Here is a 52,469-nt window from a genome sequence, read left to right on the forward strand (position 1 = left end):
TTGGATTCACCGGGGCCGAGCGTGGCGCGGTGATCCTGTGCTGCCTGATGCCGTCTTCAGTGGCGACATACCTGTTCATTGATCAGCATATGCCGGAATACGGGCCCGATGTTGCTGGGTTCATCCTGGTTTCGACGCTGACCACAATAGCCGTGTTGCCCGTGACCTTGTCCTACTGGATTTGATCCGCGCCCTATGCGGTGCGCTAAAAATCGTTAGACTGCTGATAAATTGCATTAAAGAACAACGATTTCAGGACACGTTCATGAGCGATAAGACCTCATCGGAACCCACCCCCGAGGCGCGGGCCCGCGTTGTTCTGACGATGACCGCGATTTGCATGATGGTCGTCGGCTTTAACACCACCGCTGTCGCTACCATCCTGCCTAATCTGAAAGCTGACTTCGATCTGACCCCTTCGGGCCTGCAATGGGTGATGGCGATCTATACAGTGGCCAGCGCCACCCTTGTCACAATTGTCAGCCGTCTGGGCGATATCACCGGCAAGATGGGCGTGTTTTTCTTTGGCATGATCGTGTTTGCCATCGGGTCGGCCTCGGTCCTGTTTGCGCAGGATTCTACGATGCTGCTGATCGGACGTGGTGCGCAGGGTGCGGGGGCGGCGGCACTATTTGGCACCTCCTTATCCTTGCTGACCGCCGCCACGCCCGAGGATCAACGCGCCAGCGTTACCGGCGCATGGGGTGCAATTGTTGGCCTTGCTATCGGTGTCGGGCCGATTCTGGGCGGTGCTTTCGCCCATTACCTGAGCTGGCGCGGCGTCTTTGCGACTGACCTTGCGCTGCTGGCAATCGCGTTTGCAATCGGCCTGCATGTCAACAAGAAGAAGTACATCCCCGATACCCGCCTTGCCGATGCGCGGTTCGATTATCCGGGCGCGATTGCCATCCTGCTGTTTTTGGGGCCGCTGTCCTTTGCGCTCAGCAATGGCGAAAGCAATGGATGGGTCACGCTGCTGACGCTGATGCCGCTCGGGCTGGCGGCGGTTGCAACCGTTGCTTTGGTGATTGTCTCGCGCCGCAGCGATGACCCGCTGATTGAACTTCGTTACTTTCGCCATCCGCGCTACCTCATGGCAGCTACGGGGATGTTCGTCACGGGCTTTACACTGTTCTGCTTTTTTGTGTACTTCAACACCTTCGTCCAATCGCCTGATGCCTTCGGATACAGCTCGGTCGGGGCCGGGCTGGCGATCATGCCCCTTAGCCTCAGTATGTTTGTGATTTCGGTCACCGCCCCCCGGTTTCTTGCCCCCTTCAGCTTTCAGTGGCCGATTGCATTGGGGCTGGGTGCGATGGCCGTTGGGTTTCTATTGCTGACGACGACCACTAACACCACGCAATATGCCGAGATTTGGTGGAAGCTGATGATCGTTGGGATCGGGCTGGGTATCTGTTTCTCGTTGCTGCCCCGTCTGGGCCTACGCCTGCTACCGGAAGAGCACGTGGGACAGGGGTCTGGGGTCATCAACGCGTGCCTTTACTTCGGTGCAACCCTTGGAGCCGTGGTTGGTGGTTTGGCCGAGGCCATCACAACCCGCCGGGGCCTGTCTAAGGTGATCGACGCACTGCCCACCGATTCAACCCAGGGCGCGGACCTGGCCCATGCGCTGGCCCATGGAACGCCCGGCCAGATCCAGCAATTGCTGTCCGGCTTGGACCCTGACACCAGTACAGCGCTGGCCAAGGCGCTGCGGGATGTGCAGGACAACGCTTTTGACAGTGCCATGGTGATCGCTGCAATCGCTGCGCTGACCGGAATGGCCCTGGCGCTGTTGCTGCTGCGCGGACCGGTGCCTGCAGTACACAGCGCAGCGGAATTGACGCGCGTACCCCGTTAAATGTGCAAGCCAAATGGCGACGCCTGCTGCAGTTCAAGCGAACTTACCCTCCAAGGTACACGCCATCTTTGGGGCGAAAAAAAACTTTCTGATCGTGCAGTTTGCCGAGAAGATCTTGGACGCTGCGAAGGGTGCTTTCGCGAAACACTTTGCTGGCAGCGGTTTCCTCTGGTCTTTCCTGCGACTGAGAGGCAGCCAAGCCGCGCAACGCCGTTTCGATCAGATCCATATCCTCTACCGAAAGCTCGAACATATCATTGTACTTGGGCATCTTCGGGGTCTCCGTCGTGTTTGGGCGGTTTTGATACCAAGTGTAACACCTTTTCGGCACAACTCGGCTATCGCTCGATGTGGTGATCAGGGCTTGTGCCAAGAGAGTTCGGTGACGGTGTTATCAAACGCTTTGCTGACAGCCATGTTTCGTTCGTACTTTCAAACCGATGTGCTGAAAAGCAAAAGGCCGCCCCAAGGGGCGGCCTTTCGCATTCGAAAAGGGGAGGGTTTAGAAGCCCAGACCTTCGTATTTCTTTTTGAACTTCGACACACGGCCGCCGGCGTCCATCAGGCGCGACGAGCCACCGGTCCATGCAGGGTGCACGGAGGGGTCGATTTCCAGAGCCAGCTGGTCGCCCTCGGCGCCCCAGGTGGATTTCATCTGAACAACGGTGCCATCGGTCATTTTGACGTCGATGACGTGATAATCGGGATGGATGTCTTTTTTCATCTTTCCGTTCCTTACGCTTCGGCGCCAGCTTTTGGCTTGTAGTTGGTGACCTCTGCGATACGTGCGGATTTACCACGACGGGTGCGCAGATAGTACAGTTTGGCGCGACGAACGCGGCCACGGCGGACAACGGTGATGCTGTCGATGTTTGTCGAAAACAGCGGGAACACACGCTCCACGCCTTCGCCAAACGAAATCTTGCGAACGGTGAACGAACCGGCAATGCCATTGCCGTTGTTGCGCGCGATGCAGACGCCTTCGTAGTTCTGCACACGGGTGCGCGACCCTTCGGTCACCTTATAGCCGACACGGATGGTGTCTCCGGCTTTGAAATCGGGGATGTCTTTCCCCAGGGCGGCAATCTGTTCCGCCTCAAGCTGTGCGATCAGGTCCATCGCAGGTACTCCTATATGCTCGCGGTTGGTCCACGAAGTTTGGGCACGGCCTGAGAGCTCTTGGTCTTCACCGGGTCCTGCGTACAGCCCGCCAGAGGTCAGATCGAATGTTCCTTATGCCTAGTCCGCCCTGACACGCCGCAGCCGAAGAAAGCCGGGTGTTGCGCCATGAGGCAAACCAAAACACCGGAGTCGCGACAGGCGCGGCACCGGATTGCGCTGCTTTACGGGCATTGCGGGCAGGGATCAAGTCTAAATCGCTTTGATTGGCAGGCCGGATGGTAGGTTTTCGCCGCCCTAAAAATCCATCGTTGCCTTGTGGCGTCGATCAGGCATTCTGGGTGGCATAACACGAGCAGAAATTTGAAACAGGAATAGATCATGCGCGCAGCATTGATGTTGGCCGTTCTGGCCTTTGCAACCCTGTCCTGCGGGCGCAGCACCCCGCCGCCCCAAAAGCTGGAGGCGAACGCGTTTCTGGATACCACTGCGCCTTCAGTGATTTTTCCAGCCTTCGGCGACGCCGACCCACATGACTGGGAGGAACGGCATCCCGGTCACTATCCGGTTCATGGCCTGGACGTGTCGCGATGGCAGGGGCCGATTGATTGGCGCACCGCCAAGGCATCCGGTGTCAGCTTCGTGTTCATCAAGGCGACCGAGGGAGGCGATGTGGCCGATCCGATGTTTGACGACCACCGGCGCGGAGCTCAGGCTGCAGGGGTGCCGTGGGGGGCGTATCACTATTACTATTTCTGCCGTCCTGCCCGGGAGCAGGCGCAGTGGTTCATCGAGAATGTCCCAAAAGGTGCAGACTTGCCGCATGTGCTGGATATGGAATGGACGCCGCATTCCAGGACCTGCACCTTACGCCCCGATGGCCGCACGGTTCGTGCCGAGGCGCAGCGGTTCCTTGATATTCTTGAACGCCATTACGGTCGCAGACCCATCGTCTACACCACGGTGGACTTCTACGCCGATACCGATATCGCACGCCTACCCAAGACCGAGTTTTGGCTGCGGTCTGTGGCCGGTCATCCCCGGCAGGTCTATCCCGGGTCTATATGGCGGTTCTGGCAATATACCGGGACCGGGCTGGTGCCGGGTGTTCAGGGACGCGTGGATATCAACACGTTCAACGGTCAGCCCGATATCTGGGCGCGCTGGAAGGCAAACGCCTACTGAACTGCGGCCAGACCGTAGGTTTCGATAACGCCACCGCCGATAAGATGGTCCAGCCTGCGGACCCGCTCTTGTTCTGTCGCGCCCCGCAACCAACTGGTTTCATTGGTAGTTAGATCTCGGCGCTCGAACCCGCGTTCTGTCAGGCAACGGTCGACCTGATCAATTTCACCTTGGGTGCGGGATGCGCCCTGAGTGTTATAACCAATAATGGTACCGATTAATGGAGACGTCAGAAGAATGGCTGTTGCGTAGCCGCCAATCACGGCACTGTTGCCGCCAATATCCGCTTCGGCGGAGCAGGCATTCACAGCGATCCGGGCAGAATGCAGATTGTGACCCGCCTGAGTTGGCACTGACATTTCAAGAGGTTTGGTTGTGCAAGCGGACACAGCCACCAGCACGAATGCTAATTTCTTAATCATTATTGTTGCCTGTATTGGTGCAATTTACATTGCAAGGTAGAGGTTTATTTAGATTGAATATTGATCTGAAAAATCCACCACAAGTAGATCACGGTTAAGTTTAAAAACCGTGCCAAGTAAGCCACAGCCCTTGGATCACCCTTTTTGGTTCTCATTCGATTTCAGGAAGCTATCCCACAGATCGGGCCGTCGTTTGCGTGTGATCTGCTCAGACATTTCGTGACGCCATTCTGCGATTTTCCCGTGATGGCCTGACATCAGTACATCGGGAATCGGGCGGCCGTTCCATTCCGCCGGGCGGGTGTATTGTGGATGCTCCAACAGGCCCGAGGAAAAGCTCTCTTCCTCGGCCGAAGCCTGATTGCCCAGCACGCCGGGGATCAACCGCACCGTTGCATCGATCAAAGCCTGAGCGGCTATCTCGCCACCAGTCATGACGAAATCCCCCAAGGAGACTTCCTGAATTCCGTAATGTTCCAACACCCGTTCATCGACGCCTTCGAACCGGCCACACAGCAGAGTCATGCCGTCACAGCGCGCAAGGTTCTGCATCATCTGCTGGTCCATCCGGCGACCGCGCGGGCTGAGGTAGATCAGTGGCCAGTTGCCCTGAATGCCTGCCATCGTGTGTTCAATCGCGTCGCCCAACACATCTGCGCGCAGCACCATGCCGGCGCCACCACCGGCGGGCGTGTCATCCACATTGCGATGCTTGCCGACACCGAATTGGCGCAGATCGACGGTTTCCATCTGCCACAGCCCCTCTTGCAGGGCCTTGCCGGTCAGGCTTTCGCCCAGAACGCCGGGGAAGGCGGACGGAAACAAGGTGATGATCTTTGCTTTCCATACCCCGTGCAGATCGGGCGTGGGCGACATCAATTCGCGCGGTTTGAGCGTCGGGCGGATCGCCTTGCGACCATGGGATTTACCAGGTGTGTCAGTCATGTCGTGCCGATCAGTACGTCTTTGGCGCGGTCAATAACCGCGGCTTTTTGTTCCACCAGAGCGGCCTCATCCAAGCGCGAGCGGTTGAGGTCCAGCAACAGGGTCAGAACATCTTCGGGCAGTCTGTTATTGACCTTGGTCGGCGGCACCAGACCTTTGGCTTTGTCCCGGGGCAGGTCGAGAAACTCGGCAAACGGAGTGCCGGGCCCATAGCGGCGCAGCTGTAACTCTTCCAGCCATTCCGAGGTCACGGTGACCGAGGGCAGCCTGTCCCTGATCTGGTTCAGCGTGTCTTCCAGCGCGGGCAGGTGATCCATGTTTGACCGGAACGTCTCAAAGTCCTGAACCTGACGTATGCGTTCCAAATCGTGGGCCCACAGGCTGCGCAACCAGCCGCCGCGCTGGCGCAGAGAGAGATAGATGGTGATCTCGACGTCCTGCCCGGTAAACCGATGGCGGATTGCGTCGACCATACAGGCCGCAAGCTCTGGTGCGGCCGCATAACCCTGTTCGATGTTGCGGCTGGGGCGCAGGCCCGCAAAGTTCTCTTCGCTAATGATCAGCCCACGTTTGTCGCCAAAATCGAGCGTGTCCAGAAAAGCGTGCATCTGGGTGCCGAATTCGGACAGTGTCCCTACTGTGCCATAGACGGAATGGCTGGTGGCGGCCCGTGACAGGCCGGAATTGCGGGTGCGATAGGGCAGCACCAATGCAAAATGTGGCCAGATTAGCTCGCGGTTTTCGTACAGAAAAGACTGCGCCGCAGTGGTGCCTGTTTTGTGCAGGCCCAGATGCAGCAGGACGCGGCGCATCAGATCAGCCCTTCGGGTGGATCGGCGATGACGCGGCCCTTGTCCAGATCGACGGTTGGCACGGCCTCTTGCGTGAAAGGCAGCAAAACCGTTGCTTTCAGGCCCGGACCATGAAGTTCCAGCAAATCTGCTGCGCCGTGATTTTGCACCGATTTGACCCGGCCCAGCAGCGTACCGCCGGTGTCATAAACCTCAAGCCCGATCAGGTCAGTGTGATAAAACTCGTCATCAGGCAGCGACGGCAACTGGTCGCGCCGCGCAAACAGGCGCAACCCGTTGATGGCGTCGGCCTGCTCTTTGGTTTCAACCCCACCCAGACGCGCGGCAAAGCCATTTTTGATCGGACGGGTCAGAACCAACGGATAACGTTCTTTGCCGGCCTCGTCTGTCAGGGGCGAGTAGGTCTCGATATCCTCTGGGATCGCGCAAAAGCTTTTGAGCCGCACTTCACCACGCACTCCGTAAGAGCCCGCAATGCTGCCTACGCAAATCAGATCAGTCATTTGGCCCTTCCGTCGTTACACATAGCCCGTCCTGCCAGTCGCCACGCGTGGCGCAGGCCTCGCGCTGGTTGCTGCGTTCAAAGAACACGCCCACAATAAAGGCGATCAGCAGCAGGATGGGAAGTCGTATCAATCCAAACACGGGTTATCGCACCTCAATGGGCAAAGCTGTGTCGCGGTTTTCCCAGCCGACACGCTCCAATTCGGGCGTGTCTGACAGCTCTTCTGGCCAGCCGACGCAGAAATAGCCAATCAGGCGCCAATCGTCCGGAACATCCAGGTCGCGTGCCATCTGGTCGGGGTCCAGAATGGACACCCAGCCCATCCCCAGCCCTTCGGTCCGCAAGGCCAGCCAAAAAAGGGTAATGGCCGAAACCACCGAATAGCGTCGCATCTCGGGCATTGTGCCGGCACCCAGACCTTGCCCCTTTTCGGTGGCATCGTCGCAGAACACCGCCAGTTGCACTGGGGCTTCCTGCATGCCTGTCAGCTTGAGATTGCTATACAGCGCGGCTTTCTCACCGGAATAGCCGGTCAGTGCTTCTGAATTGGCAATCTGAAAATTCTCGAGTGCGGCAGCACGGGCCGCCTCACTTTCGACGCGGATCACGCGCCAGGGTTCGCTCAGCCCCACGGAAGGGGCCAGTCGAAACGCGTCGAGGCAGCGCGTCAGCACTGCCTCGTCCACAGGATCGGTGCGAAACCGGCGCACATCGCGCCGGAGCCGCATCAACAGATCGAACTGCGTGCGAAAATCGTCGGAGAAAGCCTGATCTCGCACGCGCCCGCCTGCTTACTCTTCTGCGGCCGCTTCTTCAGCTGGAGCAGCAGCCGCTTCGGCCGCAGCAGCAGCTTTGGCCGCTTTCTCTTCCACGCGCTCTTGGGCTTTCTTGCCCGGCGCACCCTTGTTGGGGTTGTTGCGCTCGGCTTTGTCACGGGTGCCTGCAGCCTCGAGCATGCGTGCGATCCGGTCGGTGGGCTGTGCGCCCTGATCCAGCCAGTACTGAACGCGCTCAACATTCATTTTCACGCGCTCTTCGCTGTCTTTCGGCAGCAGAGGGTTATAGGTACCCAGCTTTTCGATGAAACGGCCGTCGCGCGGCATACGGCTGTCAGCCGCAACAATGCGATAGAAGGGACGTTTTTTCGAGCCGCCGCGGGCGAGACGAATTTTCATAGCCATGGTGGTATCTCCTTTGAATGGCATCACGCCAGAGGCGTGTCTTTTGGTTGAGCCGGCATGCGCCCGGCTATTTCTGGTGTTTCTTGTGGTGTCGGATGACTTCCTGAATGATGAAATTCAGAAAAGCCTTGGCAAAGTCGGGGTCCAAATCGGCCTCTTTCGCCAGGTCTTCAAGCCGTTCAATCTGTGCGGCTTCGCGCGACGGATCGGACGGGGGAAGGTCGTGTGTGGCCTTAAGCTTGCCAACGGCCTGCGTATGCTTGAACCGCTCACCCAGCGTATAGACAAGGATCGCGTCCAGCCGGTCGATGCTTTCGCGATGGTTTTTCAACAACGTCGCAGCCTGCGTCACGGGGTTGGTCATTGGCCAGTCCTTTCGGTGGTCAAAGCAGGGGTCTTTACGTCGATCCGCGGGTGCCGCCAGATCTGGCAGGGCGTGCCCATCACCTCACCGTCACGCTCGTATGTGGCGCCCAGACGTTCGGCCAACGCGCGCGAGCGGGTGTTGTTGTGCGCGACATAAGATATCGGGCTATTCACGCCCAGTTTCCGGGCCGAATAGGCGCGCGCAGCATCCGCCGCCTCAAAAGCGATGCCTTTGCCCTCAAACGCGTCCAGAATGGTCCAACCCAACTCGGGCTCGTCCCATCCGGGTGCGTTGATGATGCCGGTCCAGCCAGCGAATGCACCGCTGGCCTTCTCGACTATATGCCAGCCGCCATAGCCCAGGGTGGCCCAGTGACCGAACCGTCCCATCAGGGACCGCCAGCATTCCATCGCCGTTTTGGGGCCGCCGACCAAATGGCTGCGCTCGGTTTCGAAAAACGCAGTCATCGCGGGCAGATCGTCCAGGTGCGGAGCTCGCAGGATCAGGCGTTCGGTTTCAACTGTGGGGATGGTGTAAGAGGTCATGCCGCACCCGCCCGTGGCAGCTCGAACACATCGCGCGCAACCCCATCAGGGAAAGTCTCGCGGTCGATCTTGCGCCCGCCCAACCGTTCCGCAAGGCGGCGCGCCGGCAGATTTTCGTCCCGCATGTGGGTTTCGACCGATGACCAGCCAAGCGTGTCATAAGCCCATTCAATAATCGCCCGGCTTGCCTCGGTCGCAAGTCCTTGGCCGCGCGCGTCAGGCATCAGCCACCAGGTCAGCTCATGACGGGGCCAATGATCAGGATGGGCCAATCCGCATCCGCCGATCACCTCGGTCTCACCGGTCCGGCGCAGCAACCGCATTCCGAACGCCTTGGTTTGCCAGTGCTCGATATTGGCTTGCAGGATCGCCCTGACCTCATCGTCGCTGCGCCCGCCACGATACCCGCCAACGGCGACATCTGACACGGCATAAAACGCCTGATACGCGCCGAAATCATCGGGCGTCGGCGCAGTCAGCGTCAGCCGAGCTGTGGTTATGATGGGGGCGCTGGTCACGTTACTTCTTCTTGCCAAATCCGCTGAGCCCCGGGGGCAGGGCCATGCCGCCGCCCATGCCGGGCATGCCACCGCGACCACCCATTGCCTTGGCCGCAGCCTCCAGCGCCTTGGGGTCCATACCGCCGGCCATATCCTCGGGCGAGGGACCGCCCTTGCCGAGCATGCCCTTCATGGCCTGTTTCAGCATCTTGCCTTTGCCCATCTTGCCCATCTTCTTCATCATGTCCGACATCTGCCGGTGCATTTTCAGCAGCTTGTTGAGGTCGCTGACCTCCATCCCGGACCCCGCGGCAATCCTTTTCTTGCGGCTGGCCTGCAGCAGTTGCGGGTTGGCGCGTTCGCGTTTGGTCATCGACTGGATCAATGCGATCTGGCGCTTGAGCACCTTGTCGTCCATGCCGGCCTCTTCGACCTGCTTGGCCATCTTGCCCATGCCCGGCATCATGCCCATCATGCCCTGCATGCCGCCCATCTGGATCATCTGTTCCAGCTGCATCTTCAGGTCATTCATGTTGAACTGACCTTTGACCATGCGCTTCATCATGCGCTCGGTCTGTTCCATCTCCATCGTTTCCTGGGCCTTTTCGACCAGGGCCACGATGTCGCCCATGCCCAGAATACGACCGGCGATCCGGTCCGGCTCAAAGGTCTCAAGCGCGTCCATTTTTTCGCCCAAGCCCACAAAGCGGATGGGCTTGCCGGTAACTGCGCGCATCGATAGCGCCGCACCGCCGCGCCCGTCCCCGTCCATCCGGGTCAGGACCACGCCTGAGATACCGACCTTGGCCTCGAATTCCTCGGCCACTTCAACAGCGACCTGGCCGGTCAGGCCATCGACCACCAGCAGGGTTTCACGCGGGTCAACCGCGTTGCGGACCTGCTCGACTTCACCCATCAGCACTTCGTCGATGTGCAAACGGCCTGCGGTATCCAGCATGTAGACGTCATAGCCGCCCAATGTGGCCTGCTGTTTGGCACGTTTGGCGATATCGACGGGTTTCTGGCCCGGTACGATCGGCAGAGTGTCGACACCAACCTGCGTACCCAGAACCGCCAGCTGGTCCATCGCCGCCGGGCGATAGACGTCCAGCGAGGCCATCAGGACCTTTTTGCCTTCTTTTTCTTTCAGACGTTTGGCCAGTTTCCCGGTTGTGGTCGTCTTACCTGACCCCTGCAGGCCGACCATCAGGATCGGAGCAGGCGGGTTGTCGATCTTCAGAACGCCGGGGTCTTCCTCGCCGCGCAGCACCTCGACCAGCGTGTCATGCACGATCTTGACGACCTGCTGGCCGGGTGTGATCGACTTGGTGACAGCCTGACCGGTGGCCTGATCCTGAACCTTTTTGACGAATTCACGGGCAACCGGCAGCGAGACGTCAGCCTCAAGCAGGGCCACGCGCACTTCGCGCAGGGCGGTCTTGACGTCTTCCTCTGAAAGCGCGCCCTGTTTGGTCAGTCGGTCAAAGACGCCAGAGAGGCGTTCGGATAGATTTTCAAACATGCCTGCGGCCTCCTTAGCCGGTTTTGATGTGGCGCTTCTCAGATAAGAAACACCGGTTAAATACGCAATTGCCCCCACGGGCGAAACTCGCTGGTGGGGGGCGATCCCTGAACGACTCAAGGGACCGGAAGATCAGATGCTTCCGGATGTTGCGGTGGGATTTAGGCTGATTGACTGTCCGAGTCAACCTTATCTGCGGTCAACCAGTCATTGATGACATCAACCAGCCGCGCGGTGTCCGATCCTTTGGTATATCGGGTCACGATGGGATGGCGTCCGGCGCTCATCCCCTGGTCCAACACCAGAACCGGCCGGTGCTGATTAGGGGCAAGAAAAGACCCTTTGGGCAATGTGCTTTCAACTTCTGCGTGGGACAGCTCGGTCAGGGGATGTTCGATGGCCTCATATCCGAAAATGGACTTTTCGCGGATTTCGAGGGTTTGCGTTGCGCGATCGAAAATGACCAGAACGCGCCTGACAAACTTGTGGAACGTCCAAAACCCGAAAGCGCCACCGCCGATGATCAAGACCAGCCCGTAGATCATGAACCTGCCTCCGGCCAGCGTCAGTATCAGGCCCAACGCGATGAAAATCACGGTGTTGAAGGCAAACAGAACTCCGTAAAACCAAGGTATATCAGTGAGGATCAACTGGGTCGGAGTATTGCGTGCGATTTTCATGGGCACACTCTAGCAGTGCAGCCTGGACATGTCTCGCGCTTGAAATCCCGCGCCCGTTGCGCGATGAGCGCGTCAGACAGGAGGACCCCATGGACGCATCATCCGCTTTTCAGGACACGTTGCCGCTCAGTTCCGACGCGCTGCTGGCGCAGTTGGATGACTGGGGGCTGGCCTATCGCCTACACAGCCATGTGCCGCTGCGCACGGTCGAGGAGGCAAAGGCGGTCGAAGATCAGTTCATGGTGCCCGGCGAGAATGCATTGCGGCTGAAGAACCTGTACCTGCGCGACAAGAAAAAGCGGAACTATCTGGTGACGCTGGAACAAAGCCGCGAGATCGACCTCAAGGCGTTGGCAACCGATCTGGGGGCGGGAAACCTGTCTTTTGGGTCGGCGGACCGGCTGCTGCAGAACCTCGGCATCCGCCCCGGCGCGGTCAGCCCGCTGGCGATGATCAACGGCGTCCCGAACAACGTCCGGTTCTTCATGGACAGCGCGGCGCAACAGGCGGATGTGATCTATATGCACCCGCTGGTGAATGATCGGACAGTCGCGATTGAGCGGCCGGACATGATGGCGTTTTTCGCTCGGATCGGGTGCGATGTGACGTGGCTGCCCTGATCAGCCCTCCAACGCCTCATTCAACGCGGCGGCGACATGCGCGGCGGAGGGGTTGATGAACAGATGTCCGTCGGCCTCGAACACCGGGTCATCCAGATGATCGGGGAAGGCCAGTGGTAGCTCGGTGCAGGCCAGCAGGATTGCAGTGCCGGGCGCTGCATGTTTGGCGCAGAAAGCCAGCAACCGGGCGCGGGCAGTGTCCGAAGCCCCTCCATAGAAATCACTGTCGATCATTGCCTGCATTTCGGAGATCTCAGTGTCAGGCAATCGGTCATTCGCCCGGATATCGATTTCCGCCAGCCGATCCGCGTAGTTGGTGGCCTGCATCGTGACGGTTGTGCCCAACACCAGCGCCGTGGCGGCACCGGTTGAGGCGGTGGCCTCAGCGGTTGCGTCGAAGATACTGAGAATGGGCATTGTGACCCCTTGTCGGATCGCGTGCAGCCGCGCATGAGGGGTATTCGACGCGATTATGGCGAAATCGCAATCTGCGCGTTGCAGCGTCATCAGCGCCTCGCGAAACACAGTATCGAAATCGGTCCAGCTGGCCTCATCTCCGGCTACGCCGCGCAAGGCGCGGGTTTTGGCCTGGGTGACGGATTCAATGGTCATGGGTGGGATCGGCAAAGGGGATCCATGCCCGCGTTCAGCAAAATACTTGCCAGCACCTTCGGCAATCGCCCGATAATAATCCACGGTCGAGGCCCAGCCCACGCCGCCCAGAATGCCGATCTTTTTCATCGTAAACGCCCAGTCTAACAAACCCTGTTCGGGCTCAGACTGGACGTTTCGCGCCTTAAAGGCCAGAGACGATCAGGCCGCCAGTTCCGAGACCGCCTTGTGGGCGTTGCTCAGCGCGGCCTCGGCATCCAGCGCCATCTGGTCGGCGGCGACGATGTCGACATCCTGAATGCCGATAAAGCCCAGCACGTGCTTTGCATAACTGGTGGTAAAGTCGACCTCGGACCCGACTGCAGTGCCGCCCGACGCGATGGCCAGCACGGCGCGCTTGCCCTCCAGCAGGCCTTTGGGGCCATCTTCGTTGTGGGAAAAGGTCAGGCCAACCCGGGCGACCAGATCGATCCAGGCCTTAAAGGCGGCGGGCACCGAAAAATTGTAGATTGGCAGGCCAATCACAATGGTGTCGGCCTTCTGCAACTCGGCCACCAGTTCATCCGACAAGGCCAGCTGATCGCGCTGAACCGCGTCGCGTTGATCGGCGGGGGTGAAGTTGGCGTTGATCCAGTCTTCGGTCAGCAAAGGCAGCGGGACCGCAAGATCCCGACGGATGATGCGCCCCGCCTCCAGATGTTTGACGATCCGGTCCGAGAGGTCGCGGCTTGTGGATCCTTCGCGGCGGGCAGAGGCGTCGATATGCAGTATGGTTCTGGTCATGTCAGGGGCTCCTTTGGCTGTGGAATTCGTGTCTGGTACCAATATGAATGTTGCGTGAGCGAACAAAACTCTGTTAAGTCAACATCCATTGTTAGAATTTGCACAGTGGAACAGATGCGATGGACAATTGGGACGAGGTAAAGACCGCCTATCAGGTGGCACGTATGGGAACCGTCAGCGGTGCGGCCGAGGTTCTGGGCGTTCACCACGCCACCGTTATCCGCCACATTGACGCCATCGAGGCACGGCTGGCTGTCAAGCTGTTCCAGCGCCACGCGCGCGGCTACACGCCCACCGAAGCAGGTGAGGATCTGCTGCGTGTGGCGCAGGCCACCGAGGATCAGTTCAATCAGTTGGTGGGCAGGATGAAAGGGCGCGGAGACGATGTCTCGGGCGAATTGGTTGTCACTTCTCTGGGCTCTTTGGCGCCGCTGGTCGTGCCTACGCTCAGCGCGTTTCAAAAGTCGCATCCAGACCTGATTGTGCGCTATCTGACCGGTGATCGTCTGTTCCGCCTTGAATATGGCGAAGCGCATGTGGCCATTCGCGCGGGCTCGGCCCCCGACCAGCCGGACAATGTGGTTCAGCCCTTTATCACACAAGAGGTCGGTCTTTACGCCAGCAAGGATTACATCGACCGCCACGGTAAACCGTCGGGGATTGATGATTTCGCCGGCCACTATTTTGTAGGCACTGATGATGAAAACAGCCGTGCGCCGTTTTCGCGCTGGTTGCGCGGGGCCGTTCCGTCTGAGCAGATCACTTTTCGCTGCACCAACAACTTCTGCATTCGCGAAGCCGTCCTTTCGGGCGCCGGGATCGGCTTTATGGCTCGGTGGGAGGCCGCCCGCGATCCCAACCTGATTGAAGTGATCGAGCCCTTGCCGGAATGGTTCGGCAACCTGTGGCTGGTTACTCATGTGGATCTGCACCGCACCACCAAGGTTCAGGCGTTTCTGAGCTTTCTCAAGGAACAGTCCAGGGGCTGGCTGCCGTGAGCCCTCAGGCCCGTGGCCATCTGGCCATGCTTGCCTTTTCGGCGCTGGTTGCAGGCAGCTTTTCACTGGGGGCGCAAATCGCCAACCAAATCACACCCGAGGCGATCACGGCGGCGCGTTTTGCCATTGCGTCGGTGGTGATCGGGGGTGCGGCATTGATGACAACCGGTTTGCCGCGCAGCGCGGCGCAGGCGCCGTGGCGTTATGTGGTTTTGGGCGGTCTGTTTGCTACCTATTTCGTGCTGATGTTCCACGGGCTCAAGACTGCGCCACCGGTCAGTGCCGCCGCCGTTTTCACTCTGACGCCGATCATGTCTGCCATCGCGGGGTGGGTGTTGCTGCGGCAGATCACGACGCCGCGTATGGCTTTTGCCCTGACCGTTGGCGCGGCAGGCGCGTTGTGGGTGATTTTCCGCGCCGACTGGCAGGCGCTCACGGCCTTTGAGATCGGTGGCGGTGAGATCATCTATTTCTGGGGCTGTGTGGCCCATGCGATCTATACGCCGATGGTGCGCAAACTGAACCGGGGTGAACCAGCTGTGGTGTTTACCTTTGGAACGTTGGTGGCAGGGTGTATTCTGCTGACCCTGTACGGGTGGTCCGACATCCGCGCGACGGATTGGGCCAACCTGCCGCTGATCGTTTGGGTCGGGTTGCTGTATGTCTCGATCTTTGCCACGGCGATCAGTTTCGTGCTGGTGCAATTCGCAACCTTGCGGCTGCCCTCAGCCAAGGTCATGGCCTATACCTATCTGACGCCCAGTTGGGTGATCCTGTGGGAGGTTGCGCTGGGCCAACCAACTCCCGCGCTACTGGTCGGGTTTGGCGCAGTTTTGACTGTTGTGGCCCTGGTTCTGCTGCTGAAGACCGAAGATCAGCCGCGCAGTGCACCGAACCCTCTGGCCGAATGACGCTTGCTTTCAGCGCAAAGTGTGCCAGCTTCTGCCCAAGGCAACGCAGGAAAAAGACGATGAGATCAGCACTATTCCTTACTGTTGCAGTGGCCCTGTCAGCCTGCAATCAGCCTAGCCCCGCCAACACGGTTACCGAGGCCGAATTGCAGGGCAGTTGTGAGGCGTTGGTCTCGGCAGAGACGGGTGTCCGTCCCGATGATGTTTCGGCGATTTCGACTCAGACCCAACCATCGGGATCGGTAACAACCCTGTCTGTCGCCGGGGCACAGGCACCTTGGTTGTGCCGAGCGGATCCGTTCGGCGTGATCACCGGTGTTGAATACAGCCAAGAAGGTTAAGCTCTGCGCGGCCGGCGCGCTATGTACCCTTGAGGCAGATCAAGGCACGCAGGCTCTCTTTCTTTTACCTTTAGGCAAGGGAAAAGGAGGAACCCATGTTCAGCCACATCATGTTTCCAGTCGATCTGCATTTACCACCCGAGGTGCGTCGGGCCGCCGAGGTCGTCGCAGAGGTTGCCAAATGGCAGAGCGCCAAGATTACGGTGGTCAGCGTAACCGGAAGCCAGCCCGGGGATCCCGTGCAAACACATGCGGCGATAAACAAAGAACTCAGCGCCATTACCGAACAGCTGGCCAAAGACAGTGGGGTCGAGGTTGATTGCCGCAATATCCACTCGGTCGATGTTGCGGCTGAAGTCGACAACGCTCTCAACCAAGCCGCCGAAGAAATCGGAGCTGATCTGATTGTCGTCGGGACACATGCACCACGGATCACCGATTACATCTTTTCCAGCCACGCGGGATACCTGGTCAAACACTCGAAGGTTTCGGTGTTCGCAGTTCGGTGACACCAGGCCCTAGTCGTCTGCTGCTGGCAGCTCAACTTCCAAAAACCGCTCGAACGCATCCAGATTGACCGGTTCGAACTGCCCAAAGCCCTGCATCCAGACCGATGCCGCGCGCAGGGCGTCGGGTTCCAGCTTGCACCATTTCACCCGCCCGCGTTTTTCCTGACTGATCAGGCCTGCTTTGGTCAGGATGACCAGATGCTTTGAGATCGCCGCCAGCGACATCTCGAACGGGTCCGCAACATCCGTCACGGCCATGTCATCCTCAAGCAGCATTGCCAGAATGGCGCGGCGGGTGGGGTCGGCAAGGGCCGCGAATACGATGTCCAGCTGGTCAGTCATGGCCAAGACATAATCGTTTGCGACCGGCGCGGAAAGAGTGTCAGAGCATCGGGTGGCGCATGTTTTGCGACGGCAGCCGCAGGTAAAGGCGCGCACGGTCGCTCTCTGACAGACCGATGTCCCGGGCCATTCGGTCGGTCGGGGGCAGGGGGGTCGGCTGCGGGCCGCGCTTTGGCGCGATTATGAAGTCGAAGATATGTTTTAAAAACAGACGTAAAAATTGCGTCTTCTGTCTCTGAGCTTGTTCCATGACTTATACGCCTTTGCTTATTTCAAAAGCATTTTGTCAAAAAGCCAGAGGCGTATCAAAATCAATTACTTGACGATATATGTCTAAAAATTGCACATATTGAACATGGCGCGCCTGTTACCCCCTTTAAATGCCCTGAAAGCTTTTGAGGCGGCGGGGCGGCACGAAAGCTTCAGCCGCGCGGCTGAGGAACTGAACGTCAGCCACTCTGCGATCAGCCGCCATGTGCGCGGGCTTGAGGATAATCTGGGGGCCTCGCTGTTTCGCGATCTGCCGCGCGGGGTCGAACTGACCCTTGAGGGGCATGCCTTGCTGACCCGCATCACCGCCGCATTGGACGAAGTGGCGGCGGCGACGGAAATGGCCCGCCAACAGCCCCAAGGCGTGATCACTGTCAGTTGCGAGCCGTTGTTCGCCCAGAAGTTCCTGATCCCCCGCCTGTCCGGTTTCTATGCCGCATTCCCTCAAATCGAGTTGCGGATCGAAGCAAGCCGCGCCTTGGTCGATGTCGCGCGCCATGAGGCTGATCTTGCCATTCGCTTTGCCCATCAGGGCAGTCTCAGCGTGCCGTCCGATCTGCTTAGCGATGCCCCCCTGTATCCCTATGCTGCGCCAACGTTGTGTCCCGGCGGTTGGAGCGATCCGGCACAGCTGCTGGGCCACCGTCTTTACCGGGACCGATCTGGTGATCTCTGGCCACAATGGGCGGGATTGGCGGGAATTGCGCTTCCCGACGGCCACTCCGGGGCGTGGCGCATGGAAACCGGTTTGGCGCTTGAGGCGACGCTGCACGGGCAGGGTGTGTTCCTCGGGTCGCAGGATTGTGTGCTCGACGATTTGCGCGCTGGGCGTCTGATCCGATGCTTCCCAATCGGCTTTCGGGATGGGTGCTTCAGGCTCGTTCTGGGCGCTGGGTCTGCGCGCCGTAAATCGATCAACGCCTTTCGCGGATGGCTTCTGGATGAGACCGCGCTGCTGCGGGGGATGCCGATTGACGGGAATGATCAACCATTTGGTTGAATATGCGGATTCTGCTGGTTTCCATCAACCTGTCGGGATGGGGCGAATTTCAGACAATACGAAGATTGATAAATTTACAGCAAATACAGCTACTTATCCTGCGTCAATTCAGGCGCCCAACGCCGTTGACTCTGTGCCCTGCGCGCCTTAGCACCATGCCCAAGACTGTACGAGGGAAACGCCCGTGACCGATGATGACCAAAAGCAGCGTATGGCGCAGCTGGAGGCCAAGATCGCGGCGACAAAAAAGGCTCAAAAGCCCGAGGCCCGTGCGGACGCCGACTTTTCCGGGGGCGAGCTTGCCTGGCGGATGGTCATCGAAATGGTTTCCGGTCTTGGGATCGGATTTGGCATCGGATACGGGCTGGACAGTCTGTTCGGGACGATCCCGATCTTTCTGGTGCTGTTTACATTGCTGGGCCTGGTCGCCGGAGTGAAGGTTATGCTCCGCAGCGCACAACAGGCTCAAGAGAAACAAACGGCGGCCGAGGCCACCGATAAGGACGAGAGGGACTGAACGTGGCAAGCGAGACCACCGCAGCAGAAGGCAGCAGCCTGGTTTTCCATCCGATGGATCAATTCATCGTCAAGCCACTTTTTGGCGACGGTGCAATTGCCTGGTATACGCCGACCAACGTGACCCTGTGGCTGTTTCTGGCGATTGCCGCGGTCTTTGCCCTGCTGGTGCTCAGCACCTCCAAGCGCGCTATCGTGCCGACCCGGATGCAATCGGTGGCTGAACTGGCTTACGGCTTTGTCTACAAGATGCTCGAAGACATCTGCGGCAAGGATGGGGTCAAATACTTCCCCTATGTCATGACCCTGTTCATGTTCATCGTCTGCGCCAACTTCCTGGGCCTGATCCCGACGTCCTTCACCACAACATCGCATTTCGCCGTGACCATTCCGCTGGCGCTGGCCGTGTTCCTGACCGTCACCATTCTGGGTTTCGTCAAGAATGGTGCTGCGTTCCTGGGTCTGTTCTGGGTGTCCAGCGCGCCTTTGGCACTGCGCCCCGTTCTGGCGATCATCGAGCTGATCTCGTACTTCGTACGCCCGGTCAGCCACTCTATTCGTCTTGCCGGTAACGTTATGGCCGGTCACGCCGTGATCAAGGTTTTCGCAGGTTTTGCCGCGATCGCCGTGATCTCGCCCGTGTCCGTTCTGGCGATTACCGCAATGTACGGCCTCGAGGTCCTGGTGGCCTTCATTCAGGCCTACGTCTTCACCATTCTGACCTGCGTTTACCTGAAAGATGCACTGCATCCTTCGCACTAAGGTCTGATAACCCAACATCGAAACTTCCAATTCGTAAGGAGAAACATCATGGAAGGCGATCTCGCACACATCGGCGCAGGCCTGGCAGCAATCGGTTCCGGCGCAGCCGCAATCGGGGTGGGCAACGTAGCAGGCAACTTCCTGGCCGGCGCCCTTCGCAACCCTTCAGCGGCTGCATCGCAGACCGCGACCCTGTTCATCGGTATCGCATTTGCAGAAGCCCTGGGGATCTTTGCATTCCTGGTCTCGCTGCTGCTGATGTTCGCCGTCTAATCTGCGGAACCTGATCCTTACGCACGGGTGGGCCCAAGCCATAGCGGCCCACCTGTTGTAAAGACAACGTTCCGACGGAGGACATCATGGCGACTGAACCCATTTCAGAAGAAGTAGTTGGCACATGCGTCGACTCCCATGGCTCTGCCATTGGGATGCCGCAGCTCTGCTTCGATTGGTTCCCCAACCAGGTTTTCTGGCTGGTTATCACGCTGGTCGTCATCTTTCTGGTCCTGTCCCGCGTGGCTCTGCCGCGTATCGCGGCAATCCTGGCGGAACGTCAGGGGACCATTACAAATGACCTGGCTGCGGCCGAAGATCTGAAGGCCAAAGCGGTCGAGGCCGAAGAGGCCTATAACAAGGCGCTGGCTGATGCCCGTGCCGAGGCACAGCGTATTGCGGCCGAAGCCCGTGCCGAAATCCAGTCTGGTCTGGATGACGCGATTGCTCTGGCAGACGCGGAAATCGCGGCCAAAGCGGCTGAATCGGAAAAGGCAATTGCCGACATCCGTGCCAGTGCGCTGGACAGCATTCAGGTGGTTGCCAAGGATACGGCGGCTGAACTGGTCACTGCGTTGGGGGGCGAGGCGGATGCCGATGCCGTTTCCGGTGCCGTAGACGCTCAGATGAAGGGATAAGTGACATGCGGAATACTCTTGCTCTTATCCTGACCCTGGGCGCGGCCAGCCCTGCATTCGCCGCAAGCGGGCCGTTCTTTTCGCTGGGCAACACCGACTTTGTGGTGCTGCTGGGCTTCATCGTTTTCATCGCGGTCCTGTTCTATTTCAAGGTTCCGGGCATGATCGGTGGTGCGCTGGACACCCGTGCCGAAGGCATCAAGTCCGAACTGGACGAAGCCCGCGCCTTGCATGAAGAAGCGCGCAGTCTGCTGGCCTCGTACGAGCGCAAGCAGCGCGAAGTTCAGACTCAGGCAGACGCTATTGTCGCGGCGGCCAAAGACGACGCCGCACTGGCGGCGGAACAGGCCAAAGCTGATCTGGAACAATCCATCGCACGCCGTCTGGCGGCCGCAAAGGATCAGATCGCGTCGGCCGAGGCATCGGCGGTCAAGGAAGTCCGTGATCAGGCCATCACCGTTGCCGTTTCGGCAGCGAATGCGGTTCTGGCCAAGCAGATGACTGCTGCGCATGCGAACAAGCTGATCGACTCAGCGATTGCCGACGTAGGTGAAAAACTGCACTAAGCATTTGGTGTGAGCCAAGTATTAAGCAACCCGGCAGAACCCTGCCGGGTTTGCTGTTTTTAGTGGCTGATCTGCACAACGTTAACCGTGACGCTTTTGCCCCCTGTTGCCTGATCGGGCAAATAAGATAAGCTCGACCGATACTTGCTTGCCGCCGACCAATTTACGGCCAGGGTGATTTTATGATGGGACTGCCATGACTGACCTGCCAATGATCAGTGTCGTGATTCCGAATTTGAATTGCGCCGACTTTCTGGAACGCACAATCAAATCCGTGCTGGAACAAGAGTATCCTAACCTGGACCTGATCCTTGCGGATGGAGGCAGCACTGACAGTTCAATGGACATCGTGGCGCGGTACCGCGATGCGTTTTCTCACGTGATCTCGGAGCCGGATACCGGGCAGGCCAATGCTTTGAACAAAGGGTTTGCCCTTTCGCGCGGCGAGGTGATGGGTTGGATCAATTCCGATGACAAATTGATGCCTGGCGGGTTGTCGGTTGTTGGGTCCTTGTTTGCGCTTAACAAGGATATTGAATGGCTGACTGGCCGGATGACCTGTATCGACGAGCAGGATAACCTGCTCAGCATCCGTCGCCCCAAAGTTGTCTCGCGTGCCCGCTTTTTGGCTGGCGACTATCAGTGGGTTCAGCAGGAATCGACCTATTGGCGCCGTAGCCTGTGGGAATGCGCAGGTGCCAAGTTTGACGAGTCACTCAAACTGGCAGTTGATGGCGAGCTATGGCTGCGCTTTTCGCGTCATGCCGAGCTGTTGCCGGTACATGCGCAGATTGGTGCATTCCGTTTTCGCGAAGGTCAGCGATCCGAAGCAATGGAGGAGTATAATGCCGAGATGCTCGAGGCGATCCGGTGCGAACGGCGCCTGGAAAGCAACGCGGATGAGCTGATGCGGTCCATTCTCGATATGCCGGTGGCTTTGCGCAATCGCTCAGAGGCTGAAGGCAGTTTCCCGGATCTCAGCGCCGTGGACCCCCAACCGTTGAAACGTCTGGACATGTGGAAGCATGGCGTAATGCGGATTTTCCACGGTATCTAAAGCGCAAGCCCCCGGCGGTGTCACTCTGGATGCAGTATTGGGCGTCGACCCCTACGCCAGACTATTAGCGCCAGTACGGTGATTGCGATCTCAACAGCAAAGGTCCAGTGGTTGAGAAACGATAATATCCAGTGCGAATGGGTAGCCTGAACCGTGACAAGGGGATGTGAAGCGTCCAACAGCGGCCAGCCCCAGGCAATCTCTCCGACGATTGAATCCAGCGCCATATGCACCACCCCGCCGGCGCCAAAGAATATAAGAACAATTCCAGCTCGCGGCATTCGAAGTCTAAGCATCAATCCTGCCAGTACTATGCCGACCCACAGAATTGGCCGATGCGTCAGGTAAGCATGGTGATGATGTGCGCGGCTATCGACCAAATAAAACCAAAGCATATCGAGGTCAGGCGCAACTGCGCCGATCATGGCCGCTGTAAAGGCCAATTTGTCGACACCTGGTGCCGCAGCCCGAAAGAACAGATATGCGCCGGGCAAATGGCCAATGAACATCAGGTCTGCCCGGTCTCGTGTTGCAGCCGCTGCTGGGCAATCGCTTCGTTGCGGGCGGCTTTCTGGTGGTCTTCCATGCTGCGTCGGACAAAGCTCAGATGTTGTTGCACGGCGTCGCGCGCCCTTTCTGGGTCGCGGGCCTGCAAGGCGGTGTTGATGGTGCGGTGCTGGTCCAGAATGGCCTCGCGCGTTGCGCGCTGCTGAAACATCATCTGGCGGTTGTAAAACACGCCTTGCTGCAGCAGATCATACATGGATCGCATCATATGCAGCATCACCACATTATGGCTGGCTTCGATGATGGCCATGTGGAACTGTGCGTCCAGATGCGCCTCTTCCTCGGTGGCGTTGCGGGTATGGGCGGTCTCCATCTTGTCAAAGATCGCCTGAATGACTTTCAGATCGCTGTCCGAGCCTAGCCGGGCCGTACGCTCCGCTGCCAGACCTTCCATGTCGCGCCGGAACGAGAGGTAGTCGAATACCGCCTCGTCATGGCTACTGAACAGCCGGATCAGGGCCGGGGAAAAGGCCGAGCCCAGAACTTCGGCCACATAGATGCCTGAACCCGCCTTGGCACTTAGCAAGCCCTGCTCCTGCAACTCGGCAATCGCCTCGCGCAGCGACGGGCGCGAAACGCCCAGCCGGTCGGCCAGATCACGTTCCGGCGGCAGTCTTTCCCCGGGGCGCAGGATACCGCGCAGGATCAGCAATTCGATTTGTTTGACCACCGCAATGGACAGCTTGTCGGTCTGGACTTTTTGAAAGGGCATACAGCTATCGGTCCGGGATTGGTCAAATCATATGACCACGGTTTTGCAGCCGGTTCAAGAAGGGCCAATCACCTGTTTGAAACATTAGGTCAGCATTATTGACATTAATCGCGCGATGTCTAATCTGCCGAACGTGAGAAGGAGGAGACTCATGTCTACGAAAGACCTGTTCGCCACGCGAACATCGCGCATGAAAGCGTCAGAAATACGCGAATTGCTTAAACTGCTGGACCAGCCGGGGATCATATCCTTTGCGGGAGGCATTCCGGACCCGGCCCTGTTTCCCGCCGAAGGATTTTCGGCCGCTTTCCAAAGCGCGTTAGGGCCGGAAAGTCAGGCGCAGGCGCTGCAGTATTCGGTAAGCGAAGGCTATGCGCCGCTGCGTGAATGGCTGGTCGACCACATGCGCGAGATCGGCATTGAATGCGGGCTGGACAACATCCTGATCACTTCGGGATCGCAGCAGGCGCTTGACTACCTGGGCAAGCTTTACCTGTCGCCTGGTGATACTGCGCTGGTTGGATGGCCGACCTATCTGGGCGCGCTGGCCGCCTTCAACGCCTATGAGCCGCGTTTTGATCGGCTGAGCATCAATGGCAATAGCAGGGCTGCAGAGTACAATGCCGCAGCGGGTGAGGGTGCGGTAAAATTCGCCTATCTGTCGCCGGATTTCGCCAACCCGACCGGTGAAACCGTTGATCTGCGCGGCCGAGAAGCCCTGCTGGATCTGGCGGATGAGTTGAACTGTGCGGTGATCGAAGACGGCGCGTATCAGGCGCTCCGCTATGACGGGGAGGCGATCCCCCCGGTTCTGGCGTTGGAACTTGCGCGCAAAGGCGCGATCGAATCTTGTCGGACGGTCTATTGCGGCAGCTTTTCAAAGACCCTGTCGCCAGGTTTGCGGGTCGGTTGGGTCGTGGCAGCCAAGCCGGTGATCTCGCAATTGGTGCTGATGAAACAGGCGGCAGACCTACATTCGGCAACGATCAACCAGATGGCCATTGATCAGGTGGCGCGGGCCAGCTTTGACACACATATCCCCATGCTGCGCCGGGTCTATGGCGCTCGCCGCGATGCCATGCTGGACGCGCTGGCAACCTATATGCCTGACGGTGTGGAATGGACCAAGCCCGAGGGCGGCATGTTCATCTGGGTGACCTTGCCAAAAGGCACAGACGGTGCCGACCTTCTGGCGCGTGCGCTGGACAGCGTGAAGGTTGCTTTTGTGCCCGGTCAGGCCTTTTTCCCGGATGGATCCGGCGCCAACACGATCCGGCTGAGTTTCTCGAACTCGGACGAGGCCACGATTCGTGAGGGTATCCGCCGCTTGGGGGACGTGCTGCGCGCATAAGACCGGAAAGGTTCTGTTAACCATATTGCGCCAAAGTTGGGCGCATGATCCGGTATCTGTCTCTTCTGGTGCTGGCCGCATGTTCGGCCGGCACCCCCTATTTTCGCGACCTGCCTGCAACCCGTGTGGCGGTGAACGGCAGCGTGTTTGACGTGCGCGTGCGCGGTGATCTTGCCGAGGCGGTGCGGATCAACACGCAATACGCCCCGCGCCTGGGCCCGATCCGAGATCGGGCCGGGCTGGCTATGGCGCAGGTCTCGGGCTGTGCCATTCTAGATGTGCTAGGCGACGCGGCGGTGACGGTTGGCGTTTTGGGATGTGACCGCGCCGCCGGAGAGAGGTTGCTGTTGACCGCTGTCTCAACCCCGAATTACGAATGTGTCGATTTCGGCCTTTTTGAAGATATCGGCAAGGATTGCGGCTATCAGGTGTTTGAATGCACGCCGTACTGAGATACGCGTTTTCTTGCGCATTTCGGCAAGATGTTGTGGATAAGTCGGGGTGATCTCCCACATCCTGCGTAACTGCGTTGACTCACCCCCAATCAGTTGCGCAAACTTCCAGATATAGGAATCATGGGACCAAGCGGCCATTGCGCTTTAGCAAACTCAAACTGACCGGCTTTAAAAGCTTTGTTGATCCGACCGATCTGATCATCGCGGACGGTTTGACCGGTGTGGTGGGTCCGAATGGGTGCGGGAAGTCCAACCTTCTGGAAGCGTTGCGCTGGGTGATGGGGGAAAACCGCCCCAAATCCATGCGCGGTGGCGCGATGGAGGATGTGATTTTTGCCGGTGCCGCCACACGCTCGGCCCGCAACTTTGCCGAAGTTGTTCTGACCATGGACAACTCGGAACGTCTGGCGCCCTCGGGGTTCAACGACAACGACCAGCTTGAAATCATCCGTCGCATCACTCGCGATGTGGGCAGCGCTTATAAAACCAACGGTAAGGATGTGCGGGCGCGCGATGTGCAGATGCTGTTTGCCGACGCCTCGACCGGGGCGCATTCGCCAGCGCTGGTGGGGCAGAACCGTATTGCCGAGCTGATAAACGCCAAGCCCCGCGCCCGTCGCCGCATTCTGGAAGAGGCCGCTGGGATCTCGGGCCTGTATCAGCGCCGCCACGAGGCCGAGCTGAAGCTGAAAGGCACCGAATCCAATCTGACCCGCGTTGATGATGTGTTGGAGCAGTTGGGCACGCAACTGGCCCAGCTGGCCCGTCAGGCCCGTCAGGCCGCGCGCTATCGCGAGATTGGTGAACAGCTGCGTCAGGCCGAAGGCATGTTGCTGTATCGGCGCTGGAAAGAGGCTGATATGGCCCGCCAGCAAGCCGAAGAAAAGCTGCGCGAACGGATTACCGAAGCGTCCCGCGCCGAGGCTGACGCCCGCGCCGCCGCTGCCAAGCGGGCTGAGATCGAAGAGACTTTGCCGCCCTTGCGCGAAGAAGAGGCCATTGCTGCCGCAGTGTTGCAACGCCAGCAAGTACAACGCGATGCACTGACCGATCAGGAAACCCGCGCCCGCCAAACCATTGAGACATTGACCAACCGTATTCAGCAGTTGGGCAATGATATCGAACGCGAAACCGGTCTGAATCGCGACGCGGGCCAGATGATCGAACGTCTGGAATGGGAAGCGCGCGAGCTGACCAAAGCTGCCGAAGGGCATGAGGACAAAGTGGCCGAGGCCGCCGAAATCGCGCGCGAGGCCGCGTCAGTCCTGCAGGACCGCGAAGATCACCTCTCCCAAGAGACCGAGGATATGGCGCGTCTGGTGGCGCGTCACCAATCGGGGCAGCGTTTGGTCGAAGACAGCCGCAAGACATTGGCCCGATCTGAAGGCGAGGAAGAAAAAGCCCGTGCCGCAGTGGCAGAGGCCAAATCGGCCCTGACCCGCGCCAGTGAGGCATTTGAAGCGGCGCAAGAGGGTGAAGAAGAAGCCCGAGAGGCGGCTGAGGCCGCCGAAGAGGCCTTGGCCGCCGCAGATGAGCTGCGCAACGAAACACAAGGCCGCGAGGCCGAGGCCCGCGCGCAACGTTCCGAGGCCGAAGGAGAGCTGGGCGCCATTCGCGCCGAGACGACAGCGCTGGCCAAGCTGGTTGAACGCGACACTGCCGAAGGTGGTCAGGTTCTGGACCTGCTGCGTGTGGCCCCGGGCTATGAAAAGGCTTTGGGAGCCGCGCTGGCCGACGATCTGCGCGCACCTTTGGTCGAGGGCGATGGCCCCTCTGGCTGGGTGCAGATGGCGGGTTACGACAGTGACCAGCCATTGCCCGAAGGGACAGAACCGCTGGCCTTGCACGTGTCGGGTCCTGATCGCCTTAGCCGTCGGATCGCACAGATCGGATTGGTCGATGCAGATCAGGGCGCGCGCCTGCAGGCATCATTGAAGCCTGGGCAGCGTTTGGTATCACGCTCAGGCGACCTGTGGCGTTGGGATGGCTTCCGGGCTTGGGCCGAGGATGCGCCCAGTGCGGCGGCATTGCGTTTGGAACAGTTGAACAAGCTGGAAGCGCTGAAACAGGAGCTGACTCGCACCGAGGCGCAAGCCGATGGGGCCCGCGCGGCACATGAGGCCCTGTCGCAGCAACTGGCCGATGTGACCGAGGCCGACCGCCGCGCGCGCGAGGCGCGTCGCGCGGCGGATCAGCGTATGGCCGAGACCGCGCGTCAGCTCAGCCGGGCCGAAGCCGACCGCAATCTGGCCCAGGGCAAGCTTGAGACCCTGACCCTCGCTGTAGATCGCCACAAAGAGGACGCCATGTCGGCCCGTGCTCAGCTGCGCGAGGCAGAAAGCGTGTTGGTGGGGCTGGGCAATCTCGACAGCGCCCGCGCCCAGGTCGAAGACATCAAACAAACGGTCGAGGCCGCGCGGATCACCATGCTGACCCACCGGTCGTCGCATGATGAACTGCGCCGCGAGGGTGAGGCCCGGACGCGCCGGACGCAAGAAGTGACCAAGGACCTCAGCGGCTGGAGGCACCGCCTGGAAACGGCTGAAAAACGGATTTCCGAACTGGCCGAGCGCAAGGAAGGTTCCGAAGAGGAACTGTCAGAAGCAATGGCTGCCCCGGCCGAAATTGCCGAAGCGCGCGAAGAGCTGAATGAGCTGATCGAAACGGCCGAGGCCCGTCGCGCTGAATCGGCAGACAAACTTGCCGAGGCTGAGCGCCAACAGCGCGAGGTCGTAATTGCTGAGCGGGATTCGGAGCGTTTGGCCTCAGAAGCTCGCGAGGCCCGTGCGGCGGCCGAGGCGCGGTGTGATGCCGCCAAGGAAAGCGTGGCTGCTACGTCAGAGCGGATTGCCGAGGATCAGCAATTGACGCCCAATCAATTGTTGAACCAGCTGGACGTGAACCCGGACCAGATGCCTGCCGCTGATGCTTTGGAAGCAGAAGTGAACCGCCACAAGCGTCAGCGTGACGCCATGGGGGCGGTGAACCTGCGTGCCGAGGAGGACGCCAAAGAGGTTCAGGAGGAGTTTGACACCCTGAACACTGAAAAGGCTGATTTGGAAGAGGCGATCAAGGCGCTGCGCAGCGGCATTGCCAGCCTGAACCGCGAAGGCCGCGAACGTCTGCTGACCGCGTTTGAGCAGGTGAACTCGAACTTTGCCATGCTGTTCAAACATTTGTTCGGCGGTGGTGAGGCCAATCTGGTCATGGTTGAAAGCGACGATCCGCTGGATGCGGGACTTGAGATCATGTGTCAGCCACCGGGTAAAAAACTCTCGACCCTAAGCCTGTTGTCGGGGGGGGAACAGACCCTGACAGCTACGGCGTTGATCTTTGGCGTCTTCCTCGCCAACCCGGCGCCCATCTGTGTGCTGGACGAGGTCGACGCGCCGCTGGATGATGCCAATGTCACCCGGTTCTGCGACCTGCTGGACGAGATGTGCCGCCAGACCGACACCCGCTTTTTGATTATCACCCACCACGCGGTGACCATGGCGCGGATGGACCGGTTGTTTGGTGTGACCATGCAGGAACAAGGCGTCAGCCAGCTTGTTTCGGTTGATCTGAAAAAAGCCGAACAGATGGTTGCCTGACCGATCACTGCAACGTTATGACCATCTGCCGGCCCTGCAGGGTAAGCTGGCCGCATGACACGTTTTCTGATCCTCGCGCTTTTGGCCGCCGGACCGCTCTGGGCAGCCGAGTGGCCCACCAAACCCGGCGATGTCCCCCTGTCGTCCGTGGAATTGGATGGGCTCGCAGGCCGCACCCTGACTTTTTATGATGACGGTCAGTCCAAGTTTTCGGCAGGCGGGGCCTATTCGTTTACCTACGCCAGCGGCGACTCGGCCTTTGGCACCTATTCCATCGCCGAAGACGGCAGCGTCTGCATTGCCTATCGCAACGGGTTCACCCGGTGCGATCTGTATGTCCGCAGCGGTGAACGGCTGATCCTGATTGACGAAAAAGGCGATCGGTATCCGGTTCGGAATGAGTAAATGATCTGAACTCTGCGCCAAATGCCAATCAAATGATAGCAAATATCAAAAAACTTAGTGATCTTTGGGAGAATAGCTGCTCGTCCAGATGATATCGTCGTGCGAAATCATCAAAGACGACGGAGAGTGGTGTATGTGCCGGTTTTTGGCTTGGGTAGGCGAGCAGCGATATCTGGACGAGTTGATCCAGGAGCAGGAGCAATCTCTTGTTATTCAAAGCCGAAATGCGCTGATCGGAAAAACGCCGATAAATGCCGATGGTTTCGGACTGGCCTGGTATTCTGATCGTGGAACGCCGTGCTTCTACAAGGACACCCATCCGGCCTGGTCCGATGCCAATCTCAAGCAGTTGGCACATCACACCCGATCACGGCTTTTCCTGGCGCATGTGCGGGCCTCAACAGGAACCGCAACTTCGCGAAACAACTGTCACCCTTTTGGCTTCGACAAATGGAGCTTCATGCACAACGGACAGGCTGGGGGTCATGACAGAATTCGGCAGGCGCTAGATGCCATGATCCCAGCGCAGTTATACGGATACCGCATGGGGGCAACAGAGAGCGAGGCAATCTTCCTGATCGCCCATGGCGAGGGTCTGAACACCGACCCAATCGGGGCTATGGAGCGCGCAATTGGGCGGGTGGAGACACTGTCCAGACAAAGTGGTGCGCTCCCATACCTACGATTTGCGGCATGCTGGTCAGATGGCAAACGTGTTTTTGCAGCACGCTATGCTTCTGACCGTTACGCACCCAGCCTACACTACCGCGTCTGCAAGGACGGTATCATCATTTCTTCCGAGCCGCTGGATGTGGATAATGACGATTGGGTCGAGATCAAGCCCAACACGGCGATTGAAACTGAGGGTTCGTCAGTGCTGGTCCATGCATTCGACCCGTCAATGGCGCGCAATCAGGAAAAGGTCGCGTAAACGAACCAGCCCTTACAACCGTCCCAACAAATCCGCCGTTGGCCAGGCATCCGCAGGCAGCCCCAGCCGCGCTTGTTCGGCCTGAACCGCTGCGCGGGTTCCGGCCCCCAAGATGCCGTCAATCTTGCCAACGTCATAGCCGCGCGCCTGCAGCTTGCTTTGCAACTGCTTCATTTGTGCGCCGGACAGACCGGGCGCCGGGTTGCCAGCATCATAGATTTGTCCGCCTTCCAGACGGGTGCCGAAATAGGCGGCGGTCAGCACATAGACAAAGCTTTGGTTCCACTCGAAATAGACGTCGAAATTGGGGTAGGCCAGAAAGGCGGGCCCCTTGTGCCCCTGTGGCAGGATCAGCGAGGCAGGCAGGTTGGCCAAGGACCCGCTGCGCACCTGCACGCCCATTGCCTGCCAGTCGGAAACCGAACGTGGCTTGCCGGGGCCGGACAAGGACCAGTCCATCTGTGCAGGGAGCGTCACTTCTTGCAACCAGGGCTGGCCCGGTTGCCATCCCAGATGTGACAGCATCTTGCCCCCCGACATCAACGCATCAGGGGCTGAGGTCTTGAGCGAGACTGTGCCGTCGCCATCCCCGTCCACGCCGTTTTCAAGAATGTCGCGGGGCAACATCTGCACCATGCCGATTTCGCCCGCCCATGCACCGGTTGTGCGAGCTGGATCAAAATTGCCTTGTTGGTACAGTTCGATTGCGGCGAAAACCTGGGGTCGGAACAACTCTGGCCGGCGGCAATCATGGGCGAGTGTGACCAGCGCATTGCGGGTGTTGAAATCGCCCTGAAACGCGCCGTAGTCGGTCTCGAACGCCCAGAAGGCCAGCAACACGCCGCGCGAGATACCGTACTCGGCTTCGATTCTATCAAACACCGCGTCGTATTTGCGCGACATCGCCTGCCCGCGGTCAATCCGGTTTTGCGAGATCAGATGGCGTGAGAAATCGATGAACGGTTTCTGGAACACGCCCTGCGCCCGGTCGGCCTTCAACACCGCGTTGTCCTGTTGCACGCCTTTGAAAAACGCGTTGACGGTGGACTTGTCAAAACCCTGCTGAACGGCCTCGGATTTCAGCCCTTTGACAAAGGAATTGAACCCACCACCGCATTGGGCAAGGGCAGGTGTGGTGAGTAGGGCGGCGGCAACAAAGGCAGAGAGAAAGCGCATGAACGGATCCGTCAGAGAATAAAGTTGAACCCAACCCACACCGACACGAGGCCAAGCGCAAGCCCCCAAACCCTCCAAAGCATGTCACATGCGCGGAAAACCTCTGGTGCTCCGATCTCGTGCGGGGCCTCGCCATTGACCCAAGCCAGGTCACGGAGTTGGCCGTCATAGCTGCGCGGGCCTGCGAGGGCGACATCGAGTGCACGCGCCATGGCGGCCTCGGGCCAGCCCGCATTGGGCGAGATATGGCGTCGGGCGTCCGCCACCATATCAGACCAGCGCGCCCATTGACCGGACAGCGCCACGATCATCACATAAGTCAGGCGGGCAGGGATCAGGTTCAGCAGATCGTCCAGACGGGCAGCGGCCCATCCGAAGGCGTGGTATTTTTCGGTTCGATACCCGATCATGCTGTCGGCGGTATTGATCGCCTTATAAACCAACAGGCCCGGCAGCCCTGCGATCAGGAACCAGAACGCAGGCGCAATCACCCCGTCGCTGAGGTTTTCTGCGGCACTTTCGATGGCTGACCGCGCCACCTGCGCTTCGGTCATATCGGTTGTGTCGCGTGAGACGATCATAGCCACTTTTGCGCGGCCGTCCTCCAGCGAGGCACGCAGCCCGTCGCCGACCGCGCGAACATGAGAGACCAGCGATTTTTGCGCCAACAGGATTGCGCAGAGGACAAGTTCAACCACCGGCCCCAGCATTGCCAGCCCGCGCCCGAGGACCACCGCTCCGCAGACCATCAGCAACACAACGGCGATCCCCTTCAGCCGTCGCTGGCTTCTCTGGTTCAGACGTGTGTCCAGCCAGCCGATGATATTGCCCATCAGAACCGCCGGATGCCGGACCCGCGACCACAGCCAGTTCGGCTCGCCCAGGGCTGCGTCCAGACACATGGCGCAGACCAGCAGAAAGGCGGTGCTCACAGCGCGGCCTCCAGCCGATCCCACCCATGGGCAGGGGGCAGGCCCAGTCGCAGATAGGTCTGTGAATAGGGAAAGATGCGACTCCAGATTTGGCCGCGTGCCAATTGGTCCTGCCATTCGGTGGCGTTGTTAACTTCGAAGAGGCGGAACAAGGGTGTGCCTCCGATCAACGTGGCCCCCTTGGCGGTGACAAGCCTGTCCAGACGGGCGGCATCCTCGGTCAGGCGCTGTCGGGTCTCGTCAGCCCAGCCGGTGTCTCGCAGCGCGCGTTCCCCGATCCGAAGGGCAGGGCCGGACACCGCCCAAGGGCCTGTTAGATCGTTCAACTGCGCGATCAGGTCGGGTTGCCCAATTGCAAAGCCCAAGCGCATCCCTGCCAATCCCCAGAATTTGCCAAAGCTCTTTAGCACGATGACACCGGGTCGCTGCGACAGACGGATCAACGAGACATCGGGGCTGATATCACAAAAGCTTTCGTCGATCACAGTCAGGGGCGCGCACGCATCCACCTCGCTCCATGTCCGCCCATCCGGGTTGTTTGGATGCACGATGACGCGGGCCTCTGCCGGGCCACCTGGCTGCACGGTCCAGCCTTGGGCGGCAAAAGCGGCGGCATGTTCGTTATACGTAGGCATTGTGATCTGCACACGGGCCTGCGGGGCAAGCGCCGGAATGCGGGCGATAATCGCTGAGGCCCCGGGTACAGGCAGGATCGCCGCGCCGTCCGGCACAGACCAAAACGAGCGCGCCGCATTTGTCAGACACTCAAACGCGCCATGATCGGGCAGATCGCTCCAATCCGATGGGGTAAGGCCCGATACTCCATAGGGCTGCGGGTTGATGCCGGTGGACAGGTCTATCCAGTCGGCACGCACGCCGCCATACGCGGTGATGGCACCGTCAAGCCCGCCGCCGTGGTCACGCGCCGCCCGAGGGTTCAAATCTTGGTCATGGCTTGCCATAGGGGTTCCACCGGATTCGCCTGCTTTGGCCCGGTTCAAGCGGATTTCTGCCGCTCATACAAGCAATTCCGCGTGATCACGGGGCTCTGCCGGCGCTGTTAACACTTTGTTAAGGAAATAGCGTGATCACAAACAACAAGGGTCGGCACCAATCACCACATCAAGTGCCGAGGTTGTTGCATATGAATGTTTTGATTGTTGAGAGTAACCCCGATCTGGGTCGGGTCTGGAAAAGGCATCTTGAACGGCAGGGTGCCGAGGTCACGCTTGTGACTGGTCAAGAGGCCGCGATCCTTGCGCTGTATGGCGCGGATTTCGATATCATCGTGTTGGATCTGGTGCTGGAAGCCGGCAGCGCGCTGGCTGTCGCCGATTTTGCCAGCTATCGCCGCCCAGAGGCACGGGTGATCTTTGTCACCAACACCACCTTTTTCTCAGACGGGTCGATCTTTGCCCACAGCCCCAATGCCTGTGCCTATGTGCAAAGCGGAACGCCGCCAGAGGATCTGGCGGCGATGGTCGAACATTACGCGGCGGGTCGCTGATCGCGCCCGTGTGGCTCCATGTAATCCAGCACCGGGTTTGTCGGGATGATCCGATGCGGATTGATGCTGTCGTGGCTGTAATGATAGTGGCGCACGATGTGGTTCATATTCACCGTCTGCGCGACGCCCGGCCATTGGTACAGTTCGCGTGTGAAGGCCCACAGATTGGGGTAGTCGATCAGCCGCCGCCGATTGCATTTGAAATGCAGGTGATAGACCGGATCAAACCGGATCAACGTGGTGAACAGCCGCCAATCGGCCTCGGTCACGCGGTCGCCCATCACATAGCGGTGGGACGCCAGACGGTCCTCAAGCCAATCGAGAGAGTCGAACAGGGGGTCGACGGCTGCATCATAGGCCGCCTGGCTGGTCGCAAAACCGGATTTGTAGACACCGTTGTTGACGTCGGAATAGATGCGGGCGTTGACCTCTTCAATCTCATCCCGCATCGCGGCGGGCCAGTAATCATCGGTATTGCCGGTGATCCCGTTGAACGCCGTGTTGAACATGCGGATGATTTCAGAGCTTTCGTTTGAGACGATCGTTGCCTGTTTTTTGTCCCACAGGATCGGCACTGTGACGCGACCCGAGTAGCTCGGATCGGCCTTCGTATAGACCTGATGCGCATAGTCGAACCCAAAAAGGGTGTCGCCAGTTGCCCCGTGCGCGCCCGTCTCAAAGGTCCAGCCTTTTTCCAGCATGTCAGGATGCACGACCGAGACCGATATCAAGTCCCTCAGACCTTTCAACTCCCGGAAGATCAGCGTTCGGTGCGCCCAGGGGCAGGCGTGGCTAACGTAGAGGTGATAGCGCCCCGGTTCAGCCTTGAACCCGGCCTTGCCGGATGGACCGGCGCTGCCATCAGCGGTCAGCCAATTGCGAAATTGCGCAGCGCTGCGTTTGAACGCACCGCCAGTGGATTTGGTGTCATACCAGGTGTCGTGCCATTTGCCGTCAACCAACAGGCCCATATCGAGTTCTCCGCTTTGCGATTTTGGCAAAGATAAGAGGGTGTCTGGGCCGTTCCTATGCGAGGGCGCGCGCACAATCCCTGCGTTTGCGCACAGGTTCTGCTGGGATTTTCGCGCAACAGGTTGATTTCGTGCATGTCTGTGTGACCAGCTTCACTGGATTTTTACATTCAGGGCCCCACAATAGAGTCCAGCGCGGGGGAAGAATTGGTATGAGTACTTATGTTTCAAAGGAAATCACGGCCGAACTGGATGCGGCGCGAATCGCGGGGCTGAAGAAAACCAGCCGTTTGCGTGTCGAGTTTGGCGACAATACATTTAAAATTCTAAGATTGTGGAAAGATAGCTTCACGGTTGAGGCGGAAACCACGCCTCAGCTGCGCGGTTTGGTCGATATCTTCGATGGTGCGAAGCACCTGTATCAATGCCTGATCATCGCCGACGACGATGAAGCAGGTGAAATGCGCTATGAATTCAAGCGCAGTACGGCTGCGGCCGACAAGGCTCCGCTGGATTTCTATCGTGCGCCGGATGCGCCGATTGCGCTGTTGGGGCACGAGGACTAAGGGCGGATTTCAACCACAGTCCCGTTGGAAGTCAGACTCCATAGCTTTGCCATCTCAGCATTTGACAGGGCGATGCAGCCTGCGGTCCAGTCTCCGGGCAGGGTCATGCCAACCACGCCGTTGGGTTGACCGTGGATGAAGATGTCACCGCCCGGATCGATCCCCTGCGCATGGGCGTTTTCGATGTCTTTGGGTTGGGGATAGTTGATCCCCAGTGAAAGGTGAAACGCGCTTTGGGGATTGCGGCGGTCGATTTCGAAGACACCAATCGGGGTCTTTCCGTCGCCTTCTTGTTGTTTGTCCCCTTCAGGAGCGAACCCAAGCGCCACGTCCGCTTGCAGGACAACCGCCCCGTCCAGCGAGGCGGTCAGGAGGCGGGCGGATTTCTCAATCAATATATGGTCGACCCGCACCGCATCCGGGGCCATGGGCGGGGCCGATGGCCCCGGCCCAAAACGATGCCACCCTAGCCACGCGGCCCCTGCCAGCACGAACACCAAGGATATCAGTGCAAGCCGCCGCACGGCTATTGCAGGTCGGAAAAGGCGTGTTTCAGCCGGGTGCAAGCCTCTTCTATGCGGGCGCGCTGCGTGGCGAGGTTGAACCGCTCGAAGGTTTCGCCGCCCGCGCCAAACCCGGGCCCGGATGAGGTGGCGATCTTGGCATCCTCGCGCAGGCGTCGGACAAACTCATCGTGGCTCATCCCGGTGCCCGAGAAATCTACCCAGGCCAGATAGGTGGCCTGCAGCGGCATGGACCACATGCCGGGGATGTCAGCGATGGCGGCGTCGAACAGTTTGCGGTTGCCGTCCAGATGCGCGACCTGGGCATCAACCCAAGCGGCACCCTGCGAAGTATAGGCGGCGGTGATCATGGCCACCCCCAATGCGCTGGGATCATAATCCAGCGTTTGAATGCGGTGGCGCATGGTCGCGCGCAGTTTGGGGTTGGGGATGATCATGTTACCCGTCCGCTGCCCTGCGATGTTGAATGTCTTGGACGCGGCCGTCAGCGTCACGGTCCAGGGTCGTGCATCCGGTGCCGCCACATCCATTGGAACAAAGGTGTTGCCGGGATAGACCAGATCGTGATGGATCTCGTCCGTAACCAGGATCAACCCATTCCGCTCGGCAAACGCGGCCACGGCGCGCAGCTCTTCGGCAGTCCAGACACGGCCCGAGGGGTTTTGCGGCGAACACCACAGCAACAGCTTTTCTGAACCATCCAGCCGAGATTGCGCGTCATCCAGATCAAGGGAATAGGTTTCGCCCTGCCTTACCAGTGGGCATTCAACCACCCGGCGGCCGGACTTGTTCACCTTGTGCGCGAACTCATGGTAAACGGGCGTGAAAATCACCACGCCGTCGCCCGGTTCGCTCCAGACATCGAGGCACAGCGCGATTGCATTGCCCAACCCTTGTGAGGTCAGAACCCAATCGGTATCGACATCCCAACCGTGGCGGTTTTTCATCCACCACTGGACCGAATTCAAGTAATCCGGGTGCATCCAGGAATAGCCAAAGACACCGTGATCCGCAGCCTCACGAACCGCTTCGATCACGCAAGGTGCGGTGGGATAATCGGAATCCGCGGTCCACATGGCCAGCCCGTCCTGTGGCGGCACGCCATAGAGCTTCTCCATCTTGTCCCATTTTGAACTGTTGGTTCCCCGGCGGTCGATCAGGTCGCTGAAAGTCATGTCTTCTCCATCTGTCTTGACGAAAGCTAGCCACAATTCCCGCAGGTGCAAGGGGGGCGTTGCGGCGGGGGCCGTGATGGCCTAAATCAGCCCCATGAAACGCAATATCCTGATCCATCCCGATCCCCGCCTGAAAAAGGTTTGCGCGCCGATTGCCGACCTGTCGGATGAGCTGCGCCAGCTGGCTGATGACATGTTGGAAACGATGTATGACGCGCCTGGCATCGGCCTTGCCGCGCCACAGATCGGCGTGTTGGATCGGTTGATCGTACTGGATTGCATCAAAGAAGAGGGCGAAGCTCCGCGACCGTTGATAATGTTCAACCCCGAAGTGATCGCGTCTTCGGATGAGACCAATGTCTATGAGGAAGGCTGCTTGTCGATCCCCGAGCAATTCGCCGAAGTGACGCGACCCAAGGTCGTAGACGTGGCGTGGATCGACCGTGACGGCAAAGCACAGCGGGAAACCTTTGATGGACTTTGGGCCACCTGCGTTCAGCACGAGATCGACCATCTGAACGGCAAGTTGTTCATTGATTACCTCAAGCCGCTCAAGCGCCAGATGATCACCCGCAAGATGCAAAAGCTCAAGCGCGAGCAGGCGCGCTCATGACGGTGCGTACCTGTCTGCCCTGGCCGGACAAGCGCCTGCGCACCGCGGCCAGTGACGTGACCGAGATCACCGACGATATCCGCGCCATCTGGGCTGACATGATCGACACCATGGAGGCAATGCCCGGCGTTGGCCTTGCTGCGCCTCAGATCGGGGTCATGTTGCGACTGGCGGTTGTGGATGGTTCAACCGAACGCGGTCGGGCGGTGCGACTGGCCAACCCGGAAATCCTGCACAGCTCGGTCGAGCTGCGCGAGCATGACGAAGCCAGCCCCAATCTGCCCGGTGTATCCGCCAAGGTGAAACGCCCGCGCGCGGTGACGGTGCGGTTTCTGAACGAGCAGGGCATCATCGACCGCCGCGACTTTGTCGGGATCGAGGCCACCAGTGTGCAGCACCAGATCGATCACCTGAACGGCAGGATGTATTTCGACCGGCTTAGCAAGGTCAAACGCGACATGCTGCTGCGCAAAGCCAAAAAGCAGGGATAGATATGCGCGTCATTTTCATGGGCACGCCCGATTTCTCTGTTCCGGTGTTGGATGCGCTGGTCGCGGCCGGACATGAGATCGCTGCCGTTTACTGCCAGCCACCCCGCCCAGCAGGTCGAGGCAAGAAAGACCGACCCACACCTGTGCATGCGCGGGCCGAGGCATTGGGACTGACCGTTCGCCATCCGGCCTCTTTGAAATCAGCACAAGAGCAAGATGCTTTTGCTGCGCTCAAGGCTGATGTGGCTGTGGTAGTCGCATATGGCTTGCTGTTGCCACAGCCCATTCTGGATGCGCCTTTGCAGGGGTGTCTGAACATCCACGCCAGCCTGCTGCCCCGCTGGCGCGGCGCTGCACCAATTCACCGTGCAATCATGGCTGGTGATGCTCAGACTGGCATCTGTATCATGCAGATGGAGGCTGGTTTGGACACCGGCCCCGTCCTGCTGCAGCAGGCGACCGACATTGGGCTGCAGGAAACGACTGCGCAGCTGCATGATCGTCTCTCGCAGATGGGTTCTGACCTCATTGTCGCGGCTCTAACTCGCTTGCCGCACCTGAGCCCTGAACTTCAGCCCCGAGATGGAGTGACCTACGCCTCCAAGATCGACAAATCCGAGGCCCGCATCGACTGGACCCGCACTGCAACTGAGGTTGATCGCCAGATCCGCGGCTTGTCCCCGTTTCCCGGCGCGTGGACAGAAATCGACGGTCAGCGCGTCAAGCTGTTGGCCTCATGCCTAGCCGAAGGGCAGGGTACGACTGGTGAGGTCCTGGACGATAATCTCACCGTAGCGTGCGGCGAAGGCGCGGTGCGTTTGCTGAGATTGCAGCGCGCAGGCAAAGGTGCGCAGGATGCAGAAGAGTTTCTGCGCGGATGGAACGTGGCGACGGGCAGTCGCTTATAAAAACAAGGGTAAGAAACCACATGTATATGACGTTGCTTGGGACAGTTATGATTGCGGCCATTGTTGGGGCGGTTTCCGAGAAATCGGGTTTTACCCGCAACGGCTATCTTCAATCGATCATCATCTGCATTGGCGGGGCGTTTTTGTTGTATTTTGCACAGTTCATGCTCGGCCGCATGTTTGGCTTTCGGCTGTGGTCCTTGGGCACGAACGCCGTTCTCGCCTCGGTCGGTGCTCTGATCATCGTCCCGACCCATTGGAGGAAGTAATATGCCCGTCATCGCCCTGATCATCATCGGAGCCGCCGCAGGCTTCCTGGCCACAAGGCTGATGCGGATTGAGTCGGATATCCCCACCACCATGCTGATTGGTATCGTCGGCGCGCTGGTCGGTGGTTTCCTGTTGCGCGCTTTGGTGACGATGATGGGCTGGTTGTCGGGATTTGTGGGCGCTGTTCTGGGCGCCCTGCTGGTGATCTGGATCTGGCAAACCTACCTGCGCCGCTGAACCTGGCTGTACTCAGGAACGCGGCGGGCGGCTTTTGTAGACGGGAAGTTTCCAGCCAAACAGCAGCGATCCTGCCCGTAAAACCCAGCAGATCATCGCGCAGGCTGCCAATGTTGCCAATTCGTCAAAGCCCAGACGCGCAGCCAGCACTGCGGTCATCGCACCCGCAAGCGCGCAAGAGACATACAGTTCGCCTTGTTTCAGGACCAACGGCACCTCGTTACAAACCACATCGCGCATCAGCCCGCCCAGGCATCCGGTGGTGACCCCCATCAGCACCACGATTGTTCCGGATTGGTCCAGCGACAACGCTGCGGCGCTGCCAGCTGCCACCGCGATGGAAAGCGCGAAACTGTCCAGCCAAACCAGCCAGTTATAGCGGCTTTCAACCAAATGGGCGGTAAAGAAAACCAGCACCGCAGCGCCGACAGCGATCAGGATATACGCAGGCTGGCCAACCCAAAACACCGGGTGCCGGTCCAGCAGCAGATCGCGTACCGTGCCGCCGCCCACAGCCGTCAAACAGGCAATGAAAGCAAAACCGACCAGATCCAGTTGCGCGCGGCTGGCCACCAACGCGCCCGTCAGCGCAAAAACCAGAACCGAGGCATAGTCCAGCAGCGCAAGCCCGCTCACGCTTGCGCCTTTTTTGGCTTAAAGGGGGCCATGCCCGCGCGGGCCAGCTCATCCGCCTTTTCATTTTCTGGATGCCCGGCATGGCCTTTGACCCATTCCCAGGTCACGTCGTGGCGAGTTTGTGCCTCGTCCAGGCGCTGCCACAGATCGACATTCTTGACGGGTTTTTTGTTCGAGGTTTTCCAGCCGTTCCTCTTCCACCCGAAAATCCATCCGGTGACGCCGTTCTTTACATAGGCGCTGTCCGTGACGACGATAACCTTCGACGCCCGCTCTAGTGTTTCAAGTGCGTTGATGGCGGCCAGCAGTTCCATCCGGTTGTTTGTGGTTTCAGCCTCACCACCGCAAAGTTCACGCTCTTTCAGGACGGTGTCGCCCTCGATCGCGCGCAGAAGAACGCCCCAGCCACCGGGGCCGGGATTACCAGAACAGGCACCATCGGTATAAGCAAACAACTCAGGCATGGGCCAGCACCAGAATGAAGCCGTCATACGACCCGGCCAACCCTCTGCCCATGCCAGTGGTTATGCGGTCGATCGTGAACCCCGTCGCAGCCAACGCCTCTTCGATCTCGGTCTGTGAGAAATAAGTGTAGTATCGATCTAGATCGTCGCGGTGTTCGCCTGTGCCCAGTTTCAGGCCAAGGAAAAAGACGCCCCCGGGTTTCAGGGCCTGGTGGATGGCTGCCAGATGGCGCGGAAAATCTTTGCGAGGGGCATGTAGCAGCGAAAAACTGGCATACACGCCGTCATATTCGGCCATTTCTGTGACATCATCGAACGTGCCCAGATGGGCGTCGACGCCATTCTCGCGTGCGTGTTGGACAAAAGCCGGGGTTGCGTCCAGCGCCCGCACGGTCAGACCTTCACGCAGGAAAAACGCGCTGTCCGAGCCGGGGCCGGACCCCAGATCTAAAACATGACCCTCACCCACAGCTTCTGCAAAAGCCATACGCGACTCGATCTGTTCTGGGGGCAGGGGGATGCTTAGATAGGCGGCGACGCGGCTGGAATAGGCGTCGATCGTTTTCTGGTCAGTCACAGGTATACTCCGACAGCAAGGCATATCAGGACAATAGCGGTCAGTAATAATCGCAGTCTGAGCCACCATACCGGAGTTAGCCGCCAATATGAAAAGACAGCGTCCAATATCAGCAAACCGGCAAAGCCATACATCAGATTGATGCCGGTGCTGACTGGCCCGCCACCGGTCTTGAAGAAAACCCAAAGCGCAGGAAGCACTGACAGCGCATAGCAGGTTGCCGCCTTGCTGCCTGACGTTTTGGTGGCAAAGCCCCACAAGACACCGGACATAAAGCTCAGGATCACCGAGCCGTAGAATAGCTGGACGTAAGGCCCCACAAATCGCGACCCAAGCGTCTGTCTGCCCCAGTCGTTCAAATCGCCGTTCAGATAGGTCAGCGCGCCCCAAACAAATGGGATGAGCCCCGCCAGCCCAAGGTATAGCGGGGCTTTCGGGATACCGCTCATGCGGGTTGCCTCAGCACACGCGGCACCTTGAATTCAACATTTTCAACTGCGGTTTCGACCAGTTCGACAGTGACATCGTAATGGTCGCGAAAGGCGTCGATCACCTCAGTGACCAGCACTTCGGGGGCCGAAGCGCCCGCAGTGACTGCGACAGAGGAGATGCCTTCAAGCGCCCGCCAGTCAATCTCGGTGGCGCGTTGTACCAGCTGCGCATAGTTGCACCCGGCGCGCGATGCGACCTCGACCAGACGGCGGGAGTTTGATGAGTTGGGCGCGCCGACCACCAGCAAAGCGTCGGACTTCGGTGCAACCTCTTTCACGGCTTCCTGCCGGTTGGTGGTAGCATAGCAGATATCTTCTTTATGCGGGCCGACAATGGCCGGAAAACGGGCCTCAAGCGCTGCAATGATGTCCTTGGTGTCGTCCACCGACAGTGTGGTCTGGGTGACAAAGGCCAGCATTTCCGGGTTGCGGACCCGCACGTTGGCCACGTCTTCAACGGTCTCGACCAAAAGGACCTCACCATCGGGCAGCTGGCCCATGGTGCCAACGGTTTCGGGGTGTCCCTTGTGACCGATCATGATCATCTGCAACCCGGCCTCGGCGTGGCGCTGGGCCTCGACATGGACTTTGGACACCAGCGGGCAAGTTGCGTCGACGTAGATCATCTCGCGCTGGGCGGCGCTGGCCGGCACGGATTTCGGCACGCCATGGGCCGAGAAAATCACCGGGCGGTCATCGGGGCATTCGTCCAGCTCCTCGACAAATACGGCACCTTTGGAGCGCAGCCCGTCAACCACAAATTTGTTGTGCACAATCTCATGGCGCACAAACACCGGCGCACCCCATTTCTGCAGCGCCATCTCGACGATCTTGATCGCCCGGTCAACACCGGCGCAGAATCCACGAGGGGCGGCAAGGTACAAGGTCAGCGGGGGCTTGGTCATGTCAGGGTCTCCATAAGGCCACAGGTAAGTCTTTTCCCGGCCTTGGTCCAGACAGGAGCGCGTCATTTACCTGACATGAATCGATGTTAGCCAATGGGTGTTTCAGCACCTAATCATTAATTAAAGAAGCGCGGCCAGGGTGGTGCATCCTGACCGCGCTAGTTCTTCCCCCGGCAGTGAGTGGCCGGGTCTTATTGTACGCCAGCTGCGACGCTGCGCGGTTCCATGGGCATTTCGCGCGGAGGCCGGCCAATCACGTCGCGCAGGTCCTCCAGTTCGATGAAGTTGTCGGCCTGGCGGCGCAGCTCGTCGGAAATCATCGGGGGCTGGCTGCGAATGGTCGACACGACCGAAACGCGCACGCCCTGACGCTGCAGGCTTGCGATCAGCGGGCGGAAATCCCCATCGCCCGAAAACAGCACGATATGATCGACCCGCGGTGCCAGTTCCATGGCATCGACAGTCAATTCGATATCCATGTTCCCTTTGACTTTCCGACGCCCCATGCTGTCGGTGTATTCCTTGGCCGGTTTCGTCACCATGGTGAAGCCGTTGTAGTGCAGCCAGTCAACCAAGGGACGGATCGGCGAATATTCGTCGTTTTCCAATAGCGCTGTATAGTAAAAAGCCCTGAGCATCTTGCCGCGACGCATGAATTCCTGACGCAGCAATTTGTAGTCTATATCAAACCCCAGTGCTTTTGCGGCTGCATAAAGATTCGAGCCGTCGATGAACAGCGCTAGCCGTTCGTCTTTGTAAAACATAAATAGATCCTTCCGGTACAAACCAGCGCGCCGGGTGTTAGGTGAGTGGCTAAGAAATAAGCAGAGCGCTGATAAGCCCATAATTAGGGCATTTATTATGTATCGCAAGTATGCAATTCGCCGAATATTGGGAGCAGAATGAGCAATTTTTCGTCAGAAGCGGTCATCGCCTTGGGTGCAAATCTCAGTTTGAGAGGTGTTGAACCCGAGGTGACACTTCAAAACGCCATTGACGCGATTTCGCGTCAGGGGGTGGTGATTCGCGCAGTCAGCCGCTTTTTTGAAACCCCCTGTTTTCCTGCTGGGGCCGGGCCAGATTACATCAATGCGGCAGCTTTAATCGACACCCATAAATCCCCGGCGGAGTTGCTGCAGGTCCTGCATGCAGTTGAACATGAGTTTGGCCGCGAACGGGTTCAGCGCTGGGGGATGCGCACGCTGGATCTGGATTTGGTGGGCTTTGGCGACCAAGTTCTGCCGGACCTCACCGAATTTAACCGATGGCTCGTTCTGTCGCCCGAAGCGCAACGGCAAGAGGTTCCGGGCCAGTTGATCCTGCCACATCCCCGCCTACAGGACCGCGCCTTTGTCCTGGTTCCGATGGCGGATGTGGCGCCGGACTGGCGCCATCCTGTGCTGGGCCGGACGGTTACGGAAATGCTCTCTGACCTGTCTGCCGAAGACATTGCGGCAGTCACCCCTATGTGAAGGGTGCGTTTGCGGCATTTCTTGCTTGTCAAGGCGGGGATTCGCGCTTAGATAAACCTCTTCCTGACATGGATTCAGTAACGGAGAGCGCCCAATGGCCCGCGTGACGGTAGAAGATTGCGTTGACAAGGTTCCGAACCGGTTTGAACTGGTGATGCTGGCCGCCCACCGGGCGCGCGAGATTTCCGCCGGTGGTCCGATCACAGTCGACCGCGACAACGACAAGAACCCTGTCGTATCGCTGCGCGAGATTGCTGATGAAACGCAAAGCGCCGATGACCTGCGCGAGCGTCTGATCGAGGCGAACCAGACCCAGATCGAGGTCGACGAGCCCGAAGAAGATCAGATGGCTCTGCTGATGGGTGCCGAGTCGGACAAGCCTGCCGATGACGATATGTCCGAAGAGAAGCTGTTGCGCGCTCTGATGGAGGCTCAAGGCCAGGGGTAATTCCCAAACACGAAGGTGCGGACCGGATGATTTCTGCTGACGATCTGATTGCGCTGGTCCGCAACTACAATCCTAAGACAAATGCTGATCGCATTGCCCGGGCTTATGAGTTCGGCAAACAAATGCATGAGGGTCAGTTCCGCCATTCCGGCGAGCCCTACTTTACCCATCCCGTTGCCGTTGCTGCCATCCTGACCGAACAGCGTCTGGATGATGCGACCATTATTACCGCGCTGTTGCACGACACGATCGAAGACACCAAAGCCAATTACGGCAAAGTGTCTGAATTGTTCGGGGAAGAAGTCGCCAAGCTGGTCGATGGCGTCACCAAGCTGACCAATCTGCAGCTGTCCAGCCGTGAAACCAAACAGGCCGAGAACTTTCGCAAGCTGTTCATGGCGATGTCCAAGGATCTGCGGGTGATCCTGGTGAAATTGGCCGACCGACTGCACAACATGCGCACGATCAAGGCAATGCGACCCGAGAAACAGGTCGTCAAAGCGCGTGAAACGATGGATATCTATGCGCCGCTTGCAGGCCGCATGGGGATGCAATGGATGCGGGAAGAGCTGGAAGACCTTGCCTTCCGTGTTCTGAACCCCGAAGGCCGCCAGTCAATCATCCGCCGCTTTATCACTTTGCAGCGCGAAACCGGTGACGTGATCCACCGCATTACCGGTGATATGCGGCACGAGCTGGAAAAGGCCGGGATTGAGGCCGAGGTATTCGGCCGTGCCAAAAAACCTTACTCGATCTGGCGCAAGATGCAGGAAAAGGACCAGGGCTTTTCGCGCCTGTCCGACATTTACGGTTTCCGCATCATTACCCGATCCGAGGAAGATTGTTATCGCACCCTGGGCGCTATCCACCAGCGCTGGCGCGCAGTGCCGGGTCGGTTCAAGGATTATATCAGCCAGCCCAAATCGAACGGTTACCGCTCGATCCATACCACGGTGTCTGGGCGTGACGGTAAACGGGTCGAGGTGCAGATCCGCACACGCCAGATGCACGATGTCGCCGAAACCGGGGTTGCGGCGCACTGGTCGTATCGCGACGGTGTACGTTCGGAAAACCCGTTTGCGGTGGACCCGGCCAAGTGGATCGCCAACCTGACCGAACAGTTCGACAGCGAGGAGGATCACGAAGACTTCCTCGAGGCAGTCAAGCTCGAGATGTATTCCGACCAGGTGTTCTGTTTTACGCCCAAGGGCGATGTGGTCAAACTGCCCCGTGGAGCAACGCCGATTGATTTTGCCTATGCGATCCATACTCGGATCGGACATGCCTGCGTTGGTGCCAAGGTGGACGGCATCCGCGTGCCGCTGTGGACTCGGATCAAGAACGGGCAATCGGTGGATATCATCACCGCCGACGGCCAGACGCCGCAGGTCACATGGCTGGAAATTGCGGTGACTGGTAAGGCCCGCACCGCCATTCGCCGGGCGTTGCGCGAAGTCGACCGCGAGCGGTTCATCAAGCTGGGCAAGGAACTGGCCCGTTCCGGCTTTGAAAACGTGGGTCGCAAGTCGACAGACAAAGCGCTGGACACGGCTGCAAAGCACCTGCGCCTGAAGGATCGTCACGAATTGCTGGCTCGCCTTGGCAGCGCTGAACTGACAGCCCATGACGTGATCAGCGCTGTTTATCCCGAACTGACCCAGGACGAAGGTGACGCGATCCCCCTGCGCCGCGCGGTGATTGGCCTTGAACCGGGGCAGAAATTCGAACGCGCGCCGTGTTGTCAGCCGTTGCCGGGGGAACGCATCGTCGGCATCACCTATCGCGGCAAAGGTGTGGTTGTGCACGCCATCGATTGCGACCGCCTGTCCGATCACGAAAGCGAACCCGACCGCTGGGTCGACCTGCACTGGCATTCTGGCACCCACCCCGCTGTCTATGGTATGACGCTTGATCTGACCATCGGTAATGATGCCGGGGTGCTGGGGCGCATTTGCACATTGATTGGCGAGAAAAAGGCCAATATCTCGAACCTGGAATTCGTCGATCGCAAACCGGATTTTTACCGCCTTATGATCAGTGTCGAGCTGCGCGACCTGGAACAGCTGCATTCGCTGATGCTGATGCTTGAGGCTGAAAGTGACGTGGCTGCGGTTGAACGCTACAGGGACAGGTCCAAAACCGCTGTCGCGGCTGGCTGATAAAGGGGTGATCAGGAGTGGTATTTAAGCGCCGAGATCGACGCTCGCCTGTCCAGATTGCTTCGGAATTCGTTTACCCCCGTGGCGGATGGACCCGGGCCTTTCATTACGTCAAACACCGTGTTCGCCGCCTGCCGGATTCACCGGAACGCATTGCGCGCGGGATCGGGGCAGGGGTGTTTGCGGCTTTTACCCCGTTCTATGGGCTGCATTTTGTGGTGGCTGCCCTGTGCGCGCGGCTGATCAATGGCAATATTCTGGCGGCGCTCAGTGGGACGTTTTTTGGCAATCCGCTGACCTATGTGCCCATCGGCGTTGTTTGCCTGCAAACCGGGCATTTCCTGTTGGGAACCGATTTTGAAGAAGGCGAATCGCATAGGCTGATGCGCACCTTCGCCAACGCCATTTATGATCTCAAAGACAACTTGGTCGCCCTGTTTACCGATCGGGTTGCGGACTGGCACGGGTTGGGCATCTTCTACCACGAGGTGTTCTATCCCTATCTTATCGGCAGCATTTTTCCCGGTCTTCTTGCCGCGGTGATCTGTCATTACCTCAGCCTGCCTCTGATCCGCACGTACCAGCAGCGACGCCGCGCCCGGATCAAGGCGAAGTTCGAAGAAATCAAACGCTTGGCGGAATCCAAGACTGCCGTTTCTGTGACAAACCCACTAGGCTCGGGCCAGAAATCGGGAAAGGAATCGGGTGATGTCTGACAATCAACTGCGTCTGGGTGTAAACATCGACCATGTGGCAACCATTCGCAATGCCAGGGGCGGGGCTTACCCGGATCCGATGCGCGCGGCAAAACTGGCCGAAGAAGCCGGAGCCGACGGTATCACTGCGCATTTGCGCGAAGACCGCCGCCATATCGTAGACGAAGATATCGAAGCGCTGATGGACGCTCTGACTGTGCCGCTGAACTTTGAAATGGCAGCCACGCCCGAGATGCAGAAGATCGCGCTGCGCCACAAGCCGCATGCCGTCTGCATCGTTCCCGAAAAGCGCGAGGAACGCACCACCGAAGGCGGGCTGGAAGTCGCGCGTGAAGAAAACAAGCTGGCCCATTACATCGCCCCGCTGCGCGAGGCTGGCTGTCGCGTGTCAATCTTTATCGCCGCCGACCAGCGTCAGATTGAGGCCGCCCACCGTATCGGCGCCGAGGTGATCGAACTTCATACCGGCGCTTATTGCGACGCGCATGCAGACGGTCATATGGATGAGGCCGCGCGTGAATTGGACGCCCTGCGCGACATGTCCGCTTTTGCTCATTCGCTGGGTCTCGAAGTGCACGCGGGCCATGGCCTGACCTACGACACGGTCAAACCCGTGGCGGTCTTTCCTGAAGTGCGTGAACTAAATATCGGCCACTTTCTAATTGGCGAAGCCATCTTCCGCGGTCTTACCCCAGCAATTTCTGAGATGCGCCGCCTTATGGATGAGGCGCGGGCGTGATCACCACAGGGTTTGTCGCCATCTGGTTGGCCTGGCTGATGGCCGGAGGGTCTCCGGGCCCTGCGACCATGGGTATCGCCGGAACCGCCATGAATGAGGGGCGCACCGCAGGTCTGGCCTTTGCGCTAGGCATCTGCGCGGGGTCGGCCATGTGGGGTGTTGCTGCTGCATTGGGACTGTCTGCGATTATGCTGGCCAATGTCTGGGTGTTTGAGGTGATCCGCTATTTCGGTGTGGCCTATCTGGGCTGGCTGGCGCTGAAAGCCCTGCGTCGCGCCATGAGCTCGGATGAGGTTGCGCTAGGCAACCCGGTCACCGGTTCACTGAGGGCGATCTTTGCCAAAGGCGCGGCTATTCACCTGACCAACCCCAAGGCGATCCTCAGCTGGGGATCGATCTATGCCATCGTGGCCCCAAATGACGCCAGCTTGTCGATGTTGTTGGGCTATTTCGGCCTGCTTTATGCCGGGTCGCTTTTTATCTTCATCGGCTACGCGTTCCTGTTCTCATCCGAACGCATGGTCCGCGCCTACCGCCGCGCCCGCCGCTGGTTCGACTTTGCGTTTGCAGGGTTCTTTGGAGTGGCGAGCTATAAGATCCTGACGGTGCGGTTGTCGTGAGTGAAAAGGTAGCCTACCGCAGGTGACAGACCACTGAAACAGGGCAGCTTTCCAGGTCGCTTTTAAAAACCTCCTAATCAACAAACAGAGTTAGACATGAGTTCGAGCATTCTCAGATTTTCACTTGTTTTCACTTTGGTCAGCATTGCTATCCCGTTGTTCGTTTTTGCGGCTAGCGCCGTGTTTGATGTCGATTTGTCTGGCAGCTTTGTTCACATGGTTCCGTTTATAGCTGGGGCAATATTCGAGGGTCAGCGATATGCGCAGCAGTTTGACGAAATGCCAGCCAAGTCTGAAATGTGGAATGCGGCTCTTTTTATGGCTTGCGTGGGAATGGTAATTTCTCTTGTTTGGGCGGCCTTGCTGTTTTTCGCGCTGCCTTCGTTGTCGGCCCCGCTTCGTGACATCCCTATTCTGTTTTTGGCTATCGGCTTTTGCATGATTCTGCTTATTGCTTTTTTGATGTGTCGTGTGTTTGTCGCATTAGGGGCGCGCACGTACCTTAAAAACAGCAGGCGATCGACCTGATAGTCGCGTAGTTGTTGCCGCTGTCGGAGCCACCCCAAAGAATTCTGAACGTTTTATGGACACGTTCTAATCGTGCGATCAAATACCCAAATACCGGCACTGCCAAAACAGCGCACTAAGGTGAGACTATGCTATGAAAACACCAAGCCTTTGGCTCTTTGCCCTGTGGCTACTGCTAATCAGATTTTCGCTGACATTGATGTTCGCGACAATTGAAATTCTGTTCAGGTATGATCTCACTCCACCGGGCATTCCGGTCATCTCAGCGGTATTGGCAGCTATGATCACAGCGCAGAGTTTTGCCCGCACGGCGCGCCGCACATTAAAGCTGCGGGAAATCGTGTGGTTTGCGGTTTTGGGCGCTTTGGTTTTTTACGTCGTAAACTGGACAGCGCTCCTTTTGATCGGGCAGGTGTTTCAATTCTACAGCAGCGCCTCGGAACTCAAAATGTCCCTTCTCGTTGAGGCGTATATGGCTTTTTATGCGCCTCCCCTACTGTATCGCACTCTGGCAATTGATATAATTTTGGTTTCTGCAGCGTTTATCGTGAATGCAGCGCTGGTGCCGCTTGCGGTGAAAACCGAACTGAAGGCCATGCAACGGGTTAAACGTAAAGAACAACCACAATGATCCTCAAGGCGGTGCAGTGGTGAAGCCAATGAAGACCATATTGGCGACGAACGCAGAGGCCAAGCTGGATCGTTTGACCTTTGTTGCGTTCCTTTTTTCGGGACTGTCGTTTTTGTCGCTGATCAAATGGTGGTTAGATGTGACATGGCCCCTCGCAACGCTGCCTTTGGGGTTGGCCCTGGCGACGGCAGCGTTTTTTTATGGAGGCAAAGCGGGAGCAAGGGGAAGGCAATGCGGACCATCGGTCAAAAGCTGGGTTCTTGCCTGGAAAATGATCTGGACCACCTTGGTTTGTGTGATCTGCGTTTTTGCGATTGCGTTGGTATTTGGGGATGCAGTTGCATCTAATTTTCGCTACCGGGCTTGGCTGTCTATTGGGCTAGAGCTTGTACTTTGCCTCGCCGTGTCGTTTGTCTTTTGCCGGTATGCATTTGTTGCCGGCGTAAATCGTGGGTACGCTGCCTTTTTGAAACAGGGAAATCGCAACCAATGATCCTCGGCATCGGCACAGACCTTGCGAATATCGATCGCATTCAGGGCACGCTTGATCGCTTTGGCGATCGCTTTCGCAACCGTGTCTTCACCGACATCGAACAGCACAAAGCGGAACGTCGCGCGGATACGGCGGGCACCTATGCCAAACGATGGGCCGCGAAAGAGGCGTGTTCCAAGGCGTTGGGCACAGGTCTGCGGATGGGTATCGCCTGGCGGGATATGGCCGTCTCAAACCTTGATACCGGTCAGCCGGTGATGCAGGTGACCGGCTGGGCCGCGGAACGGTTGGCAACGATGACGCCAGACGGGCACGAGGCGATCATTCACGTCACCCTGACCGATGATCACCCTTGGGCGCAGGCCTTTGTGGTGATCGAGGCGCGGCCACGCCAAGAAGGTGCTGCACAGCCTTGACTTGCCCCTGACCGACCCGCATGTAGCACCCAACAACGCAAGGACTGGAGAGCAGAATGGCCGAAGAAGCCAAAACCGGAAGTGGCATCTGGGAGACGATCAAAACCATCGTCTACGCACTGCTGATTGCGGGCATTTTCCGAACCCTGTTCTTTCAGCCTTTTTGGATTCCGTCAGGTTCGATGAAAGAGACCCTGCTGATCGGGGATTTCCTATTCGTCAACAAGATGGCTTATGGCTATTCGTATGCGTCGTGCCCCAGCCTGATCATTTCCAGAGTTGGTCTGAATATCGATGCCGAGGATGTTTGTGGCTGGATGAAGAGCGAAGACAATTCCCGGATCTGGGGCGGTGAGCCTGCACGCGGCGACGTCATCGTTTTCCGCCATCCGGTAAGCGGGCGCGACTATATCAAACGGCTCATGGGCCTGCCGGGAGACCGCATTCAGGTCCGTAACGGCCAGGTCATCCTAAACGGTACGCCGGTTCCGCAACAGCCCGATGGTGTCTTTACCGAATTGTCAGAACCGCAGGGCCCGCAACGCCTGCGCCCGCGCTGTGAAAATGGACCAGTTGGTCTGGGCGGTCTTTGCGAAAAGTCCCGTTTGATCGAAACCCTGCCCAACGGCGTATCCTACGACGTGCTGAATATTGGCAAGCAGGGCTCCGACAATACCGGCATCTACACCGTGCCCGAAGGCCATTATTTCTTTATGGGGGACAACCGCGACAATTCCAGCGACAGCCGTGTACCGCAATCTGCGGGTGGGGTCGGTTATGTGCCCTATGAAAACCTGATCGGTCGGGCCGACCGGATCATGTTCTCGTCCGCTGGCCGGTCGATGCTGTTCTTCTGGACTTGGCGCGGGGATCGCTTCTTTAAGGCGGTCAATTGAAGCTATCGGCTGAGATAAAAGCGTTCCAGAAACGTTTGGGGTATGAATTCAAAGACCCTGAACTGCTGGTGCGCGCACTGACCCATGGCTCGGTGTCCTCAGCAACGCGACCTGATAACCAACGGCTGGAGTTTCTGGGCGATCGTGTCTTGGGCCTTGTTATGGCCACTGCGTTGCTTGAGGCAGACAAGAAAGCGTCAGAAGGGCAGTTGGCGCCCCGCTTCAACGCATTGGTTCGTAAAGAAGCCTGTGCCGACGTTGCCCGCCAGATTGATCTGGGTGAGGTCCTGAAACTCGGCCGGTCCGAGATGCTGTCGGGTGGCCGTCGAAAGCAGGCCCTGTTGGGCGACGCGATGGAGGCTGTGATCGCTGCCATCTACCGCGATACCGGATTTGAGGCCGCGGGTGATGTAATCCTGGCGCTGTGGGGCGACCGCATCCACAATGTTGAGGCCGACGCACGCGACGCAAAAACCGCGCTGCAGGAATGGGCGCAGGCGCGGGGGCAGAAGCCGCCCTCCTATGTCGAAGTAAGGCGCAGCGGCCCGGATCACGCCCCGGTTTTCACCATTGCAGCCCGACTGCAGGACGGTACCGAAGCCCAAGCCACTGCTGGATCAAAGCGGCAGGCAGAACAAGCAGCAGCCAAGGCCCTGTTAGAGCGTTTGGGGTAATGTGTCGCTGCCTGGAAACACTGATCGTTGTGGCCTGAACGGGCAGCACAATATGAAAATCAGACCTGCAATCCCTTCTGATGCTTCCAGCCTTGCAGCGCTGTCGATTGAGGTCTGGCTGGCCACTTATCAGCGTGATGGCATCGGCGCATTCTTTGCTAATTATGCCTTGAACGAATTCACCACCCAACGCGCCAAGGCGCGCATCGCCGATCCAACAGAATTTCTGTCTGTACTTGAGGCGGGATCAGGGTTGATTGGGTATGTCGCCGTCGCGACTGATAGAACGCCTCCGCTGCCCGGTGTAGGTGGCCCGGAAATCTCAACCCTCTATGTTCAGCCGAGACACCAGGGCAAAGGCGTTGGCAAGGCGCTGCT

General features: G+C 58.7%; 73 protein-coding genes (2 of these 73 cut by a window edge). 40 read left to right on the top strand and 33 right to left on the bottom strand.

Annotated features, from left to right (window positions below):
• Both RUM8411_RS19505 and RUM8411_RS19510 read left to right on the top strand, forming a co-directional pair.
• Window positions 1-185, top strand: the 3' portion of a protein-coding gene (locus RUM8411_RS19505) for an AEC family transporter (RefSeq protein WP_085824398.1). It extends 703 nt beyond the left edge of the window; 185 of the gene's 888 nt are visible here — the last part of the coding sequence; the start codon falls outside the window, past its left edge; the stop codon is at window positions 183-185.
• An 80-nt stretch (window positions 186-265) separates the two neighbouring features.
• A complete protein-coding gene (locus RUM8411_RS19510) occupies window positions 266-1,861 on the top strand; it encodes an MFS transporter (RefSeq protein WP_085824399.1) in 1,596 nt (531 codons plus the stop codon).
• 43 nt (window positions 1,862-1,904) lie between these two features.
• Here the strand turns inward: RUM8411_RS19510 and RUM8411_RS19515 are convergent, their stop codons facing one another.
• The 3 genes from RUM8411_RS19515 to rplS form a co-directional block, all read right to left on the bottom strand.
• On the bottom strand, window positions 1,905-2,090 hold the full coding sequence (locus tag RUM8411_RS19515) for a hypothetical protein (protein ID WP_234995298.1): 186 nt from the start codon (window positions 2,088-2,090) through the stop codon (window positions 1,905-1,907).
• 273 nt (window positions 2,091-2,363) lie between these two features.
• Window positions 2,364-2,585 (bottom strand): 50S ribosomal protein L31, encoded by a 222-nt coding sequence (rpmE, locus tag RUM8411_RS19520; RefSeq protein ID WP_050605278.1) that lies wholly within the window; start codon window positions 2,583-2,585, stop codon window positions 2,364-2,366.
• Between the two features lie 11 nt (window positions 2,586-2,596).
• Window positions 2,597-2,980, bottom strand: coding sequence for a 50S ribosomal protein L19 (gene rplS, locus RUM8411_RS19525; RefSeq protein WP_085824401.1), 384 nt, complete (start codon window positions 2,978-2,980; stop codon window positions 2,597-2,599).
• A gap of 381 nt (window positions 2,981-3,361) precedes the next feature.
• Here rplS and RUM8411_RS19530 point away from each other — a divergent pair, with 381 nt between their 5' ends.
• Window positions 3,362-4,165: a glycoside hydrolase family 25 protein gene (locus tag RUM8411_RS19530; RefSeq protein WP_085824402.1), complete on the top strand. Its 804-nt coding sequence runs from the start codon at window positions 3,362-3,364 to the stop codon at window positions 4,163-4,165.
• On the opposite strand, the gene RUM8411_RS19535 is transcribed toward RUM8411_RS19530, so the two are convergent.
• The 12 genes from RUM8411_RS19535 to RUM8411_RS19585 all read right to left on the bottom strand — a co-directional run bounded on the left by RUM8411_RS19535 (window position 4,159) and on the right by RUM8411_RS19585 (window position 11,644).
• Window positions 4,159-4,587, bottom strand: coding sequence for a hypothetical protein (locus tag RUM8411_RS19535; protein ID WP_085824403.1), 429 nt, complete (start codon window positions 4,585-4,587; stop codon window positions 4,159-4,161). The two genes, RUM8411_RS19530 and RUM8411_RS19535, sit on opposite strands and share 7 nt — an antisense overlap.
• A 135-nt stretch (window positions 4,588-4,722) precedes the next feature.
• Entirely contained in the window at window positions 4,723-5,532 is an 810-nt protein-coding gene (trmD, locus tag RUM8411_RS19540; protein WP_085824404.1) for a tRNA (guanosine(37)-N1)-methyltransferase TrmD, read from the bottom strand.
• On the bottom strand, window positions 5,529-6,344 hold the full coding sequence (locus RUM8411_RS19545) for a hypothetical protein (protein ID WP_085824405.1): 816 nt from the start codon (window positions 6,342-6,344) through the stop codon (window positions 5,529-5,531). The genes trmD and RUM8411_RS19545 overlap by 4 nt, the downstream gene beginning before the upstream one ends.
• A complete protein-coding gene (gene rimM / locus RUM8411_RS19550; RefSeq protein WP_085824406.1) occupies window positions 6,344-6,847 on the bottom strand; it encodes a ribosome maturation factor RimM in 504 nt (167 codons plus the stop codon). Before rimM ends, RUM8411_RS19545 begins: the two co-directional genes overlap by 1 nt.
• On the bottom strand, window positions 6,840-6,989 hold the full coding sequence (locus tag RUM8411_RS22890) for a hypothetical protein (RefSeq protein ID WP_200818612.1): 150 nt from the start codon (window positions 6,987-6,989) through the stop codon (window positions 6,840-6,842). The genes rimM and RUM8411_RS22890 overlap by 8 nt, the downstream gene beginning before the upstream one ends.
• A gap of 3 nt (window positions 6,990-6,992) precedes the next feature.
• Entirely contained in the window at window positions 6,993-7,628 is a 636-nt protein-coding gene (gene bluB / locus RUM8411_RS19555; protein ID WP_085824407.1) for a 5,6-dimethylbenzimidazole synthase, read from the bottom strand.
• A 12-nt stretch (window positions 7,629-7,640) separates the two neighbouring features.
• Window positions 7,641-8,030, bottom strand: a complete 390-nt coding sequence (gene rpsP / locus RUM8411_RS19560; protein WP_085824408.1) for a 30S ribosomal protein S16 — start codon at window positions 8,028-8,030, stop codon at window positions 7,641-7,643.
• Between the two features lie 67 nt (window positions 8,031-8,097).
• Window positions 8,098-8,394: a chorismate mutase gene (locus tag RUM8411_RS19565; RefSeq protein ID WP_085824409.1), complete on the bottom strand. Its 297-nt coding sequence runs from the start codon at window positions 8,392-8,394 to the stop codon at window positions 8,098-8,100.
• Window positions 8,391-8,942: a GNAT family N-acetyltransferase gene (locus tag RUM8411_RS19570; RefSeq protein ID WP_085824410.1), complete on the bottom strand. Its 552-nt coding sequence runs from the start codon at window positions 8,940-8,942 to the stop codon at window positions 8,391-8,393. The genes RUM8411_RS19565 and RUM8411_RS19570 overlap by 4 nt, the downstream gene beginning before the upstream one ends.
• Window positions 8,939-9,460 (bottom strand): GNAT family N-acetyltransferase, encoded by a 522-nt coding sequence (locus tag RUM8411_RS19575; RefSeq protein ID WP_159453929.1) that lies wholly within the window; start codon window positions 9,458-9,460, stop codon window positions 8,939-8,941. The genes RUM8411_RS19570 and RUM8411_RS19575 overlap by 4 nt, the downstream gene beginning before the upstream one ends.
• A 1-nt stretch (window position 9,461) precedes the next feature.
• Window positions 9,462-10,964, bottom strand: a complete 1,503-nt coding sequence (gene ffh / locus RUM8411_RS19580) for a signal recognition particle protein (RefSeq protein WP_085824412.1) — start codon at window positions 10,962-10,964, stop codon at window positions 9,462-9,464.
• Between the two features lie 161 nt (window positions 10,965-11,125).
• Window positions 11,126-11,644, bottom strand: a complete 519-nt coding sequence (locus RUM8411_RS19585; protein WP_085824413.1) for a DUF3784 domain-containing protein — start codon at window positions 11,642-11,644, stop codon at window positions 11,126-11,128.
• Window positions 11,645-11,733: 89 nt separating this feature from the next.
• Between RUM8411_RS19585 and RUM8411_RS19590 the strand changes: the two genes are divergently transcribed.
• On the top strand, window positions 11,734-12,264 hold the full coding sequence (locus RUM8411_RS19590) for a prolyl-tRNA synthetase associated domain-containing protein (RefSeq protein WP_085824414.1): 531 nt from the start codon (window positions 11,734-11,736) through the stop codon (window positions 12,262-12,264).
• Here the strand turns inward: RUM8411_RS19590 and RUM8411_RS19595 are convergent, their stop codons facing one another.
• The gene (locus RUM8411_RS19595; RefSeq protein WP_085824415.1) at window positions 12,265-13,005 is read right to left on the bottom strand and encodes an aspartate/glutamate racemase family protein; all 741 of its coding nucleotides are present in this window, start codon (window positions 13,003-13,005) and stop codon (window positions 12,265-12,267) included.
• Window positions 13,006-13,077: 72 nt separating this feature from the next.
• Window positions 13,078-13,659 carry an FMN-dependent NADH-azoreductase gene (locus RUM8411_RS19600; RefSeq protein WP_085824416.1) on the bottom strand — a complete coding sequence of 194 codons (582 nt, stop codon included), beginning with the start codon at window positions 13,657-13,659 and terminating at the stop codon, window positions 13,078-13,080.
• A 119-nt stretch (window positions 13,660-13,778) separates the two neighbouring features.
• Between RUM8411_RS19600 and RUM8411_RS19605 the strand changes: the two genes are divergently transcribed.
• The 4 genes from RUM8411_RS19605 to RUM8411_RS19620 all read left to right on the top strand — a co-directional run bounded on the left by RUM8411_RS19605 (window position 13,779) and on the right by RUM8411_RS19620 (window position 16,418).
• Window positions 13,779-14,657 (top strand): LysR family transcriptional regulator, encoded by an 879-nt coding sequence (locus tag RUM8411_RS19605; protein WP_085824417.1) that lies wholly within the window; start codon window positions 13,779-13,781, stop codon window positions 14,655-14,657.
• Complete coding sequence (locus RUM8411_RS19610; protein ID WP_085824418.1) at window positions 14,654-15,568, top strand: DMT family transporter; 915 nt, start codon at window positions 14,654-14,656, stop codon at window positions 15,566-15,568. Before RUM8411_RS19605 ends, RUM8411_RS19610 begins: the two co-directional genes overlap by 4 nt.
• 59 nt (window positions 15,569-15,627) lie before the next feature.
• Entirely contained in the window at window positions 15,628-15,909 is a 282-nt protein-coding gene (locus RUM8411_RS19615) for a hypothetical protein (RefSeq protein ID WP_085824419.1), read from the top strand.
• A gap of 95 nt (window positions 15,910-16,004) precedes the next feature.
• On the top strand, window positions 16,005-16,418 hold the full coding sequence (locus RUM8411_RS19620) for a universal stress protein (protein WP_085824420.1): 414 nt from the start codon (window positions 16,005-16,007) through the stop codon (window positions 16,416-16,418).
• Window positions 16,419-16,427: 9 nt separating this feature from the next.
• Here the strand turns inward: RUM8411_RS19620 and RUM8411_RS19625 are convergent, their stop codons facing one another.
• Both RUM8411_RS19625 and RUM8411_RS19630 read right to left on the bottom strand, forming a co-directional pair.
• Window positions 16,428-16,760 carry an ArsR/SmtB family transcription factor gene (locus RUM8411_RS19625; RefSeq protein WP_085824421.1) on the bottom strand — a complete coding sequence of 111 codons (333 nt, stop codon included), beginning with the start codon at window positions 16,758-16,760 and terminating at the stop codon, window positions 16,428-16,430.
• Between the two features lie 40 nt (window positions 16,761-16,800).
• The gene (locus tag RUM8411_RS19630) at window positions 16,801-17,010 is read right to left on the bottom strand and encodes a hypothetical protein (protein ID WP_085824422.1); all 210 of its coding nucleotides are present in this window, start codon (window positions 17,008-17,010) and stop codon (window positions 16,801-16,803) included.
• 105 nt (window positions 17,011-17,115) lie between these two features.
• On the opposite strand from RUM8411_RS19630, the gene RUM8411_RS19635 reads away from it, so the two are divergent.
• The 7 genes from RUM8411_RS19635 (at window position 17,116) to RUM8411_RS19665 (ending at window position 21,842) form a co-directional block, all read left to right on the top strand.
• Window positions 17,116-18,030 carry a LysR substrate-binding domain-containing protein gene (locus RUM8411_RS19635; RefSeq protein WP_085824423.1) on the top strand — a complete coding sequence of 305 codons (915 nt, stop codon included), beginning with the start codon at window positions 17,116-17,118 and terminating at the stop codon, window positions 18,028-18,030.
• Window positions 18,031-18,214: 184 nt separating this feature from the next.
• Window positions 18,215-18,547: an AtpZ/AtpI family protein gene (locus RUM8411_RS19640; protein ID WP_085824424.1), complete on the top strand. Its 333-nt coding sequence runs from the start codon at window positions 18,215-18,217 to the stop codon at window positions 18,545-18,547.
• A 2-nt stretch (window positions 18,548-18,549) separates the two neighbouring features.
• Window positions 18,550-19,308 carry a F0F1 ATP synthase subunit A gene (locus tag RUM8411_RS19645; RefSeq protein WP_085824425.1) on the top strand — a complete coding sequence of 253 codons (759 nt, stop codon included), beginning with the start codon at window positions 18,550-18,552 and terminating at the stop codon, window positions 19,306-19,308.
• A 48-nt stretch (window positions 19,309-19,356) separates the two neighbouring features.
• Window positions 19,357-19,581, top strand: a complete 225-nt coding sequence (locus RUM8411_RS19650; RefSeq protein WP_005981269.1) for a F0F1 ATP synthase subunit C — start codon at window positions 19,357-19,359, stop codon at window positions 19,579-19,581.
• A gap of 86 nt (window positions 19,582-19,667) precedes the next feature.
• Window positions 19,668-20,219, top strand: coding sequence for a F0F1 ATP synthase subunit B' (locus RUM8411_RS19655; protein ID WP_085824426.1), 552 nt, complete (start codon window positions 19,668-19,670; stop codon window positions 20,217-20,219).
• 5 nt (window positions 20,220-20,224) lie between these two features.
• Window positions 20,225-20,785 carry a F0F1 ATP synthase subunit B gene (locus RUM8411_RS19660; RefSeq protein WP_085824427.1) on the top strand — a complete coding sequence of 187 codons (561 nt, stop codon included), beginning with the start codon at window positions 20,225-20,227 and terminating at the stop codon, window positions 20,783-20,785.
• 196 nt (window positions 20,786-20,981) lie between these two features.
• Entirely contained in the window at window positions 20,982-21,842 is an 861-nt protein-coding gene (locus RUM8411_RS19665; protein WP_085824428.1) for a glycosyltransferase family 2 protein, read from the top strand.
• Window positions 21,843-21,862: 20 nt separating this feature from the next.
• On the opposite strand, the gene RUM8411_RS19670 is transcribed toward RUM8411_RS19665, so the two are convergent.
• Entirely contained in the window at window positions 21,863-22,351 is a 489-nt protein-coding gene (locus RUM8411_RS19670) for a metal-dependent hydrolase (protein WP_085824429.1), read from the bottom strand.
• The gene (locus RUM8411_RS19675) at window positions 22,351-23,121 is read right to left on the bottom strand and encodes an FCD domain-containing protein (protein ID WP_085824430.1); all 771 of its coding nucleotides are present in this window, start codon (window positions 23,119-23,121) and stop codon (window positions 22,351-22,353) included. Before RUM8411_RS19675 ends, RUM8411_RS19670 begins: the two co-directional genes overlap by 1 nt.
• A gap of 151 nt (window positions 23,122-23,272) precedes the next feature.
• Here RUM8411_RS19675 and RUM8411_RS19680 point away from each other — a divergent pair, with 151 nt between their 5' ends.
• The 5 genes from RUM8411_RS19680 (at window position 23,273) to RUM8411_RS19700 (ending at window position 29,856) form a co-directional block, all read left to right on the top strand.
• Complete coding sequence (locus RUM8411_RS19680) at window positions 23,273-24,472, top strand: aminotransferase-like domain-containing protein (protein ID WP_085824431.1); 1,200 nt, start codon at window positions 23,273-23,275, stop codon at window positions 24,470-24,472.
• A gap of 44 nt (window positions 24,473-24,516) precedes the next feature.
• Window positions 24,517-24,924: a hypothetical protein gene (locus RUM8411_RS19685; RefSeq protein WP_085824432.1), complete on the top strand. Its 408-nt coding sequence runs from the start codon at window positions 24,517-24,519 to the stop codon at window positions 24,922-24,924.
• Window positions 24,925-25,064: 140 nt separating this feature from the next.
• Window positions 25,065-28,520 (top strand): chromosome segregation SMC family protein, encoded by a 3,456-nt coding sequence (locus tag RUM8411_RS19690; RefSeq protein WP_085824433.1) that lies wholly within the window; start codon window positions 25,065-25,067, stop codon window positions 28,518-28,520.
• A 54-nt stretch (window positions 28,521-28,574) separates the two neighbouring features.
• Window positions 28,575-28,925: a hypothetical protein gene (locus tag RUM8411_RS19695; protein WP_085824434.1), complete on the top strand. Its 351-nt coding sequence runs from the start codon at window positions 28,575-28,577 to the stop codon at window positions 28,923-28,925.
• 133 nt (window positions 28,926-29,058) lie between these two features.
• The gene (locus RUM8411_RS19700; RefSeq protein WP_085824435.1) at window positions 29,059-29,856 is read left to right on the top strand and encodes a class II glutamine amidotransferase; all 798 of its coding nucleotides are present in this window, start codon (window positions 29,059-29,061) and stop codon (window positions 29,854-29,856) included.
• Window positions 29,857-29,868: 12 nt separating this feature from the next.
• Here the strand turns inward: RUM8411_RS19700 and RUM8411_RS19705 are convergent, their stop codons facing one another.
• The 3 genes from RUM8411_RS19705 to RUM8411_RS19715 are packed head-to-tail and all read right to left on the bottom strand — an operon-like array spanning window position 29,869 to window position 32,926.
• On the bottom strand, window positions 29,869-31,032 hold the full coding sequence (locus RUM8411_RS19705; RefSeq protein ID WP_085824436.1) for a lytic murein transglycosylase: 1,164 nt from the start codon (window positions 31,030-31,032) through the stop codon (window positions 29,869-29,871).
• An 11-nt stretch (window positions 31,033-31,043) separates the two neighbouring features.
• Complete coding sequence (cbiB, locus tag RUM8411_RS19710) at window positions 31,044-31,964, bottom strand: adenosylcobinamide-phosphate synthase CbiB (RefSeq protein WP_085824437.1); 921 nt, start codon at window positions 31,962-31,964, stop codon at window positions 31,044-31,046.
• Entirely contained in the window at window positions 31,961-32,926 is a 966-nt protein-coding gene (locus tag RUM8411_RS19715) for a threonine-phosphate decarboxylase (protein WP_085824498.1), read from the bottom strand. Before RUM8411_RS19715 ends, cbiB begins: the two co-directional genes overlap by 4 nt.
• 182 nt (window positions 32,927-33,108) lie before the next feature.
• Between RUM8411_RS19715 and RUM8411_RS19720 the strand changes: the two genes are divergently transcribed.
• Complete coding sequence (locus RUM8411_RS19720) at window positions 33,109-33,471, top strand: response regulator transcription factor (protein WP_085824438.1); 363 nt, start codon at window positions 33,109-33,111, stop codon at window positions 33,469-33,471.
• Here RUM8411_RS19720 and RUM8411_RS19725 read toward each other — a convergent pair.
• On the bottom strand, window positions 33,453-34,442 hold the full coding sequence (locus tag RUM8411_RS19725; RefSeq protein WP_085824439.1) for a glutathione S-transferase family protein: 990 nt from the start codon (window positions 34,440-34,442) through the stop codon (window positions 33,453-33,455). The genes RUM8411_RS19720 and RUM8411_RS19725 overlap by 19 nt on opposite strands.
• Before the next feature lie 212 nt (window positions 34,443-34,654).
• Here RUM8411_RS19725 and RUM8411_RS19730 point away from each other — a divergent pair, with 212 nt between their 5' ends.
• A complete protein-coding gene (locus RUM8411_RS19730; protein ID WP_085824440.1) occupies window positions 34,655-35,008 on the top strand; it encodes a hypothetical protein in 354 nt (117 codons plus the stop codon).
• Here RUM8411_RS19730 and RUM8411_RS19735 read toward each other — a convergent pair.
• Window positions 35,005-35,505 carry a L,D-transpeptidase family protein gene (locus RUM8411_RS19735; protein WP_234995299.1) on the bottom strand — a complete coding sequence of 167 codons (501 nt, stop codon included), beginning with the start codon at window positions 35,503-35,505 and terminating at the stop codon, window positions 35,005-35,007. The genes RUM8411_RS19730 and RUM8411_RS19735 overlap by 4 nt on opposite strands.
• A gap of 29 nt (window positions 35,506-35,534) precedes the next feature.
• Window positions 35,535-36,707, bottom strand: coding sequence for a MalY/PatB family protein (locus RUM8411_RS19740; RefSeq protein ID WP_085824442.1), 1,173 nt, complete (start codon window positions 36,705-36,707; stop codon window positions 35,535-35,537).
• 94 nt (window positions 36,708-36,801) lie between these two features.
• Here RUM8411_RS19740 and def (RUM8411_RS19745) point away from each other — a divergent pair, with 94 nt between their 5' ends.
• Genes def (RUM8411_RS19745) through RUM8411_RS19765 form a run of 5 tightly spaced genes read left to right on the top strand, consistent with a single transcriptional unit; the run spans window position 36,802 to window position 39,226 of the window.
• Window positions 36,802-37,320 (top strand): peptide deformylase, encoded by a 519-nt coding sequence (gene def, locus RUM8411_RS19745; protein ID WP_085824443.1) that lies wholly within the window; start codon window positions 36,802-36,804, stop codon window positions 37,318-37,320.
• Window positions 37,317-37,811: a peptide deformylase gene (def, locus tag RUM8411_RS19750; protein WP_085824444.1), complete on the top strand. Its 495-nt coding sequence runs from the start codon at window positions 37,317-37,319 to the stop codon at window positions 37,809-37,811. The genes def (RUM8411_RS19745) and def (RUM8411_RS19750) overlap by 4 nt, the downstream gene beginning before the upstream one ends.
• A gap of 2 nt (window positions 37,812-37,813) precedes the next feature.
• The gene (fmt, locus tag RUM8411_RS19755; protein ID WP_085824445.1) at window positions 37,814-38,719 is read left to right on the top strand and encodes a methionyl-tRNA formyltransferase; all 906 of its coding nucleotides are present in this window, start codon (window positions 37,814-37,816) and stop codon (window positions 38,717-38,719) included.
• A 20-nt stretch (window positions 38,720-38,739) separates the two neighbouring features.
• Window positions 38,740-38,988, top strand: a complete 249-nt coding sequence (locus RUM8411_RS19760; RefSeq protein WP_085824446.1) for a hypothetical protein — start codon at window positions 38,740-38,742, stop codon at window positions 38,986-38,988.
• Window position 38,989: 1 nt separating this feature from the next.
• The gene (locus tag RUM8411_RS19765; RefSeq protein WP_085824447.1) at window positions 38,990-39,226 is read left to right on the top strand and encodes a GlsB/YeaQ/YmgE family stress response membrane protein; all 237 of its coding nucleotides are present in this window, start codon (window positions 38,990-38,992) and stop codon (window positions 39,224-39,226) included.
• A gap of 12 nt (window positions 39,227-39,238) precedes the next feature.
• On the opposite strand, the gene RUM8411_RS19770 is transcribed toward RUM8411_RS19765, so the two are convergent.
• The 6 genes from RUM8411_RS19770 to RUM8411_RS19795 all read right to left on the bottom strand — a co-directional run bounded on the left by RUM8411_RS19770 (window position 39,239) and on the right by RUM8411_RS19795 (window position 43,063).
• Window positions 39,239-39,862 carry a trimeric intracellular cation channel family protein gene (locus RUM8411_RS19770; RefSeq protein WP_085824448.1) on the bottom strand — a complete coding sequence of 208 codons (624 nt, stop codon included), beginning with the start codon at window positions 39,860-39,862 and terminating at the stop codon, window positions 39,239-39,241.
• Entirely contained in the window at window positions 39,859-40,326 is a 468-nt protein-coding gene (rnhA, locus tag RUM8411_RS19775) for a ribonuclease HI (RefSeq protein ID WP_085824449.1), read from the bottom strand. Before rnhA ends, RUM8411_RS19770 begins: the two co-directional genes overlap by 4 nt.
• Window positions 40,319-40,903, bottom strand: a complete 585-nt coding sequence (locus RUM8411_RS19780) for a class I SAM-dependent DNA methyltransferase (protein ID WP_234995300.1) — start codon at window positions 40,901-40,903, stop codon at window positions 40,319-40,321. The genes rnhA and RUM8411_RS19780 overlap by 8 nt, the downstream gene beginning before the upstream one ends.
• Window positions 40,900-41,352 carry a DUF3429 domain-containing protein gene (locus tag RUM8411_RS19785; protein ID WP_085824451.1) on the bottom strand — a complete coding sequence of 151 codons (453 nt, stop codon included), beginning with the start codon at window positions 41,350-41,352 and terminating at the stop codon, window positions 40,900-40,902. Before RUM8411_RS19785 ends, RUM8411_RS19780 begins: the two co-directional genes overlap by 4 nt.
• Window positions 41,349-42,299, bottom strand: a complete 951-nt coding sequence (ispH, locus tag RUM8411_RS19790) for a 4-hydroxy-3-methylbut-2-enyl diphosphate reductase (protein ID WP_085824499.1) — start codon at window positions 42,297-42,299, stop codon at window positions 41,349-41,351. The genes RUM8411_RS19785 and ispH overlap by 4 nt, the downstream gene beginning before the upstream one ends.
• A gap of 191 nt (window positions 42,300-42,490) precedes the next feature.
• A complete protein-coding gene (locus RUM8411_RS19795; protein WP_085824452.1) occupies window positions 42,491-43,063 on the bottom strand; it encodes a LabA-like NYN domain-containing protein in 573 nt (190 codons plus the stop codon).
• Window positions 43,064-43,201: 138 nt separating this feature from the next.
• On the opposite strand from RUM8411_RS19795, the gene folK reads away from it, so the two are divergent.
• The 13 genes from folK to RUM8411_RS19860 all read left to right on the top strand — a co-directional run.
• Complete coding sequence (folK, locus tag RUM8411_RS19800) at window positions 43,202-43,771, top strand: 2-amino-4-hydroxy-6-hydroxymethyldihydropteridine diphosphokinase (RefSeq protein ID WP_085824453.1); 570 nt, start codon at window positions 43,202-43,204, stop codon at window positions 43,769-43,771.
• Between the two features lie 94 nt (window positions 43,772-43,865).
• Window positions 43,866-44,219, top strand: coding sequence for a DNA-directed RNA polymerase subunit omega (gene rpoZ / locus RUM8411_RS19805; protein WP_085824454.1), 354 nt, complete (start codon window positions 43,866-43,868; stop codon window positions 44,217-44,219).
• 26 nt (window positions 44,220-44,245) lie between these two features.
• Entirely contained in the window at window positions 44,246-46,378 is a 2,133-nt protein-coding gene (locus RUM8411_RS19810) for a RelA/SpoT family protein (RefSeq protein WP_085824455.1), read from the top strand.
• Between the two features lie 17 nt (window positions 46,379-46,395).
• Window positions 46,396-47,094 (top strand): DUF2062 domain-containing protein, encoded by a 699-nt coding sequence (locus RUM8411_RS19815; RefSeq protein ID WP_085824456.1) that lies wholly within the window; start codon window positions 46,396-46,398, stop codon window positions 47,092-47,094.
• The gene (locus RUM8411_RS19820; RefSeq protein ID WP_085824457.1) at window positions 47,087-47,833 is read left to right on the top strand and encodes a pyridoxine 5'-phosphate synthase; all 747 of its coding nucleotides are present in this window, start codon (window positions 47,087-47,089) and stop codon (window positions 47,831-47,833) included. Before RUM8411_RS19815 ends, RUM8411_RS19820 begins: the two co-directional genes overlap by 8 nt.
• Entirely contained in the window at window positions 47,830-48,453 is a 624-nt protein-coding gene (locus tag RUM8411_RS19825; protein WP_085824458.1) for a LysE family translocator, read from the top strand. The genes RUM8411_RS19820 and RUM8411_RS19825 overlap by 4 nt, the downstream gene beginning before the upstream one ends.
• Before the next feature lie 96 nt (window positions 48,454-48,549).
• Window positions 48,550-48,981, top strand: coding sequence for an ABZJ_00895 family protein (locus RUM8411_RS19830; protein ID WP_085824459.1), 432 nt, complete (start codon window positions 48,550-48,552; stop codon window positions 48,979-48,981).
• 133 nt (window positions 48,982-49,114) lie between these two features.
• Complete coding sequence (locus RUM8411_RS19835) at window positions 49,115-49,612, top strand: ABZJ_00895 family protein (protein WP_085824460.1); 498 nt, start codon at window positions 49,115-49,117, stop codon at window positions 49,610-49,612.
• Between the two features lie 28 nt (window positions 49,613-49,640).
• A complete protein-coding gene (locus RUM8411_RS19840) occupies window positions 49,641-50,105 on the top strand; it encodes a hypothetical protein (protein WP_085824461.1) in 465 nt (154 codons plus the stop codon).
• Window positions 50,102-50,521: a holo-ACP synthase gene (acpS, locus tag RUM8411_RS19845; protein WP_085824462.1), complete on the top strand. Its 420-nt coding sequence runs from the start codon at window positions 50,102-50,104 to the stop codon at window positions 50,519-50,521. The genes RUM8411_RS19840 and acpS overlap by 4 nt, the downstream gene beginning before the upstream one ends.
• A gap of 56 nt (window positions 50,522-50,577) precedes the next feature.
• Window positions 50,578-51,417 carry a signal peptidase I gene (lepB, locus tag RUM8411_RS19850; protein ID WP_085824463.1) on the top strand — a complete coding sequence of 280 codons (840 nt, stop codon included), beginning with the start codon at window positions 50,578-50,580 and terminating at the stop codon, window positions 51,415-51,417.
• Entirely contained in the window at window positions 51,414-52,091 is a 678-nt protein-coding gene (gene rnc, locus RUM8411_RS19855; protein ID WP_085824464.1) for a ribonuclease III, read from the top strand. The genes lepB and rnc overlap by 4 nt, the downstream gene beginning before the upstream one ends.
• 52 nt (window positions 52,092-52,143) lie before the next feature.
• Window positions 52,144-52,469, top strand: partial view of a GNAT family N-acetyltransferase gene (locus RUM8411_RS19860; protein WP_085824465.1) — the 5' portion only. Its footprint extends 220 nt past the window's final position; 326 of the gene's 546 nt are visible here — the first part of the coding sequence; its start codon is at window positions 52,144-52,146; its stop codon lies beyond the right edge, outside the window.

Origin of the sequence: Ruegeria meonggei (assembly GCF_900172215.1) — a bacterium.
GTDB classification, from domain to species: domain Bacteria; phylum Pseudomonadota; class Alphaproteobacteria; order Rhodobacterales; family Rhodobacteraceae; genus Ruegeria; species Ruegeria meonggei.

Bases quoted from the DNA above. Each gene is read 5' to 3' on its own strand.
- RUM8411_RS19600 (WP_085824416.1), bottom strand. From the start codon at position 13,659: ATGACCAGAACCATACTGCATATCGACGCCTCTGCCCGCCGCGAAGGA.
- RUM8411_RS19725 (WP_085824439.1), bottom strand. From the start codon at position 34,442: ATGGGCCTGTTGGTTGACGGCAAATGGCACGACACCTGGTATGACACC.
- RUM8411_RS19655 (WP_085824426.1), top strand. From the start codon at position 19,668: ATGGCGACTGAACCCATTTCAGAAGAAGTAGTTGGCACATGCGTCGAC.
- RUM8411_RS19630 (WP_085824422.1), bottom strand. From the start codon at position 17,010: ATGGAACAAGCTCAGAGACAGAAGACGCAATTTTTACGTCTGTTTTTA.
- RUM8411_RS19535 (WP_085824403.1), bottom strand. From the start codon at position 4,587: ATGATTAAGAAATTAGCATTCGTGCTGGTGGCTGTGTCCGCTTGCACA.
- RUM8411_RS19705 (WP_085824436.1), bottom strand. From the start codon at position 31,032: ATGCGCTTTCTCTCTGCCTTTGTTGCCGCCGCCCTACTCACCACACCT.
- RUM8411_RS19530 (WP_085824402.1), top strand. From the start codon at position 3,362: ATGCGCGCAGCATTGATGTTGGCCGTTCTGGCCTTTGCAACCCTGTCC.
- RUM8411_RS19650 (WP_005981269.1), top strand. From the start codon at position 19,357: ATGGAAGGCGATCTCGCACACATCGGCGCAGGCCTGGCAGCAATCGGT.
- RUM8411_RS19740 (WP_085824442.1), bottom strand. From the start codon at position 36,707: ATGACTTTCAGCGACCTGATCGACCGCCGGGGAACCAACAGTTCAAAA.
- ispH (WP_085824499.1), bottom strand. From the start codon at position 42,299: ATGACCAAGCCCCCGCTGACCTTGTACCTTGCCGCCCCTCGTGGATTC.
- folK (WP_085824453.1), top strand. From the start codon at position 43,202: ATGAGCAATTTTTCGTCAGAAGCGGTCATCGCCTTGGGTGCAAATCTC.
- trmD (WP_085824404.1), bottom strand. From the start codon at position 5,532: ATGACTGACACACCTGGTAAATCCCATGGTCGCAAGGCGATCCGCCCG.
- RUM8411_RS19545 (WP_085824405.1), bottom strand. From the start codon at position 6,344: ATGCGCCGCGTCCTGCTGCATCTGGGCCTGCACAAAACAGGCACCACT.
- acpS (WP_085824462.1), top strand. From the start codon at position 50,102: ATGATCCTCGGCATCGGCACAGACCTTGCGAATATCGATCGCATTCAG.
- def (WP_085824444.1), top strand. From the start codon at position 37,317: ATGACGGTGCGTACCTGTCTGCCCTGGCCGGACAAGCGCCTGCGCACC.
- RUM8411_RS19515 (WP_234995298.1), bottom strand. From the start codon at position 2,090: ATGGATCTGATCGAAACGGCGTTGCGCGGCTTGGCTGCCTCTCAGTCG.
- RUM8411_RS19620 (WP_085824420.1), top strand. From the start codon at position 16,005: ATGTTCAGCCACATCATGTTTCCAGTCGATCTGCATTTACCACCCGAG.
- RUM8411_RS19730 (WP_085824440.1), top strand. From the start codon at position 34,655: ATGAGTACTTATGTTTCAAAGGAAATCACGGCCGAACTGGATGCGGCG.
- lepB (WP_085824463.1), top strand. From the start codon at position 50,578: ATGGCCGAAGAAGCCAAAACCGGAAGTGGCATCTGGGAGACGATCAAA.
- RUM8411_RS19840 (WP_085824461.1), top strand. From the start codon at position 49,641: ATGAAGACCATATTGGCGACGAACGCAGAGGCCAAGCTGGATCGTTTG.
- RUM8411_RS19585 (WP_085824413.1), bottom strand. From the start codon at position 11,644: ATGAAAATCGCACGCAATACTCCGACCCAGTTGATCCTCACTGATATA.
- rpsP (WP_085824408.1), bottom strand. From the start codon at position 8,030: ATGGCTATGAAAATTCGTCTCGCCCGCGGCGGCTCGAAAAAACGTCCC.
- RUM8411_RS19820 (WP_085824457.1), top strand. From the start codon at position 47,087: ATGTCTGACAATCAACTGCGTCTGGGTGTAAACATCGACCATGTGGCA.
- RUM8411_RS19830 (WP_085824459.1), top strand. From the start codon at position 48,550: ATGAGTTCGAGCATTCTCAGATTTTCACTTGTTTTCACTTTGGTCAGC.
- rimM (WP_085824406.1), bottom strand. From the start codon at position 6,847: ATGACTGATCTGATTTGCGTAGGCAGCATTGCGGGCTCTTACGGAGTG.
- RUM8411_RS19570 (WP_085824410.1), bottom strand. From the start codon at position 8,942: ATGACCTCTTACACCATCCCCACAGTTGAAACCGAACGCCTGATCCTG.
- RUM8411_RS19700 (WP_085824435.1), top strand. From the start codon at position 29,059: ATGTGCCGGTTTTTGGCTTGGGTAGGCGAGCAGCGATATCTGGACGAG.
- RUM8411_RS19565 (WP_085824409.1), bottom strand. From the start codon at position 8,394: ATGACCAACCCCGTGACGCAGGCTGCGACGTTGTTGAAAAACCATCGC.
- ffh (WP_085824412.1), bottom strand. From the start codon at position 10,964: ATGTTTGAAAATCTATCCGAACGCCTCTCTGGCGTCTTTGACCGACTG.
- RUM8411_RS19625 (WP_085824421.1), bottom strand. From the start codon at position 16,760: ATGACTGACCAGCTGGACATCGTATTCGCGGCCCTTGCCGACCCCACC.
- def (WP_085824443.1), top strand. From the start codon at position 36,802: ATGAAACGCAATATCCTGATCCATCCCGATCCCCGCCTGAAAAAGGTT.
- RUM8411_RS19810 (WP_085824455.1), top strand. From the start codon at position 44,246: ATGATTTCTGCTGACGATCTGATTGCGCTGGTCCGCAACTACAATCCT.
- RUM8411_RS19765 (WP_085824447.1), top strand. From the start codon at position 38,990: ATGCCCGTCATCGCCCTGATCATCATCGGAGCCGCCGCAGGCTTCCTG.
- RUM8411_RS19785 (WP_085824451.1), bottom strand. From the start codon at position 41,352: ATGAGCGGTATCCCGAAAGCCCCGCTATACCTTGGGCTGGCGGGGCTC.
- RUM8411_RS19660 (WP_085824427.1), top strand. From the start codon at position 20,225: ATGCGGAATACTCTTGCTCTTATCCTGACCCTGGGCGCGGCCAGCCCT.
- RUM8411_RS19635 (WP_085824423.1), top strand. From the start codon at position 17,116: ATGGCGCGCCTGTTACCCCCTTTAAATGCCCTGAAAGCTTTTGAGGCG.
- RUM8411_RS19665 (WP_085824428.1), top strand. From the start codon at position 20,982: ATGACTGACCTGCCAATGATCAGTGTCGTGATTCCGAATTTGAATTGC.
- RUM8411_RS19675 (WP_085824430.1), bottom strand. From the start codon at position 23,121: ATGCCCTTTCAAAAAGTCCAGACCGACAAGCTGTCCATTGCGGTGGTC.
- RUM8411_RS19720 (WP_085824438.1), top strand. From the start codon at position 33,109: ATGAATGTTTTGATTGTTGAGAGTAACCCCGATCTGGGTCGGGTCTGG.
- rplS (WP_085824401.1), bottom strand. From the start codon at position 2,980: ATGGACCTGATCGCACAGCTTGAGGCGGAACAGATTGCCGCCCTGGGG.
- RUM8411_RS19685 (WP_085824432.1), top strand. From the start codon at position 24,517: ATGATCCGGTATCTGTCTCTTCTGGTGCTGGCCGCATGTTCGGCCGGC.
- rnhA (WP_085824449.1), bottom strand. From the start codon at position 40,326: ATGCCTGAGTTGTTTGCTTATACCGATGGTGCCTGTTCTGGTAATCCC.
- RUM8411_RS19715 (WP_085824498.1), bottom strand. From the start codon at position 32,926: ATGGCAAGCCATGACCAAGATTTGAACCCTCGGGCGGCGCGTGACCAC.
- RUM8411_RS19590 (WP_085824414.1), top strand. From the start codon at position 11,734: ATGGACGCATCATCCGCTTTTCAGGACACGTTGCCGCTCAGTTCCGAC.
- fmt (WP_085824445.1), top strand. From the start codon at position 37,814: ATGCGCGTCATTTTCATGGGCACGCCCGATTTCTCTGTTCCGGTGTTG.
- rpoZ (WP_085824454.1), top strand. From the start codon at position 43,866: ATGGCCCGCGTGACGGTAGAAGATTGCGTTGACAAGGTTCCGAACCGG.
- rpmE (WP_050605278.1), bottom strand. From the start codon at position 2,585: ATGAAAAAAGACATCCATCCCGATTATCACGTCATCGACGTCAAAATG.
- RUM8411_RS19615 (WP_085824419.1), top strand. From the start codon at position 15,628: ATGAGATCAGCACTATTCCTTACTGTTGCAGTGGCCCTGTCAGCCTGC.
- RUM8411_RS19605 (WP_085824417.1), top strand. From the start codon at position 13,779: ATGGACAATTGGGACGAGGTAAAGACCGCCTATCAGGTGGCACGTATG.
- RUM8411_RS19680 (WP_085824431.1), top strand. From the start codon at position 23,273: ATGTCTACGAAAGACCTGTTCGCCACGCGAACATCGCGCATGAAAGCG.
- RUM8411_RS19670 (WP_085824429.1), bottom strand. From the start codon at position 22,351: ATGTTCATTGGCCATTTGCCCGGCGCATATCTGTTCTTTCGGGCTGCG.
- RUM8411_RS19795 (WP_085824452.1), bottom strand. From the start codon at position 43,063: ATGTTTTACAAAGACGAACGGCTAGCGCTGTTCATCGACGGCTCGAAT.
- RUM8411_RS19510 (WP_085824399.1), top strand. From the start codon at position 266: ATGAGCGATAAGACCTCATCGGAACCCACCCCCGAGGCGCGGGCCCGC.
- RUM8411_RS19695 (WP_085824434.1), top strand. From the start codon at position 28,575: ATGACACGTTTTCTGATCCTCGCGCTTTTGGCCGCCGGACCGCTCTGG.
- RUM8411_RS19835 (WP_085824460.1), top strand. From the start codon at position 49,115: ATGAAAACACCAAGCCTTTGGCTCTTTGCCCTGTGGCTACTGCTAATC.
- RUM8411_RS19595 (WP_085824415.1), bottom strand. From the start codon at position 13,005: ATGAAAAAGATCGGCATTCTGGGCGGCGTGGGCTGGGCCTCGACCGTG.
- RUM8411_RS19760 (WP_085824446.1), top strand. From the start codon at position 38,740: ATGTATATGACGTTGCTTGGGACAGTTATGATTGCGGCCATTGTTGGG.